General features: G+C 65.6%; 65 protein-coding genes (2 of these 65 only partly in view). 23 read left to right on the top strand and 42 right to left on the bottom strand.

Annotated features, from left to right (window positions below; translation table 11 throughout):
- Positions 1-1,181, bottom strand: the 5' portion of a protein-coding gene (locus AB0O58_RS01655) for a hypothetical protein (RefSeq protein WP_236254182.1). 148 nt of this gene lie to the left of the window's left edge; the window shows 1,181 of its 1,329 coding nt (coding positions 1-1,181); its start codon is at positions 1,179-1,181; the stop codon falls past the left edge of the window.
- 177 nt (positions 1,182-1,358) lie between these two features.
- Between AB0O58_RS01655 and AB0O58_RS01660 the strand changes: the two genes are divergently transcribed.
- From AB0O58_RS01660 to menE, 5 genes are read left to right on the top strand one after another with little or no spacing between them, the layout of a single operon-like run.
- Positions 1,359-2,531: an inorganic phosphate transporter gene (locus AB0O58_RS01660; protein ID WP_283550776.1), complete on the top strand. Its 1,173-nt coding sequence runs from the start codon at positions 1,359-1,361 to the stop codon at positions 2,529-2,531.
- Between the two features lie 5 nt (positions 2,532-2,536).
- Positions 2,537-2,824 carry a hypothetical protein gene (locus tag AB0O58_RS01665; protein ID WP_027498305.1) on the top strand — a complete coding sequence of 96 codons (288 nt, stop codon included), beginning with the start codon at positions 2,537-2,539 and terminating at the stop codon, positions 2,822-2,824.
- A gap of 26 nt (positions 2,825-2,850) precedes the next feature.
- On the top strand, positions 2,851-3,180 hold the full coding sequence (locus AB0O58_RS01670; RefSeq protein ID WP_204879290.1) for a DUF3349 domain-containing protein: 330 nt from the start codon (positions 2,851-2,853) through the stop codon (positions 3,178-3,180).
- Positions 3,181-3,184: 4 nt separating this feature from the next.
- On the top strand, positions 3,185-3,499 hold the full coding sequence (locus AB0O58_RS01675; RefSeq protein ID WP_027498307.1) for a DUF3349 domain-containing protein: 315 nt from the start codon (positions 3,185-3,187) through the stop codon (positions 3,497-3,499).
- A 10-nt stretch (positions 3,500-3,509) separates the two neighbouring features.
- Positions 3,510-4,646 (top strand): o-succinylbenzoate--CoA ligase, encoded by a 1,137-nt coding sequence (gene menE / locus AB0O58_RS01680; RefSeq protein WP_283541856.1) that lies wholly within the window; start codon positions 3,510-3,512, stop codon positions 4,644-4,646.
- 22 nt (positions 4,647-4,668) lie between these two features.
- Here the strand turns inward: menE and aztA are convergent, their stop codons facing one another.
- The gene (gene aztA, locus AB0O58_RS01685) at positions 4,669-5,319 is read right to left on the bottom strand and encodes a zinc ABC transporter ATP-binding protein AztA (protein WP_283550777.1); all 651 of its coding nucleotides are present in this window, start codon (positions 5,317-5,319) and stop codon (positions 4,669-4,671) included.
- Between the two features lie 53 nt (positions 5,320-5,372).
- On the opposite strand from aztA, the gene aztB reads away from it, so the two are divergent.
- The 4 genes from aztB to aztD are packed head-to-tail and all read left to right on the top strand — an operon-like array spanning position 5,373 to position 9,605.
- Entirely contained in the window at positions 5,373-6,254 is an 882-nt protein-coding gene (gene aztB, locus AB0O58_RS01690; protein WP_218828723.1) for a zinc ABC transporter permease AztB, read from the top strand.
- A complete protein-coding gene (locus AB0O58_RS01695) occupies positions 6,236-7,459 on the top strand; it encodes an ABC transporter (RefSeq protein WP_094622726.1) in 1,224 nt (407 codons plus the stop codon). The genes aztB and AB0O58_RS01695 overlap by 19 nt, the downstream gene beginning before the upstream one ends.
- Positions 7,456-8,382 (top strand): zinc ABC transporter substrate-binding protein AztC, encoded by a 927-nt coding sequence (aztC, locus tag AB0O58_RS01700; protein WP_366237769.1) that lies wholly within the window; start codon positions 7,456-7,458, stop codon positions 8,380-8,382. The genes AB0O58_RS01695 and aztC overlap by 4 nt, the downstream gene beginning before the upstream one ends.
- A 29-nt stretch (positions 8,383-8,411) precedes the next feature.
- Complete coding sequence (gene aztD, locus AB0O58_RS01705) at positions 8,412-9,605, top strand: zinc metallochaperone AztD (protein ID WP_179274505.1); 1,194 nt, start codon at positions 8,412-8,414, stop codon at positions 9,603-9,605.
- 47 nt (positions 9,606-9,652) lie between these two features.
- Here the strand turns inward: aztD and AB0O58_RS01710 are convergent, their stop codons facing one another.
- Together AB0O58_RS01710 and AB0O58_RS01715 are read right to left on the bottom strand one after the other, a co-directional pair.
- Entirely contained in the window at positions 9,653-10,033 is a 381-nt protein-coding gene (locus AB0O58_RS01710; RefSeq protein WP_032365236.1) for a DUF4440 domain-containing protein, read from the bottom strand.
- A gap of 5 nt (positions 10,034-10,038) precedes the next feature.
- A complete protein-coding gene (locus AB0O58_RS01715; RefSeq protein WP_287452817.1) occupies positions 10,039-11,715 on the bottom strand; it encodes an alpha/beta hydrolase in 1,677 nt (558 codons plus the stop codon).
- Positions 11,716-11,777: 62 nt separating this feature from the next.
- Here AB0O58_RS01715 and AB0O58_RS01720 point away from each other — a divergent pair, with 62 nt between their 5' ends.
- From AB0O58_RS01720 to AB0O58_RS01730, 3 genes are all read left to right on the top strand, one after another.
- Complete coding sequence (locus AB0O58_RS01720; RefSeq protein WP_027498315.1) at positions 11,778-12,557, top strand: PIG-L family deacetylase; 780 nt, start codon at positions 11,778-11,780, stop codon at positions 12,555-12,557.
- A 154-nt stretch (positions 12,558-12,711) separates the two neighbouring features.
- Complete coding sequence (locus AB0O58_RS01725) at positions 12,712-13,962, top strand: Hsp70 family protein (RefSeq protein WP_032381264.1); 1,251 nt, start codon at positions 12,712-12,714, stop codon at positions 13,960-13,962.
- Positions 13,963-14,009: 47 nt separating this feature from the next.
- Positions 14,010-14,879 (top strand): 1,4-dihydroxy-2-naphthoate polyprenyltransferase, encoded by an 870-nt coding sequence (locus tag AB0O58_RS01730; protein ID WP_222082833.1) that lies wholly within the window; start codon positions 14,010-14,012, stop codon positions 14,877-14,879.
- Here the strand turns inward: AB0O58_RS01730 and AB0O58_RS01735 are convergent.
- The 5 genes from AB0O58_RS01735 to AB0O58_RS01755 all read right to left on the bottom strand — a co-directional run bounded on the left by AB0O58_RS01735 (position 14,876) and on the right by AB0O58_RS01755 (position 16,981).
- Positions 14,876-15,256 carry a phage holin family protein gene (locus AB0O58_RS01735; protein ID WP_032365232.1) on the bottom strand — a complete coding sequence of 127 codons (381 nt, stop codon included), beginning with the start codon at positions 15,254-15,256 and terminating at the stop codon, positions 14,876-14,878. The genes AB0O58_RS01730 and AB0O58_RS01735 overlap by 4 nt on opposite strands.
- A 33-nt stretch (positions 15,257-15,289) precedes the next feature.
- A complete protein-coding gene (locus AB0O58_RS01740; RefSeq protein ID WP_052054573.1) occupies positions 15,290-15,793 on the bottom strand; it encodes a Clp protease N-terminal domain-containing protein in 504 nt (167 codons plus the stop codon).
- A gap of 6 nt (positions 15,794-15,799) precedes the next feature.
- Positions 15,800-16,015, bottom strand: a complete 216-nt coding sequence (locus AB0O58_RS01745) for a hypothetical protein (protein ID WP_032365231.1) — start codon at positions 16,013-16,015, stop codon at positions 15,800-15,802.
- Between the two features lie 55 nt (positions 16,016-16,070).
- Positions 16,071-16,412 (bottom strand): nitroreductase/quinone reductase family protein, encoded by a 342-nt coding sequence (locus AB0O58_RS01750; protein WP_366237770.1) that lies wholly within the window; start codon positions 16,410-16,412, stop codon positions 16,071-16,073.
- A 68-nt stretch (positions 16,413-16,480) separates the two neighbouring features.
- Complete coding sequence (locus tag AB0O58_RS01755; protein ID WP_052054599.1) at positions 16,481-16,981, bottom strand: MarR family transcriptional regulator; 501 nt, start codon at positions 16,979-16,981, stop codon at positions 16,481-16,483.
- A 74-nt stretch (positions 16,982-17,055) separates the two neighbouring features.
- On the opposite strand from AB0O58_RS01755, the gene AB0O58_RS01760 reads away from it, so the two are divergent.
- The 4 genes from AB0O58_RS01760 (at position 17,056) to AB0O58_RS01775 (ending at position 22,228) form a co-directional block, all read left to right on the top strand.
- Positions 17,056-17,964, top strand: a complete 909-nt coding sequence (locus AB0O58_RS01760) for an NAD(P)/FAD-dependent oxidoreductase (protein ID WP_366237771.1) — start codon at positions 17,056-17,058, stop codon at positions 17,962-17,964.
- Between the two features lie 67 nt (positions 17,965-18,031).
- Positions 18,032-19,426 (top strand): hypothetical protein, encoded by a 1,395-nt coding sequence (locus AB0O58_RS01765; protein WP_366237772.1) that lies wholly within the window; start codon positions 18,032-18,034, stop codon positions 19,424-19,426.
- A 25-nt stretch (positions 19,427-19,451) separates the two neighbouring features.
- Entirely contained in the window at positions 19,452-21,911 is a 2,460-nt protein-coding gene (pepN, locus tag AB0O58_RS01770; protein WP_366237773.1) for an aminopeptidase N, read from the top strand.
- Positions 21,912-21,916: 5 nt separating this feature from the next.
- Entirely contained in the window at positions 21,917-22,228 is a 312-nt protein-coding gene (locus AB0O58_RS01775; protein ID WP_027498322.1) for a hypothetical protein, read from the top strand.
- Between the two features lie 6 nt (positions 22,229-22,234).
- Here the strand turns inward: AB0O58_RS01775 and AB0O58_RS01780 are convergent, their stop codons facing one another.
- Both AB0O58_RS01780 and AB0O58_RS01785 read right to left on the bottom strand, forming a co-directional pair.
- The gene (locus tag AB0O58_RS01780; protein WP_027498323.1) at positions 22,235-23,317 is read right to left on the bottom strand and encodes a PLP-dependent cysteine synthase family protein; all 1,083 of its coding nucleotides are present in this window, start codon (positions 23,315-23,317) and stop codon (positions 22,235-22,237) included.
- Positions 23,314-23,583 (bottom strand): DUF4229 domain-containing protein, encoded by a 270-nt coding sequence (locus AB0O58_RS01785; RefSeq protein WP_057472924.1) that lies wholly within the window; start codon positions 23,581-23,583, stop codon positions 23,314-23,316. The genes AB0O58_RS01780 and AB0O58_RS01785 overlap by 4 nt, the downstream gene beginning before the upstream one ends.
- Positions 23,584-23,866: 283 nt before the next feature.
- On the opposite strand from AB0O58_RS01785, the gene AB0O58_RS01790 reads away from it, so the two are divergent.
- Entirely contained in the window at positions 23,867-24,082 is a 216-nt protein-coding gene (locus AB0O58_RS01790; protein ID WP_027498325.1) for a BldC family transcriptional regulator, read from the top strand.
- 135 nt (positions 24,083-24,217) lie between these two features.
- A complete protein-coding gene (locus AB0O58_RS01795; protein ID WP_027498326.1) occupies positions 24,218-24,415 on the top strand; it encodes a membrane protein in 198 nt (65 codons plus the stop codon).
- A 9-nt stretch (positions 24,416-24,424) separates the two neighbouring features.
- Here AB0O58_RS01795 and AB0O58_RS01800 read toward each other — a convergent pair whose 3' ends face one another.
- The 7 genes from AB0O58_RS01800 to hemL all read right to left on the bottom strand — a co-directional run bounded on the left by AB0O58_RS01800 (position 24,425) and on the right by hemL (position 32,235).
- Positions 24,425-25,708, bottom strand: coding sequence for an AAA family ATPase (locus AB0O58_RS01800; RefSeq protein ID WP_366237794.1), 1,284 nt, complete (start codon positions 25,706-25,708; stop codon positions 24,425-24,427).
- A gap of 492 nt (positions 25,709-26,200) precedes the next feature.
- Positions 26,201-27,184, bottom strand: a complete 984-nt coding sequence (gene ccsB / locus AB0O58_RS01805) for a c-type cytochrome biogenesis protein CcsB (protein WP_027498328.1) — start codon at positions 27,182-27,184, stop codon at positions 26,201-26,203.
- Between the two features lie 3 nt (positions 27,185-27,187).
- A complete protein-coding gene (locus AB0O58_RS01810) occupies positions 27,188-28,807 on the bottom strand; it encodes a cytochrome c biogenesis protein ResB (protein WP_032407367.1) in 1,620 nt (539 codons plus the stop codon).
- Positions 28,804-29,613: a cytochrome c biogenesis CcdA family protein gene (locus AB0O58_RS01815; protein WP_032365436.1), complete on the bottom strand. Its 810-nt coding sequence runs from the start codon at positions 29,611-29,613 to the stop codon at positions 28,804-28,806. Before AB0O58_RS01815 ends, AB0O58_RS01810 begins: the two co-directional genes overlap by 4 nt.
- A 5-nt stretch (positions 29,614-29,618) precedes the next feature.
- On the bottom strand, positions 29,619-30,209 hold the full coding sequence (locus AB0O58_RS01820) for a TlpA disulfide reductase family protein (RefSeq protein WP_032365225.1): 591 nt from the start codon (positions 30,207-30,209) through the stop codon (positions 29,619-29,621).
- Positions 30,202-30,864, bottom strand: coding sequence for a histidine phosphatase family protein (locus AB0O58_RS01825; RefSeq protein ID WP_027498332.1), 663 nt, complete (start codon positions 30,862-30,864; stop codon positions 30,202-30,204). Before AB0O58_RS01825 ends, AB0O58_RS01820 begins: the two co-directional genes overlap by 8 nt.
- A gap of 51 nt (positions 30,865-30,915) precedes the next feature.
- Complete coding sequence (hemL, locus tag AB0O58_RS01830; protein WP_032365224.1) at positions 30,916-32,235, bottom strand: glutamate-1-semialdehyde 2,1-aminomutase; 1,320 nt, start codon at positions 32,233-32,235, stop codon at positions 30,916-30,918.
- A gap of 117 nt (positions 32,236-32,352) precedes the next feature.
- Between hemL and AB0O58_RS01835 the strand changes: the two genes are divergently transcribed.
- Positions 32,353-32,859, top strand: coding sequence for a pyridoxamine 5'-phosphate oxidase family protein (locus tag AB0O58_RS01835; protein ID WP_032365223.1), 507 nt, complete (start codon positions 32,353-32,355; stop codon positions 32,857-32,859).
- On the opposite strand, the gene AB0O58_RS01840 is transcribed toward AB0O58_RS01835, so the two are convergent.
- From AB0O58_RS01840 to AB0O58_RS01855, 4 genes are read right to left on the bottom strand one after another with little or no spacing between them, the layout of a single operon-like run.
- Positions 32,856-33,419, bottom strand: a complete 564-nt coding sequence (locus AB0O58_RS01840; protein ID WP_366237774.1) for a hypothetical protein — start codon at positions 33,417-33,419, stop codon at positions 32,856-32,858. The two genes, AB0O58_RS01835 and AB0O58_RS01840, sit on opposite strands and share 4 nt — an antisense overlap.
- A gap of 53 nt (positions 33,420-33,472) precedes the next feature.
- Positions 33,473-34,162: a dethiobiotin synthase gene (gene bioD, locus AB0O58_RS01845; RefSeq protein ID WP_032375563.1), complete on the bottom strand. Its 690-nt coding sequence runs from the start codon at positions 34,160-34,162 to the stop codon at positions 33,473-33,475.
- On the bottom strand, positions 34,159-35,304 hold the full coding sequence (locus AB0O58_RS01850) for an 8-amino-7-oxononanoate synthase (protein ID WP_196249256.1): 1,146 nt from the start codon (positions 35,302-35,304) through the stop codon (positions 34,159-34,161). Before AB0O58_RS01850 ends, bioD begins: the two co-directional genes overlap by 4 nt.
- A gap of 27 nt (positions 35,305-35,331) precedes the next feature.
- Complete coding sequence (locus tag AB0O58_RS01855) at positions 35,332-36,630, bottom strand: adenosylmethionine--8-amino-7-oxononanoate transaminase (RefSeq protein WP_366237795.1); 1,299 nt, start codon at positions 36,628-36,630, stop codon at positions 35,332-35,334.
- A gap of 72 nt (positions 36,631-36,702) precedes the next feature.
- On the opposite strand from AB0O58_RS01855, the gene AB0O58_RS01860 reads away from it, so the two are divergent.
- From AB0O58_RS01860 to AB0O58_RS01870, 3 genes are read left to right on the top strand one after another with little or no spacing between them, the layout of a single operon-like run.
- Positions 36,703-38,049 (top strand): serine hydrolase, encoded by a 1,347-nt coding sequence (locus AB0O58_RS01860; RefSeq protein WP_366237775.1) that lies wholly within the window; start codon positions 36,703-36,705, stop codon positions 38,047-38,049.
- 46 nt (positions 38,050-38,095) lie between these two features.
- Positions 38,096-38,302 (top strand): hypothetical protein, encoded by a 207-nt coding sequence (locus tag AB0O58_RS01865; protein WP_027498338.1) that lies wholly within the window; start codon positions 38,096-38,098, stop codon positions 38,300-38,302.
- Between the two features lie 43 nt (positions 38,303-38,345).
- Complete coding sequence (locus tag AB0O58_RS01870; RefSeq protein ID WP_027498339.1) at positions 38,346-40,313, top strand: acyl-CoA dehydrogenase; 1,968 nt, start codon at positions 38,346-38,348, stop codon at positions 40,311-40,313.
- Positions 40,314-40,327: 14 nt separating this feature from the next.
- On the opposite strand, the gene AB0O58_RS01875 is transcribed toward AB0O58_RS01870, so the two are convergent.
- The 15 genes from AB0O58_RS01875 to AB0O58_RS01945 all read right to left on the bottom strand — a co-directional run bounded on the left by AB0O58_RS01875 (position 40,328) and on the right by AB0O58_RS01945 (position 51,409).
- Positions 40,328-41,125, bottom strand: a complete 798-nt coding sequence (locus AB0O58_RS01875) for a cyclase family protein (protein WP_283348405.1) — start codon at positions 41,123-41,125, stop codon at positions 40,328-40,330.
- A complete protein-coding gene (locus AB0O58_RS01880; RefSeq protein ID WP_032375560.1) occupies positions 41,125-42,300 on the bottom strand; it encodes a PQQ-dependent sugar dehydrogenase in 1,176 nt (391 codons plus the stop codon). Before AB0O58_RS01880 ends, AB0O58_RS01875 begins: the two co-directional genes overlap by 1 nt.
- Before the next feature lie 85 nt (positions 42,301-42,385).
- The gene (locus tag AB0O58_RS01885; protein ID WP_032375559.1) at positions 42,386-42,589 is read right to left on the bottom strand and encodes a heavy metal-associated domain-containing protein; all 204 of its coding nucleotides are present in this window, start codon (positions 42,587-42,589) and stop codon (positions 42,386-42,388) included.
- Positions 42,590-42,610: 21 nt separating this feature from the next.
- Positions 42,611-42,892 carry a metal-sensitive transcriptional regulator gene (locus AB0O58_RS01890; protein ID WP_027498342.1) on the bottom strand — a complete coding sequence of 94 codons (282 nt, stop codon included), beginning with the start codon at positions 42,890-42,892 and terminating at the stop codon, positions 42,611-42,613.
- 16 nt (positions 42,893-42,908) lie between these two features.
- Positions 42,909-43,160 (bottom strand): hypothetical protein, encoded by a 252-nt coding sequence (locus AB0O58_RS01895; protein WP_032375558.1) that lies wholly within the window; start codon positions 43,158-43,160, stop codon positions 42,909-42,911.
- A complete protein-coding gene (locus tag AB0O58_RS01900) occupies positions 43,157-43,645 on the bottom strand; it encodes a hypothetical protein (protein WP_027498343.1) in 489 nt (162 codons plus the stop codon). Before AB0O58_RS01900 ends, AB0O58_RS01895 begins: the two co-directional genes overlap by 4 nt.
- Complete coding sequence (locus AB0O58_RS01905; protein ID WP_155288584.1) at positions 43,635-44,075, bottom strand: hypothetical protein; 441 nt, start codon at positions 44,073-44,075, stop codon at positions 43,635-43,637. Before AB0O58_RS01905 ends, AB0O58_RS01900 begins: the two co-directional genes overlap by 11 nt.
- A gap of 35 nt (positions 44,076-44,110) precedes the next feature.
- Positions 44,111-44,284, bottom strand: a complete 174-nt coding sequence (locus AB0O58_RS01910; RefSeq protein ID WP_155288423.1) for a hypothetical protein — start codon at positions 44,282-44,284, stop codon at positions 44,111-44,113.
- An 81-nt stretch (positions 44,285-44,365) separates the two neighbouring features.
- Positions 44,366-45,004, bottom strand: a complete 639-nt coding sequence (locus tag AB0O58_RS01915) for a hypothetical protein (RefSeq protein WP_230593372.1) — start codon at positions 45,002-45,004, stop codon at positions 44,366-44,368.
- Positions 45,001-45,975: a porphobilinogen synthase gene (hemB, locus tag AB0O58_RS01920; protein ID WP_027498346.1), complete on the bottom strand. Its 975-nt coding sequence runs from the start codon at positions 45,973-45,975 to the stop codon at positions 45,001-45,003. The genes AB0O58_RS01915 and hemB overlap by 4 nt, the downstream gene beginning before the upstream one ends.
- A gap of 112 nt (positions 45,976-46,087) precedes the next feature.
- A complete protein-coding gene (locus AB0O58_RS01925) occupies positions 46,088-47,650 on the bottom strand; it encodes a bifunctional uroporphyrinogen-III C-methyltransferase/uroporphyrinogen-III synthase (protein WP_027498347.1) in 1,563 nt (520 codons plus the stop codon).
- A 159-nt stretch (positions 47,651-47,809) separates the two neighbouring features.
- Entirely contained in the window at positions 47,810-48,769 is a 960-nt protein-coding gene (gene hemC, locus AB0O58_RS01930) for a hydroxymethylbilane synthase (RefSeq protein WP_027498348.1), read from the bottom strand.
- The gene (locus AB0O58_RS01935; RefSeq protein WP_032399451.1) at positions 48,766-50,163 is read right to left on the bottom strand and encodes a glutamyl-tRNA reductase; all 1,398 of its coding nucleotides are present in this window, start codon (positions 50,161-50,163) and stop codon (positions 48,766-48,768) included. Before AB0O58_RS01935 ends, hemC begins: the two co-directional genes overlap by 4 nt.
- The gene (locus AB0O58_RS01940; protein ID WP_027498350.1) at positions 50,160-50,972 is read right to left on the bottom strand and encodes a redox-sensing transcriptional repressor Rex; all 813 of its coding nucleotides are present in this window, start codon (positions 50,970-50,972) and stop codon (positions 50,160-50,162) included. Before AB0O58_RS01940 ends, AB0O58_RS01935 begins: the two co-directional genes overlap by 4 nt.
- A gap of 155 nt (positions 50,973-51,127) precedes the next feature.
- A complete protein-coding gene (locus tag AB0O58_RS01945) occupies positions 51,128-51,409 on the bottom strand; it encodes a glutaredoxin family protein (RefSeq protein WP_027498351.1) in 282 nt (93 codons plus the stop codon).
- 204 nt (positions 51,410-51,613) lie between these two features.
- On the opposite strand from AB0O58_RS01945, the gene AB0O58_RS01950 reads away from it, so the two are divergent.
- Positions 51,614-52,549 carry an HAD-IB family hydrolase gene (locus AB0O58_RS01950; RefSeq protein ID WP_045840673.1) on the top strand — a complete coding sequence of 312 codons (936 nt, stop codon included), beginning with the start codon at positions 51,614-51,616 and terminating at the stop codon, positions 52,547-52,549.
- Positions 52,550-52,567: 18 nt separating this feature from the next.
- Here the strand turns inward: AB0O58_RS01950 and AB0O58_RS01955 are convergent, their stop codons facing one another.
- The 5 genes from AB0O58_RS01955 to AB0O58_RS01975 form a co-directional block, all read right to left on the bottom strand.
- Positions 52,568-53,038 (bottom strand): GNAT family N-acetyltransferase, encoded by a 471-nt coding sequence (locus AB0O58_RS01955; protein ID WP_269431362.1) that lies wholly within the window; start codon positions 53,036-53,038, stop codon positions 52,568-52,570.
- A 37-nt stretch (positions 53,039-53,075) separates the two neighbouring features.
- The gene (locus tag AB0O58_RS01960; RefSeq protein WP_032399453.1) at positions 53,076-54,125 is read right to left on the bottom strand and encodes a lysophospholipid acyltransferase family protein; all 1,050 of its coding nucleotides are present in this window, start codon (positions 54,123-54,125) and stop codon (positions 53,076-53,078) included.
- Positions 54,122-55,249, bottom strand: a complete 1,128-nt coding sequence (locus AB0O58_RS01965) for an NAD-dependent epimerase/dehydratase family protein (protein ID WP_366237776.1) — start codon at positions 55,247-55,249, stop codon at positions 54,122-54,124. Before AB0O58_RS01965 ends, AB0O58_RS01960 begins: the two co-directional genes overlap by 4 nt.
- 166 nt (positions 55,250-55,415) lie before the next feature.
- Positions 55,416-55,517, bottom strand: a complete 102-nt coding sequence (locus AB0O58_RS01970) for an AURKAIP1/COX24 domain-containing protein (protein WP_003402602.1) — start codon at positions 55,515-55,517, stop codon at positions 55,416-55,418.
- A gap of 231 nt (positions 55,518-55,748) precedes the next feature.
- On the bottom strand, positions 55,749-55,899 hold the 3' portion of the coding sequence (locus AB0O58_RS01975; protein ID WP_008713658.1) for a helix-turn-helix domain-containing protein. Its footprint extends 86 nt past the window's final position; 151 of the gene's 237 nt are visible here — the last part of the coding sequence; its start codon lies beyond the right edge, outside the window — the gene reads right to left on this strand; it ends in the stop codon at positions 55,749-55,751.

Genomic DNA, 55,899 nt, shown 5'->3' on the forward strand with positions numbered 1-55,899 from the left:
TCGGCGTGCTCCGACTCCGGCTCCTCCCCCGCATGGGTCCATCCCTCCGCACGCAACAGTCGAGCCGAATCGTCGGCCGTCGCCTGCGCGTCGGCGATGTCGTTGCCCAGGATCATCCGGGCCAGGAGAACCTCAGCAGCGATCGAGTCGGGGTGGTAGTCGCTGCCGACGATTCCCCCGGTGAGCACGCGCCACAATCCGTCCGAGCTCAGCTGCCGGGTGCGCGTCGTCGGAACCAGCCTGCCTGCGGATCGACGCATCAACCGAAGTCGCATCACCAGACGCCGGAGAGCGAGAACCTTGTCGGTATCGAGTTCGCGTCCGACGAACTGCGGACGCTCGGCTACCGGAAAGACAGTGCGAGCAATCCGCGCCACCAGATCGTCCGGCAGATACCCGGCATCGGTCAGCGCCACGCCGTCGCCGATGCACCCGATGAAGCTCTCGAGTCTGCGCACGCACCCGTACACCGGCTCGACCGCCTCGTGCAGCGCCTCGCGCAACCCCAGGTACAGCTCGGCTCGTGGAGCGCTGTAACTGCTCCACAGTTCGATGCGGTGGTCGAGAAGTTGTTCGAGCAGAACGTCGTCCGTGCCGTTCTTGCCCTGCTCCGAGGTCAGCACCGCGTCGGTCACGCCGCGGCGACGCGTCGCCCGTGCGGTGACTCCCAGCGGCCTGCCACCGGGCTTCGACGGCTCGAACTCACCGGCAATGGTCGCCACTTCGAGTGTCTCACCGATCTTTTCGACGATGGCCCGCTCGACCCCGGTCGGAGCGTCCTGCCACGTCACCAACTCGGTGTCGACTGCTCCGATACCGGATTTCTCGGTGGCGACGCGGTACTGCTGCAGCCAGATCGCATCGTCGGTGGCACGTACGAGCTCGTCCGTCACGCCGCTGCGTGCGATCTCCGCATACGCGACGCGTCCCAGCCGCTCGAGCAGATCCCCGAGCGCACGGGCGATGTCGACGGCCCGATCGGGGCCCTCGGCCGCGTGGCGCAGATAGATCCACAGAAATGTCTGTACGGAATGCTGTGTCGGCCCCGCAGGCGGCGACACCGCGGCCAGTCCGTCCCACCCGAGCCGGGCGTCGGCGGCAAGAGCCGGATCGACGGAATCGAAGTACGACAGGGCGGCCGACACCGCATCATCCATACCCGATCCCTTCACGTCGTCCACTGTTCCACAATGCTTCGACCGCAGGAGACCACCGCCGTGCGCTACGCCACAGGCGAAGTGGACATATAAGGCAAAAAGGTGAACTGAAGGTGAACTGGAGACGACTTCGCGGCACCCGAGAAGAACACTTCGCAAGAAATTTCCGCGAATGGCCGTTCGTGTCCCACACTTTCCACCGTGAGCGCTGAATTTCTCGTACTTCTCGTGGTGGTCGTGACGGCCCTGGCCTTCGACTTCACCAACGGTTTCCACGACACCGCCAACGCCATGGCGACGTCGATCGCAACGGGGGCATTGAAGCCCAAGGTCGCGGTCACCCTGTCTGCCGTCCTCAACCTGGTCGGCGCCTTCCTGTCCGTAGAGGTCGCAGCCACCGTCGCGAAGGGGATCGTCAATCTCGGCGACACCGGCGGCCAGGCCCTGCTGACCATCATCTTCGCCGGCCTCGTCGGCGGCATCCTGTGGAACCTCGCCACCTGGCTGCTCGGCATCCCGTCGAGCAGCTCGCACGCACTGTTCGGCGGCCTCATCGGTGCCACCATGGCGGGCCTGGGAACCAGCGGCGTCGTGTGGGACGGGGTGTGGAGCAAGATCGTGTTGCCCGCCGTGCTGGCCCCCATCGTCGCCGGCCTCGTCGCCACCGTCGGTACCTGGATCATCTACCGCATCACCAACACAGTTCCCGAGAAGTCCAAGGAGCGCGGATTCCGTTGGGGCCAGATCGGTTCGGCCTCACTCGTCTCGCTCGCCCACGGCACCAACGACGCCCAGAAGACGATGGGCGTGATCTTCCTGGCGCTCGTCGCCTACGGGACCGTCTCGCCGGACGCCGAGATGCCCCTGTGGGTCAAGGTCACGTGCGCCCTCGCCATCGCATTGGGCACCTACCTCGGCGGCTGGCGCGTCATCCGCACCCTCGGTAAGGGCCTCGTCGAGATCGCATCCCCGCAGGGCATGGCAGCCGAGTCCTCTTCTGCGGCAATCATTCTGACGTCGAGCCACCTCGGCCTCCCGCTCTCGACCACGCAGGTCGCGACCGGCTCGATCCTCGGATCGGGACTCGGCAAGCCCGGTGCCGCCGTGCGCTGGAACGTCGCAGGACGCATGGCCGTCGCCTGGGTCATCACCTTGCCGCTCGCCGGTGTGGTCGGCGCCGCATGCTGGCTGCTCGCCCACACGATCGGCGGTCTGCCCGGCATCCTCGTGGTCTTCGCCATCCTCGTCGCCCTGGCCACCGTCATGTACATCCGCTCGCGCCGCGAACCCGTCGATCCGGACAACGTGAACGCCGAATGGGACGGCGGACTCGTTCCTGCCGCCGCCGAAACCGACTCCCCCGCGAAGGTCTGAACATCATGGAAACCCTGAAGCACACACTCGATTCGCTCTGGCAGGTTGTTCTCGTCGGCCTGCTGCTCGGTGCCGGACTGCCCGCGATCTTCGCTTTCGGACTCAAGGCACTCTCGGTCGGTGAGCCCTCGGACGAGGCCACTGCCTCGGGCACCACACGCGTGGCCCGACCCGCAGTCGCCACCGCCGCGGCCGTCCTCTGTTTCGCAGTGGTCGTCGTCGCGATCGTGGCCGGAATCCTCTTCATCATGAAGAACTTCCTCGACAGCACATTCGGCATCTCCGTCTTCTGACACACCCGAGAAGGGGTACAGCTCTCATGACCGACTCCACCAGGACCGCATTCCCGGCCTCGGTGCTCGAATGGCTCCGAGCCGGATACCCCGAGGGCGTTCCGCCCAAGGACCGATTCCCGCTCGTCGCCCTTCTGCGCCGCGCCGCACTCACCGACGCTCAGGTGCAAGAGATCGTTCTCGAACTCGTCTCTCCCGCCAACGGTGCACTCGACGACGGTGCCATTTCGACCGAGGAGATCGCGACGTACATCCGCGACCAGATCGACGCCGAGCCGACGGCCGAGGACATCTCCCGTGTCTCGGCACGACTGGCCGCCGGTGGCTGGCCGCTCGCGGATCCGGCTGCCCTGTAAGACCATGGCGGTCCCGTCGTTTCTCCACTCGATCGTCGAGTGGCTCCGCGGTGGGTATCCCGACGGGGTACCCGAAGCGGATTACGTTCCCCTCCTTGCCCTTCTGAATCGGCGACTGTCCGACGACGAAGTGCAGTCGGTGATGGATGCCCTCATCGCCGACGGCCAGCTACCTGCCGACAAGGCCGGAATTTCCGTCACCATCACCAAGGTCACCAACGAGCTGCCTAGAGAAGAGGACGTCAACCGGGTGCGCGCGAACCTCGCCGCCGGGGGTTGGCCTCTGGCCGACCCGTTCACGATCCGGCGCAAGGACTAATCTCGCCAGTGTGCTCGAGAGCGTTCCCATTCCAGCAGGCTCGGCCGCGGCAGACATCCTGCCGCGGCTGAGCCGTCTGCTGGCCGGCGACGGCCCGGCCGTCCTCCCCGTCCCCGCCGACGATCCACGGGAGATCCGTCGCCTGCACGACGCGTTGGCCCCCGGAACCCCCATCGACGACGACGTCGCATTGGTCGTCGCGACATCCGGGACGACGGGAATTCCCAAGGGTGCCATGCTGTCTGCGTCCGCACTGGTCGCGTCGGCGACGGCAACCGAGGAGCGCCTCGGCGGCCCCGGCTCGTGGCTGCTGGCTCTGCCAGCACACCACATCGCCGGGATGCAGGTGTTGCTGCGCAGCGTGCTCGCCGGCACGTCGCCGGTGATCATGGACGTCTCTGCCGGCTTCGACCCGGCCGCCTTGATCGAGGCCGTGGGACGGATGTCGGGTCCGCAGCGCTACACCTCCCTGGTGCCCGGCCAGTTGATCAAAGCACTCGAGAACCCCGAGGCCACTGCAGCACTGGCATCGCTGGACGCCGTGTTGCTCGGCGGCGCTGCCACGCCGATTCCGTTGCGCGAAAGAGCCATTGCCGCGGGCGTTCGATTGGTACGCACCTACGGCATGAGCGAAACCGCGGGCGGCTGCGTGTACGACGGAGTTCCGTTGCACAGCACCGTCGTTCGGATCGACGACGGACGAGTGGTTCTGGGCGGGCGGACTCTGGCCTCGGGCTATCGCGGATTACCCGATCACCCGGCGTTCGCCGAGCCAGGATGGTTCCGCACGGACGACGCAGGCACGATGATCGACGGAGTGCTGAGCATCACCGGTCGACTCGACGAGGCCATCTCGACGGGCGGCTTGACCGTCGTACCGCAGGTGGTCGAAGCCGCGCTGGCAACGCATCCCGCTGTCCGCGAGTGCGCTGTCGTCGGATTGCCGGATGAGCGCCTCGGCCAGAAAGTGGTGGTAGCAGTGGTTGCCTCTGCGCCGGTGACGTTGGCGGAGTTGCGCTCTCACGTCGAGCAGTCGCTCGATGCCACCGCCGCACCGCGGGAGCTGTTCCTCGTCGACGCACTGCCGACGCGGGGTCCGGGCAAACTGGACCGCGCGGGATTGCGAGCCGCGTTGGCAGCGCGGTGAGAGCACCCGGCGCGCGTATCCGTCAGAAGACGATTCGACCGTCCTCGAGTTGCACCACTTCGTCGGCCGCGGCCAACACCTCTGGATCGTGAGACACACACGCAACGGCAACTCCGCGCATCGTCTCCTCACGCATGACGGCTCGAATCCGTTGTCCACTAGCGGCGTCGAGACCTGTCGTGGGTTCGTCGAGCAACAGGAGATCGGCCCGGCGGGCCACACCCTGCGCCAGTAGGGTGCGCTGACGCTGCCCTCCGGACAGGTCGGCGAACGGCATGCCGGTCAGTTCCGCGATGTCGAGGCGCTCGAGGGCGTCGCGCACCGATGCCCGAGCCTCGGTGTTCATCGGACGCCACCGGCCGAGGCGTCCCCACGCACCCACTGCCACGACGTCCCATACGGTCAACGGCAACCGATCCGGCACAGCAGCGCGCTGCGGTACGAATGCAATTGCGCGAGTTGCGCTTCGGGTCCCGCCCGTCAGTGGCCGGGTGCCGGCGACCACCTCGAGCAACGTGGACTTGCCGGCACCGTTCGGCCCTGCGATGGCCGTGAGCCGACCGGGTAGCAGGTCCAGATCGACGCCTGCGAGTGCCGTGTGGCCGGAGAACTCGACGCGGACGCCCCGGAGGCGAGCGGACTCGGACGACGCGCTGACAGCTGAGGTGTTCACATTGCCACTATACGATTTTGAATATCGTTATCAATCTCATTAAGCTCCCGAATGTGCCATTTCAGACAATCGACGCGCTGTTCGAGCCGTTCGACCTCGGTTTCGTACAACGCGCCCTGTTCGGCGGAGCCCTGGTCGCCGTGCTGTGCGGGGTGGTCGGAACGTGGGTGGTGATCCGCGGCATGGCGTTTTTGGGTGAGGCGCTCGCACACGGAATGCTGCCCGGTGTCGCTCTCGCGACCGTTCTCGGAGTTCCGGTGATGATCGGCGGCGCACTGAGCGCGGTCGCCATGAGCCTCGGGATCACCGCGCTGCAACGCCGCGGAACACTGTCCTACGACACGAGCATCGGGATGTTGTTCGTGTCCATGTTGGCGCTCGGCGTCATCGTCATCTCCCACTCGGGGAGCTTCGCCACCGACGCCACGTCCATACTGTTCGGCGACATTCTTGCCATCTCGCACACGGACCTCTATCTCCTGGCAGGAGCGGCCGCACTCGGAGTCACCGTCGCGGCGCTGTTTCATCGACCGCTGGTCGCCGTTGCGCTGGACCCCCGAATTGCCTCGGTGCTGGGGCTCGGGCCGCGCTCGGCCCAGGCAGTTCTCGTCGCACTCGTGACGCTGGCAGTCGTCGCGTCGTACCAAGCCGTCGGCTCGCTGCTGGTCGTCGGACTGTTGCTCGCCCCTGCCGTCGCCGCCGGGCAGTGGACCACCCGCATTCCCACTCGAATGCTGGTGGCGGCCGTCCTCGGCGTGCTGTCCGTGTTCGGCGGCCTACTGATCTCCTGGCACGCGGCCACCGCCGCCGGTGCCTCCGTGGCGGCGACCGCGATCGCGGTGTCCGGCCTGTCGTACGCGATACGCAGTGCCGTCACCGCCATCCGTCCTCGCCCCACTTCACCCGAAAGGAACACGTGCGCACCCGCATCCTGACCACCACAATCGCCGTCGGTGCCCTCGTTCTCGCATCGACGGCCTGTTCCTCGGAGACGAACGTGCCACGCACAGACGAACCCGCAGGCGAAGGCCACGGGGCAATAGCCGGTGCCGCCGAACTCGCCGAACCGCGGCTCGGGCTCACGTCCGTGGACCCGACGGGGCGGGTGTCCCATCTCGATCTGCTCGACGACACCGTCACCGATCTCGGGACCATCGGAGCCCCGCAGGCTCTGCACACCGACGGCCGCTACCTGTTCGTGCAGACCGACGCGGGCGTCGAGATCGTCGACAGCGGGGTCTGGACCTGGGACCACGTCGACCATTTTCACTACTACCGCAGTGAGCCTCGGCTGGTCGGCACGGTCGGCGGCTCAGGCACGGCAACCGTTGCCACATCCAACCTTTCGACCTCGGGAGGTACCGGACTGTTCTTTGCCGACTCCGGCGAGGCTGTGCTGCTCGACACCGAGGCCCTGTCGAAAGGCACAGTCGTGGAACGATTCCGAAAGGTCACCACGCCCGGTGCCGGAATGGTCGTTCCCGTCGGCACTTTCGCGCTCGTGACCGAGGGATCCGGTCCGTCGACCTCGGTCGTCGGGTACACCGCCGACGGCGAACGCACCGGGCCGGTCGAGCCGTGCCCGCAGGCCCGCGGCACGATCACCACCAGGGTCGGTGCCGTGATCGGGTGCGCAGACGGCGCACTGCTCGCCTCGGCCACCGGTGACGAATTGGCGGTCGAGAGAATCCCCTACCCGGCCGGCGCTACCGCCGCGGCAGCGACGTCGTTCGACAACCGCGAGGGCCGCCCCACGGTCGCAGGTTCTGCCGGTGCAGAGGGCATTTGGATGCTGGATACCCGCGAACGGTCGTGGTCCCTACTCCCGGCACCGGCACCCCTGGTGCACGTCACCGCCGTGGACGATGCGGACGAGCACGTGCTGGCCCTCACCGAGGATGGCCGAGTCCTGATACTCGACGGCAACAACGGTGCAATTCTGGCCGAAACCGAACCGCTGGTGGCCGAATCACTCGAGGCCGGCGCGTCCCCGACTCTCGTCGCCGACGATCAGCGCGCCTATCTCAGCGCCCCGACCGAACGACGGCTGTACGAAATCGACTACGCCGACGGTGCCCGCATAGCGCGGACCTTCGACACCGCGACCGAACCGGCCTTCACCGCGGAGACCGGACGATGACGAGCGGACGCGTCGGCCGTTTCTCATCGGCAGTGGCGGTGGCCGCAGCAATCGGACTGTGCCTGAGCGGCTGCTCCGCCGACGGTGACGACCGCCCGGTGGTGATCGTGTCGACGAACATCCTCGGCGACGTCGTGCAGCAGCTCGTCGGCGACGAGGCAGACGTGGTGACGCTGATGAAGCCGAACGCCGACCCGCATTCCTTCGAGATCTCGGCGCAGGAAGGTGCCCGCCTACGCACGGCAGACCTGATCGTCTCCAATGGTCTCGGCCTCGAGGAAGGTCTACAGCAACACCTCGACGAGGCAACGGCGGAGAACGTGCCCACCTTCGTCGCGGGCGACGCCATCGACGTCCTCGAGTACACGGAAGGGGACGCCGCAGGCAGTCCCGATTCGCACTTCTGGACCGATCCCGCGCGCATGACAGCCGTCGTCGACGCCCTCGAGCCGGCGCTCGCCGAGCTGGACGGTGTCGATTCTGCCGAAATCAGCGACCGCACAGCAGGTTACCGGCTGCAGTTGAAGGGGCTCGACGACGACATGAGCGCCACCTTCGCTGCGATCCCGGATCAGCGCCGCGCACTCGTCACCAATCACCATGTATTCGGTTATCTCGCAAACCGTTTCGATTTCACGGTGATCGGGGCAGCCATTCCCGGCGGCACCACCCTGGCGGCACCGTCTGCTTCCGATCTGGCCGAACTCGTCGGAGCCATCGAAAAGACCTGTGTTCCTGCGATATTCGCGGAATCGTCATCTCCGGATCGTCTCGTCCAGGCCTTGGCGAGTGAGGCCGACATTCGCGTCACTGTGATCGAACTGTTCACCGAATCCCTCACCGCACCCGACGGCGGTGCCCCCGACTACCTCACCATGATGCGCGTCAACACCGAGCGCATCTCCGATGGACTCACCAGCTGACCGATTCGTCACACAGAAAAGGAACAATCATGCGTATCAACGATTTTCGAAGGGCGAGCGTCACCGCGCTCGCCCTCGGTGCGGTAGCGACCCTGGCGGCCTGCTCCTCCGGCACCACCCCCGCCGCCGAATCCACATCGATTGCGGCCGGGCCACGGGTCGCAGTGTCCTACGAAGGCGGCCTTCGGGTGCTCGACGCCGAGACGTTCGAGACCGTCGCTGATTTCGACTCCGAGGAGTACACGCGCCTCAACCTCGCCGGCGACGACCGCAACGTCATGGTCACCACGAGCGAGGGCTTCCGTGTGCTCGACACCGCGGCCGGGACGACCGAGCAACCGCAACTGACCGACACCGTCTTCGAAGCCGAGAAGCCCGGTCACGTCGTACGACACGGCGGCAAGACCATCCTGTACGCCGACGGCACCAGCGACACCACGATCTTCGACACCGCAGCGCTCGAATCCGCAGACGGGCTCCCGGAGACCGAGAGCATCCCCGGTGTCGACGCGCACCACGGCGTCTCGATCGTCCTCGAAGACGGCACGTTTCTCACCACGGTCGGGAACTCGAACGGCCGCACCGGCATCGAGGTTCGTGACGCATCGGGAGCGGTCGTCGCCAAAAACGATCAGTGCCCCGGCGTCCACGGAGAGGGAACAGCGGAAGGCGAGATCGTCGTCTTCGGTTGCGAGAACGGCGCTCTGATCTACGACAAGGGCCAGATAACCAAGCTCGACGCTCCGGACCAGCCCTACGGACGGACGGGCAACGCGTATGTGAGCGAGACCAGCCCCCTCATCGTCGGAGACTACAAGGACGACCCGGACGCAGAGGGCTCACTCCTGCACGCGGTCACCGTCATCGACCCCGCGGCCAAGACCCTCGACGTCGTGAAGCTCCCCGACGGTGCCGAATACACCTGGCGCGGAGTCGCCCGAGGCCCCGGCGACCTGGCCTACATCATCGGATCGGACGGCGCAGTCCACGTATTCGACCCGACGACAAAGACATTCACCGCCTCGTACCCCGTCATCGACGCCTGGGAAGGTCCCGCGAAATACCAGGACGCCCACCCCGGCATCTCCATCGCGGGTGACACCGCCTACGTCACCGAACCGGCCGGCAACAGCATCCACGCCGTCGACCTCACCTCCGGAAACGTCACCGAGAGCAAGCAACTCGATGTCACGCCCAACGAATTCGTCGTCGTGACTGCCTGACCCTGCAACCGGGGACGCAGAAATCCACTCTGCGTCCCCGGGTTCGGCTACCCCGTCCGATCCGGCGGACCGTCGACCACAGGTGTGCCTTGGTGATGCACCAGTTCCCATCCATCGGAGGTGCGTCGCCAGATCGACGATCGACGGGCTCGACGTCCCGACCGTCGTGACGTCCACTGCACCAGAACGACACCCACGTCCAGTATCCGTCCGGAGAGATCGTGGACCTCGATGATGCCGTCGTCCGCACTTTCTCCGCCCAACAGCTCGAGTATCGACTGCTTGGTCCACACCACCCCCGATGCTCCGATCTCGACGAAATCGTCCGCGAGCAGCGCCACGAATCTGCTTCTGTCAGCCCGAGTCTCGGCCCGCTGCAGCTGCCGCTCCAGCTCCAACACCTGGCCGACCTCGTCGTTCTCCGGCACCGATGTCAACCCGCCATTTTCTCGTACAGCCGCTCGACGTCGGCGTCGGACCATCCCGCCGGTTCGAGAATGTCGGCCCACATGCGCACTGCGTCGGCTCCGTAGCTGTGGCCGTGCCCGTCGTCGACGTCGGTGGAGAACACCTGGTCGAAGGTCAATTGCCAGAACGTCACGAACGGGAACCACTGCACTCCCGGATCGACGTCGGTGCCGCGGGGTTCCCGCAGCCAGTCGGGCCTGCCGAGGATCAGATCGGGTGACCACCACACGATCGGGTCGGATGCGTGCTGCCAGTAAACGATTCGCGGCTCTTCCCACGGACCACCGATGTCGAGATCCCCGGACGAACTCGCGAATCGCACGTGCTCTCCGCCGTCGATGACAGGCAGGATCTCGCGGGAACCGGCGTCGCGTCCGCTCGTGATACGCGCCCACTGAGGCGTGAAATTGGGGTTGCCGACCCACAGAGCGCCGTCGATACGAGCGATCATGTCCTGCGCACCGCTGAATGCATCCTGCCCGCCGTAGGCACCGAGGCTCTCGCCGAACAACACCAACTTGGGTCGTGAATCTTCCGGGAGTTCGCTCCACACCGCGTAGATCGCCTCGAAGAGGGCTCGTCCGGCATCCTGCGGGGTCTGCCGGTCGGCCAGAAATGCCATCGGGCTCGGCAGGAACGAGTACTGCATCGACGCAATCGCCGAATTTCCGTCGTACAGATACTCGAGAGGGCCGGCGACGGATTCGTTGACCCAGCCACGTCCGGTGGTGGTCGCGACACCGAGCACGGCCCGTGAGAATGCGCCGGTAAGTTCGAGTTCGGCCACCACCCGCTCTGCCACACCCTCGACCGTTTCGGCCGACTCGACACCGGCGTACACGCGGATCGGTTGCACTGCAGGCCTTCCGGTGAAGTCACTGATCTCGTCGGGCGATGCCCCGGAGACCACGAAGCGTCGCCCCTCCTGCCCCAGCGAATCCCAGTCCTCGTTCGACGCATCGGACCCCGACAGTTCTGCTGCATCAGGCTTTTCCACACCCTCGTGGTTGCCGCGGTCGGCGGTCGACGCCGACTTCTCCGCGCCGGCCACGATCCCCCGGATCAGGGCACCATTGACGGCGAACACCACCAGCAGGGCAACCACGATCACGCTGGCGATCCTCGCCAACGGCCTCGGTACGTACTGCTTCGCCCATCGCGTCAGTGCCCGAGTCGCTCTGCGCAGCAGGCGGGCGAGAGCAAGCACCGCCACCGCTACCACCAACGAGAGCACCAGCACCGCGATGTACAGGGGTCTGCCGGGGTCCTCCACACCGACCAGCCTGCGGACGATCTGCTGCCACCACGATCCCAAGATCAGGAACAGCGGAATCACCACCACCGCAGCCGCGGCCAACGCCCACCACCCACGTCGACGCCACTGCTCCGACCAGTTCGGTGACACTCCGCAGCGCCGGACCACCCAGGCAACGAGGCACCCCACGCCGTACCCGATCGCGACGCTGATCCCCGTGGCCACCGCCTGCAGGTACCACACACGAGGTAGCAGAGACGGAGTCATCGACAGCGCGAAGAACACCAGAGCGAAGAAGATCCCCACCGGATGTAGTGCGCGACAGTACCGATCCGCTCGCGAATCCCGCCAATACGAACGTATCGAGGCCGACCGCCGTGTGGTCACCCATAGATCGTATTGGCCCGCCGACTGGGCCGCACCCACTTCGACGTGCAAGCATTCACGCCATGAGTGTTCTGGTCTGCTTCCACGCGCATCCCGACGACGAAGTGTTCGGCACGGGCGGCGTCATGCGGCTCGCGGCCGACGCCGGCCACCGCGTCGTACTCGTGACGGCCACCGACGGTGCCGTCGGCGAATATCCCGACGGCATCCTCGCCGACGGAGAGACGTTGGCCGCGCGCCGACACATCGAATTGGACCGTTCGGCTGCCGTCCTGGGGGTCGCGCGCGTCGTTCGCCTGCACTATGCCGATTCCGGAATGGCCGGCACACCGGAGAACGGCAACCCGGAGGCGTTCTGCAATGTCGACGTCGACACCGCGGCTGGGCGATTGGCCGACGTGTTGCGCGAGGAGCAGGCCGACGTCGTCACCATCTACGACCCGAACGGTGGATACGGCCACCCCGACCACATTCAGGTGCACGTCGTCGGCAAGCGCGCCGCCGAGATCGCCGAGACGCCGTACGTGTACGAGACGACCACCAACCGTGACCACATGCGCAGGTTGATGGAAGCCAATCCCCACTGGAGCGAAGAGGCGTCACCACCGGACATGGAGTCGTTCGGACTGCCGGAAACCGAAATCACCACTGTCGTGGACGTGTCGAGCGTCATCGCGGCCAAGCGGGCCGCGATGGAAGCGCACGAAACGCAGGTCGGCGATTTCGGGCCGTTTCTCGCAATGCCGATCGAGCAACTGACCACTGCGTTCGGTCTCGAATGGTTCCGCAAATTGCGGGGCACCGGCGGGGTCGGACTGACAGAGACATCGCTGCCGCTCTGACACCACCGGGTCGCCGGTCGTGAGGTCCGTCGTATTGGGGTCGGAGGCGGCCCGTCGAACACCCTCGACCTGACGTTCGGATTGTTTTGGACCTCTAATCAAACCTCGAGACGGTACAGTGTCCACGTCGCCGTACAGGAGAGGCCGGTTGGAGATGCGTTCGTCGGTAGGTGTGTCCCTGGGAACGTGCGGCATCCGCACGTCTCGCACGACCGAAGACGGCACGTGGACAGACGCCGCTCCCTTCGACGACTGGCAGCTCTCCCCCTCCCCCGAGGACGTCGCGCGGGTCGTTCGCGGAATCGTCGACCGCCCGGACGCGCCGCAATCACTGGGCATTGCATACCGGACCGCCGACGAGCGTGATCGCATCACGAAGGCTCTGGCCGAGGAATACGTCTCGGACGTACATCTGATCGACGAGACCGACGCTGCCCTCGAGTACCTGCGTCCCGGCCTGGCCAGCCAGCACCGCACCATCGCCCTGTTCGACGCAGGCGAGACCGGTGTCGACATAGACATCGTCGACGTCGAATCCGGCCGCTCCTACGGCTCGACTCGTACAACAGCAATCAGCGGAGCCTCGTTCGACGCGGTGGTTCGGGAACACATACTGGGCCTCGGCATCGTGCGGGAGCCGCACACACACGACGAGGACACTGCTCTGACGGCATTCTGCCGTGGCATCAAAGAGGCACTGTCCACGCACGAGACCACCAGCACGCCCGACGGCGAACACATTCTTCTCGAGCGCCACATCTTCGAGCTGTCGATCGCCCGGGCCACCGAACAGGCGGCCACCACGGTCCGCCAACTGGGGCTCGAAGCCGAGTTCTATCCCGACGCCGTCATCGCCATCGGCGGTACGAGCAATGTCCCTCTGGTCCGCACGACACTCGAACGGTTTCTGCAGCTGCCGATCATCGTCCCCGAGCAACCAGAACTCGTCGTTGCAGGTGGCGCGGCCGTGCACGCTGCGCGCGTCGACGTCGACCGCATTGCACCGGTCGTCTCGCACCGACCGGCGCTGGCGCGGCTCGGATTGATCGCGCTACCGATCGTGGGCGTCATCGCCGCCGTCGGACTGTTCTCGGGCCTGAGTTCCGAGAGCGAAGACCAACCGCTGAGCACCCCTGCCAGCGTGGACGAGGGCATCCGGCAGACCACGACACCCTCGGCTGCACGGACCACCACCGCCACACCGTCACCGACCCCGGACATCCCGGCCCCGCCACCGACGTCAGCTGCACCACCTCCAGCCGCCGACAGCGCGCCGTACGTGCAGTATCAACCGCACTACAACCCGCCGCCACCGCCGCCCGCTCCGACGGTGCCGCTACCGCAGATCCCCGGTGTCCAGATGCCTGTCATACCGCTGCCGGTACTGCCGCGCCTGCCGTTCTGACCGGCCGCGTCCGCACCCTCCCGGCAGATACGGAAAGATCGTCGCTCATGGCCACCACAGCACAATGGATCGAAGGGGCGCGACCCCGAACGCTCCCCAACGCTATCGCCCCCGTCCTCGTCGGCACCGGTGCAGCCGTGTCCCTGGACGCAGGCGTGTGGTGGAAGGCCCTACTGGCACTGATCGTCTCGTTGGCGCTGATCGTGGGCGTCAACTTCGCCAACGACTACTCCGACGGAATCCGCGGCACGGACGACGACCGAGTCGGCCCACTCCGACTCGTCGGCTCCAGGGCCGCCTCGGCAGGAGCCGTCAAACGGGCAGCCATCGGCTGCTTCGCGGTCGGTGCCGTCGCAGGTCTTGTCCTGGCCGCCACGAGCGCTTGGTGGTTGGTGATCGTCGGCCTGATCTGCATAGCCGGTGCCTGGTACTACACAGGCGGCTCGAAGCCCTACGGCTACAGCGGATTCGGCGAGATTGCCGTATTCGTGTTCTTCGGACTCGTCGCCGTGCTCGGCACCCAATACGTGCAGGCCGAGCAGATCGACTGGGCGGGCGTGCTCGCCGCGGTAGCCGTCGGATCTTTCTCCAGTGCCGTACTCGTCGCGAACAACCTTCGGGACATTCCTACCGATACCGAATCCGCAAAGCGAACGCTCGCAGTGCGATTGGGCGATACCCGCACGCGCTATCTGCACCTGGCACTGTTGGTCGTCCCGTTCGCCATGACCGTCGCGCTGACCGCCCGAACCCCGTGGGCCCTGGTTGCCCTGCTCGCGCTACCCCTCGCTGCGCGCGCCAATTCGCCGGTTCGCGGCGGTGCTCACGGCTTCGAATTGATACCGGCGCTGCGTGATTCGGGACTGGCAATGCTCGTCTGGGGTGCCGCTACCGGTGTGGCGCTGGCGTTCGCCTAACGCTTCTCGGGCACGAATGCGCCGAGCAGAAAGTTCACGATCGAGATGATGATCGCGCCCCAGAACGCGGCAGCGAAACCGACGATCTCGAGGCCGTAACCGGTCTGCGACGACAGCCACCCCGTCAACATCAGCATCAACGCGTTGATGACGAGAGTGAACAGCCCGAGGGTGAGAATCAGCAGCGGCAGTGACAACAGCTTCACCATCGGCCTGATGAACGCGTTGACGATCGTCAACACGGCCGCAATACCGAGCAGGACCACGATGTCCCACCCGTCACCGCGGCCCGAGCTGGTCACGGTGATGCCGTCGACGAATTCCTTCGCAACCCAGATGGCGACGGCATTGATCACGAGCCGAATCAGAAAGTTCATGGCGCCCATCGTAGAGTTCGGGCCCGCTCGGAGCTATGTCGTGCGAACCAGCAGGACGGCGTCGCGCAGATCGTCCAGGCTGCCGCGAACACTCACGAGCTCGGTGAACGATGGATCGGCACCTGCGATCACACCGAGAAGCATGTGCTCGACGCCGATCTCCCTGTCCCTCAATCGGACAGCCTCCTTCAAGGCCAGCTTCAGCGCTTCCTTGGCCGACGGCGCGAACGGCAGGTGAGAATCGTTCGAATGGTCGACATCGCCGAACCCCACCGCAGTCTCGACGGTGTCGATCACGTCGTGAAGGTCGATGCCGATGGACCGTAGGGCCCGGGCGTCCCTCGACAGCACGTCCTCGAGCGCGTTGTCGAGGGTGAACCCCGCCTCGGCCAGCGCAGACCCGAGCGGTTCGTCGGCCTTGTCGAGCGCACCGAGGAACAGATGGATGGGTTCGATCCGCTCCGAGTGCAACGCCCGGGCGTGCAGCCGGGCACTGATGACGACCGCCCTGGCCTGAGTGGTGAATCGCTCGAACATGATTGTCTACCTTCCCTTTCCGCCGTGCTTCTTGTGGACCGCCTGTCTGCTGACACCCAGCGAATCCGCTATCGCCTGCCACGCCCATCCCTGATTCCGCGCATTGCGAACCTGGACGGCTTCCAGACGTTCGAGTAGACGGCGAAGTGCGGCTACGGCACGCAACCCCTCCCCCGGATCGGAACTGGCGGCCGCGGCGGCCAATGCAGTGGCTTCTGTCATGCATGTCAATGTAGGTTGACGGAAAGGGGGTTGTCAACCTTTATTGACACACAAGTCAGTGGTCCACAGCGATATCGACAGAGACCCGCCCACGGTCGTCACGGGTCGCCGTCGCGAGGCCGGAGTACCGGACGCCGCCGACGTCGACATCGACACGACCGCCGCCGTCCACGAAATTTCGCCACCAGTTCTTCTTGTCCGGCATCGCCACCCTGACCTTCAGGTGCTCACCCTTCCGGCTGATCGCAACCGGCAATGCGATCCTCTTGCCGGACTTCCGGCCGGTGTAGGTCAAAATGCCCATCGAGCGTCCGAGCACCCTGTCGAGCACCGGTGCTTTCATCACGACCATGAAGACCTTGTTGAACCCTGCCGCCGACTTCTGAAATGTGTTCATCGTGTCCGCCTGACGAATCGCCCCGCACGTGTTGGCGAGCGTAGCCGTGACACAGGCCGACGGGAACGTCACCGAGACGGCAGACCGGACTCCATCGACTCGGCGAGCGTGGTCAGGGCCTCGAGAACACGGTTTCGACGTGCACCCAACGCATCGAACAATCGTCCGTGCGCTTCGAGCTCTCGGGGAAATACATCATCCACGATGCGCCTCCCCTGATCGGTCAGGGTGATCGACGCAGACCGTCGGTCTTCGGCGCTGGGCACGCGCTGCAGAAAGCCGCGACGTTCGAGCTTTCCGAGCGTCTTGCTCACACCTGCGCGGGTCATGCCGAGCAGCTCCGCCAACCGCGCTGCCGTCACCGGTTCGATCGCGTAACGCAGGGGCACCATCAATTCCACCTCGGCGACGGATACATCGGCCGCGGCGTATATCGGTTCGACGGCCACGTCGAGCAGCGCGACGATGCGCTTGATCTCGGCCACCACCTGCATCGGCGAGGTGTCCAGCTCCGGGTTGAACTCGGCCCACCGTGCACAGGTCAGCTCACGAAGCGAGGCATCGGTCATCGGCACCACCAATATTGTTAACTAGTTGACAGTTCTGCTACGTTCACAACATATCGCACCACCGAGGAGGCATCTTGACGTACGACACCGTGGTAATCGGTGGCGGCCCAGCCGGACTCAGTGCCGCGACACTTCTGGCTCGCGCCCGCCGAAAGGTGATCGTTGTCGATGCCGAAGAACCACGCAACGCGACTGCCGACCATGTTCACAACTTCCTCTCGCGCGATGGTTCCACACCCGAGGAGTTGCATCGGGCTGGATGCGAGGAAGTCCTCCGATACGGCGGAGAAATTCTGCGCGGCAAAGTAATTGGACTCGACGAGGGATTCGAGGTCCGCCTCGAGGGCGGCGAGTCCCGGCACTCGCGGTCGGTCTTGGTGGCCACCGGGCTTCGAGACGAACTGCCCGATATCCCCGGCGTTCACGAACAGTGGGGCTCGGGAGTGCTGCATTGTCCGTACTGCCACGGCTACGAAGTTCGGGATCAGCCGATAGCCGTGGTCGGCGGATCCAACCGACCGTTCACGATCCACCAGGCGTCGCTGATTCGCCAATGGTCGGACGACGTCGTCTTCTTCACCAACGGCATCGAACTGAGTGAAAACGAACGCCTTCGGCTCGACGCGCGGTCCGTCGGAATCGTCGACGTACCGGTTGCTCGAATCGTTGTGCAGGACGGTCGCGTCATAGGCATCGAGCTGACGAACGGGACCGTCGTTCCTCGAACAGTCGTGTTCGTCGGGCCGATGTTCGTTCCGAACGACGCGCTCCTGCGATCGATCGGATGCACTCGCCTCGACAACGGCTGGGTGGCCACCGACCCGACCGGGCTCACCAGCGTCGACGGCCTGTGGGCTGCGGGGAACGTCTCGGATTCCCCCGCCCAGCTCATCAATTCGGCAGCAGCAGGATCGAAGGCTGCAATCGCCATCAATCACTACCTACTCGAACTCGATGTGACCCGAGCCGTCAGCGCGGTCTGACGCCTCCTGCCAGCGCCGAAGAATGTGTCGGTGCCCTGTTCTACACTTGCCGCAGTGGATCGAATACGTGTTCGATCTTGAGTCGCTGGGGGGTGACATGGGGCTACGGAAAGCGGCGTGGGAGACGGGGGACCATTCTCCGCTCGCCGACGTTCTGGGCGCGCGACGGACGATCAACGCTGCCGTCGCTTCGGAACTTGCTCTGCTGGACGAGTATGTCCGCAGCCGAACGGCCGGCGCGTCACCGTGGGACACCGGGGTCACCGAGAAAGATCTGTTCAACTCGGCAGTCTGTGAACTGGCGGCGGCTCTGTCGTCCACGTTTGCCGCCATCAACAACAAGGTGCAGATGTGGCGTCAACTGCGCCCTCTCGTGCGTCAGGGCTTCATCGACGGTGCCCTCGATCTGGAGCGAGTCAGAACGATCCACGATCATCTACTTCATGCCCGTCCGGAGACGGCCGTTGCCCTGGAGACCGAGATTCTCAAGGCCGCCCGGGAGATGGCACCGGGAGCTCTGGGCCGCGAAATCGATCGACTGCTCATCGAGGCCGACGCCGACTGGGACCGTGCGGTACGCAAGCGTGCCGCACGCACCGAGAAGCGAATCCGCCTTCGTCGCCGGGCACGAGGACTGTCGAGCCTGACCACACTGATGACCGACGGCGAAGCCGACGAACAACTTGCGCGGATCGACGCCGAGGTCATACGCCTGCACCCGGAGGATCCGCGGTCGGACGACCAACGACGGGCCGACGCTCAGACCGCCTTGATGCGCGGGGAGACACTGCTGTGCGAGTGCGCGACATGCCTGACGCCGCGCGACAGCGACAGGGCCCCCGAGCACGATGATCCGGACACAGCGGACAACGAACCATCGGACACCGACTGCGCCGCAACCGACGGAACACGCAGCGGCAGTTCCACTTCCGCTGCACCGGGGGACGAGCCGCCGACGAGCCAATCACCGAACACGATCCCACCGGACGCACCGCCACCCAGGCTTCCCACGCCCGGCTCTGTGAATACCAGAGCTACCCGATCGCGGCCGGGTGGGGGAACGCTGATCGAACGGTGGCGTGCCACCGTCGGGGACGACCCCATCGGGATCCACGCCTTGTACCCCGACGGCCATGGGGGCATGAAACTCCCGCCGCCAGGCGCGCTGAGCTATACGCCCAGTCGAGCTCTCGCGGCGAAGGTTCGAGCCGAGAACCCGTACTGCCTGCATCCTGGCTGCAACGTGCCCTCGGAACGATGCGACCTCGACCACATCGTCGAATTCGACCGACACCGCCCCGAGAAGGGCGGCTGGACCATCCTCACGAACATCGGTCCGCGCTGTCGGCTCCACCACAACCTCAAAACGCGCAAACTTTGGCGCACCGAACTGCTTCCGGATGGAGTGCTACATATCGTCGATCCACTCGGACGTCACTACTTCACCCCACCCGCCCTGTGAAAAACAATCACCTAGGGTTGGTTCGGTGAGCACCGCGAATCTGACCCGAACCGAAACTCGCAGGCGATCGCGCCACATAGACGGGGTGAAGTATCTCGTCGATCTGAACCTCCTGCGCGCCGAGGACACGGACGTCGACACCTTCGAGTCGGTGACGACCATCGAATTCGATGCGACGACGGCGGCGACATGGGTCGATTTCATCGGTGCGTCCGTGGACGAGGTCACCGTCAACGGCACCGATGCGCAGGTCGATTACGACGGAGCTCGCATTCAACTGGTCGGACTCGCCGACCACAACGTCGTTCGGATACGTGCACGCGGCCGGTACAGCAGGTCGGGTGAAGGACTCCACCGCTTCGTCGACCCCGTCGACGACAACGTCTACCTGTACACCCAGTACGAACCTGCCGATGCTCGACGGGTGTTCGCGAATTTCGAGCAACCCGATCTGAAGGCCTCGTTCACGCTGAGGGTCACAGCACCCCCGGCATGGACGGTCCTGTCCAACCGCGCGGGAGTCACCGACGGCACAGTCACCACGTTCGCCCCGACGCTGCCCATATCGACGTACATCACCGCGGTTGCGGCCGGGCCGTACCACGGCGTCGAATCGTCCTGGACTCGAGGCGATCTGACTGTCCCGCTCGGCGCGTACTGCCGCGCATCCCTCGCCGAGTATTTCGACGCCGAGGACATCTTCGACATCACCGAGCGTGGCCTCGACTTCTTCCACGACAAGTTCGACTATCCGTACCCGTTCGGTAAGTACGACCAGATTTTCGTCCCCGAATACAACCTCGGTGCGATGGAGAACCCCGGGCTCGTCACGTTCACCGAATCGTACGTATTCCGTTCGGCGGCAACCGAAGCCCAGTACGAGGCTCGGGCGAACACGATTCTGCACGAGATGGCGCACATGTGGTTCGGCGACCTCGTCACGATGCAATGGTGGGACGATCTGTGGCTCAAGGAGTCGTTCGCCGACTACATGGGTGCGTACGCGTCGGCCGAAGCCACCCGATTCACCGATGCCTGGGTCAGTTTCGCGAACCGCCGAAAGGCGTGGGCCTATTTGCAGGATCAGCTTCCCACCACTCACCCGATCGTCGCCGACATCACCGATCTCGAGGCAGCCAAGCTCAACTTCGACGGCATCACCTACGCGAAGGGCGCGAGCGTGCTCAAGCAGTTGGGGGCGTTCGTCGGTGCCGACGCCTTTTTCGCAGCGTCCCGCAACTACTTTCGTACGCATGCCTTCGGTAATACGACCCTGACGGATCTCTTGAGCGAGATGTCCACCGCCAGCGGGCGAGACCTCGAGACCTGGGCGGGCGCGTGGCTGCAGACCACCGGCGTGTCCACACTGACTTATACCGGCGACGCCGTCGAGCAGTCGGATCCGCGTCCGCACCGCATCGCGGTCGGGCTCTACGATCCGAACGAGGCCGGAAATCTCACGAGGACCCACCGCTACGAACTCGACATCACCGACTCGCGAACGCCCGTCGACTTCCCCGATTCTGCACTGGTTCTGCTCAACGACGACGATCTGACCTACGCCAAGATCCGATTCGACGAGCGCTCCACCGCCACCGTGCGGACCTCACTCGATCGCATCGTCGATCCCCTTGCACGAGGGCTGGTGTGGTCGGCACTGTGGAACTCCACCCGGGACGCCGAGCTCTCTGCGATCGAATACCTGGACATCGCAACCAGATTCGCGCCAACCGAACCCAAGATCGGGTTGCTCTCCGCAGTCACGGCCAACGTCGCGTACACACTCGCGCACTACCTCCCCGAAGACCGACGGGACGAGCCCACCCGGCATTGGCTCGAAGCGTCGTGGCGGCAGCTGCAGTCGAGCGAACCCGGAAGCGACGCGCAGTTGGTGTGGGCGCGGGCGGTCGCATCGGCTGCGCAACTCGACGACTTCCTGGCCGACGATCTACGCTCCCTGCTCGATGGCACCGCGACCATTGCCGGGCTAAGGCTGGACCCCGATCAGCGCTGGGCATTCTGGCTGGCACTCGCCGCCACCGGACACGCAACTATCGCAGAGCTGGATACCGAACTCGGTTCGGACGACACACTTTCGGGGCGCACTGCCCACACCGCGGCGGCGACGGCGATCCCTGACGCCACAGTCAAAGCGAGCGCGTGGACTTCCATCACCGAGCGCGACGACGTGTCCAACGATGTTCTCGACGCCTACATCACCGGGTTCGGGGCGGGTCACCGACCGGACCTCACTCAACCGTACGAGGACCGGTATTTCGAGTCCATCTCCTCGTTGTGGACCTCACGCAGCATCGAGATCGCACGGAGGATAGTTGTTCGCCTCTTTCCTCAGCAATCGTCGACCGACAGTGCAGACGTGTGGCTCGCCGAGCACGAGTGGGCACCGGCTGCGTTGCGGCGCTTGGTAATCGAGCAGAGAGATCACCTGAACCGGAGTTTGCGCGTGCAAGCTCGGCTAGGGTGACGATCATGTCCGACCATGATGCTCGACGTTCGTTCGCCACATCCGCTCTCGCCGCAGGCGGCTTGCTCGGCGGCTTCGCCGTTGCTCGCCGGTCGCACAATCGCCAACTCGGCGGAGCAGTGCTCGCTGCAGTCGGCGTTGTCTGCACCACGCAATGGCAGAAGTCGTCGGGCTCGGCTCGTGCCGGCGCACTGCTCGGGACGTACCTCGTGGCGTTCGGTGCGTCGCATCCGCTCGCGAAGAAGATCGGTGCGTGGCCGGCCGTCGGGACGGTCGCCGCTGTCACTGCGGTGACGTCGATGGTCGTGACCTGGTAGATCTGCTCAGAACACCCCGGTACGGATGAACTGCTCGAGCGCGGCGGTCGGTTCGTCGAGATCCATCCCCTGGCCCGCGACCCAGGTGTCGTCGAAATAGGTTTGCGAGTAACGGTCTCCGCCGTCGCACAACAACGTCACCACACTGCCGGTGCGTCCCGCGGCAATCATCTCGGAGATCAATCCGAAGGCACCCCAGATGTTGGTGCCGGTGGATCCTCCCACTCGTTTACCGATCGCAGCCGAAGTGAATCTCGCGGCCGCCACCGACGCAGCGTCGGGCACCGCGATCATTCGATCGATCACCTGGCCGACGAAGGACGGTTCCACCCGCGGTCGCCCGATGCCTTCGATACGTGAGGACTTACCGGTCTCGAAACTCGCGTCACCGGTTTCGTAGCCTCCGATGAAGGCCGAATTCTCTGGGTCCACGACAGCCAAACGCGTTGCGTGTCTGCGGTATCGGATGTAGCGACCGATGGTGGCGCTCGTTCCGCCCGTTCCCGCGCCTACGACCACCCAATCGGGGATGGGACATTTCTCGAGCCGAAGCTGATCGTAGATGGACTCGGCGATGTTGTTGTTCCCTCGCCAATCGGTGGCCCGTTCGGCGTGGGTGAACTGGTCCATGTAGTGGCAGTCGGGTTCGGCTGCGAGCCGGTGCGCCTCGGTGTACATCTCGCCGGGGTGGTCGACGAAGTGGCATCGCCCACCGTGCGATTCGATGAGGGCGATCTTGGCGGGACTTGTACTTCTGGGCATGACTGCGACGAACTTCAATCCCAGCAGGCCGGCGAAATATGCCTCACTGACCGCCGTGGAGCCGGAAGACGCCTCGACGACCGTGGTTCGCGCGGTGACCCAGCCGTTGCAGATCGCGTACAGAAATAGCGATCGCGCCAGCCGGTGTTTGAGGCTGCCGGTGATGTGAGTGGATTCGTCCTTGAGGTACAGCGAGATTCCCCATGCGGCAGGCAGTGGATAGCTCAGCAGGTGTGTGTCGGCACTGCGCTGAGAATCGGCTTCGATCAACCGGACTGCGTTGTCGACCCACTCACGCGATCCGGAGCGGTCCACCGATGTGGTCACTTGCGGCCGTCTTCACCGCGCAGCTTGGACTGCAGGTCCGCGCGAGCGGTGCGTCGGTGTTCGTCGACCGCAGCGATGGATTCGTTGACGCGGATGCGCATCTGCTTGAACAAAAGCAGGGACAACGGCAGCGAGATGAGGACGCCGAAGATCGCCGCGACGAGGATCGGAACCTCGATGCCGAAGAGTAAACCGACACCGATGATGATCGCGGCAATGACGATGACGAGCGCCAGACGCGCGAACGTGTACACGGCGAGATTGATGGCAAGGGACTTCTTCGCAGAACGGCCGGGCGTGGGGTTTCCGCTGGTCGGGTCGCTTCGGTCGGCATTCGTCGCATCACTCACGAGCTCAAGGTTACCGGGCCGTGCAGGGCTTCCCACCCACCCCTGGCGTGACCGATTTGTCCATTACCTCCCCTTTACCAACCTTGTATCAGTCGAGTACCTAGGGGTCCGAGTGCAACCATGGGGCTCACAACACCGCAGACCGATATCTCCGGTTCGACGCAAATGCACAGAACCGCACCGTAGGAGGACACGACAGATGAGCGCACCCACGTTCCACAAAGCTCAGGACTCACTTCTCACACCGGGTCAGGTAGCAGCGCTTTTTCACGTCGACCCCAAGACCGTGACTCGCTGGGCGCACGCCGGACGTCTTGGATCGCTCCGCACTCCCGGCGGACACCGTCGCTTCCGCGAAACCGAGGTCATGCAGCTGCTGACTTCTCTGACGACCGAAGCCGGCGTACAGCACTGAGACAGGCCATTCGGCGCAGTTTCGGCAACGACCTCCGCACCCGTACGAACTCATCGAACATTCTCAGGAATCTTCGACGCTCGACGGGTGCGGAGGTCGTTGCATGACGGCTACCCTCGTAGTAGGAGGTGCGTCGTGATCTATCTATTGGCGTTGATCGGTTTGGTGGCAGTGATTGTGCTGCTGTGGAAGGCATTCGGACCCAGCACGCAACCTGAACCCCCGCGGACTGTCGGGCCCGATGACGATCCGGAATTTCTCTGGAAAATCAACCGGGACGCTCGTCGCGGAGGCAAGGACGGGACCGACGCCGGCACTGAAGTCGGCGAATAAAGTTTCCGATCAGCTGCGGCGAGAAGTAGTGGGCGAGGCCGGAAAGCCTGCTGCCACCGCCGCAGCTACTTCGAGGAGTGCCTTTCGCGTGTGTCCACGAAGCCTGCCCAGTTCGATCTCAGCCCCATCCTCCAGATGCGGGTCGAACGGAATCGTCCGAACCTGAGCGCATCGCTGCTCGAAATGTTCGACCACCTTCTGCAAGTCGACTTTTCCCGCCCTCGGTCTTACCGCGTTGACCACAGCCACCGACGTGGCCACCAGGTTTCGATAGCCATGGGCATCGAGCCAATCCAATGTCGCCGACGCGCTCCGCGCCCCGTCCACCGACCCTGAGCTGACGACGACCAGAGTGTCCGCGCCCTCGAGAATGCTTTCCATCGCCGAATGCATCAATCCGGTGCCGCAGTCGGTGATGACGATGCTGTAGAACTTCTCGAGCAGTGTCACCGTTCGGTCGTAGTCGTCACCGCTGAATGCCTCGGACGCCGCCGGGTCCGAATCGGAGGCCAGCACCTCCAGCCGATGGACGTTCTGTGAGGTGTAGGCCCGAACGTCGCTGTAGCGCTCCAAGGAATCCATGTCTCGCAACAGATTTCGGACCGTCGCCGTCGTTTCCGACGGTACTTTCTGCCCCAGCGTTCCGCGGTCGGGGTTCGCGTCGATCGCAATCACGCGGTCACCGCGGATGTCTGCGAACGTCGAGCCCAACGTGGCCGTTGTCGTCGTCTTTCCGACCCCACCCTTCAACGAGAGCACCGCGACGCGGTAGCACCCCACCAATTGTCGATCGACCTGTGCGGTCAATTCGAGGCGTCGCTGTTGCGCCGGACTGTTCCCCACATCGATCCGACCACCGGACGCCAGATACAGCGCACGACGCCACCCGGCCAGCGGAGCGACAGTTGCAGACCTGATGAGCAACGAATCGCCGAGGTCGGCCGCCGACATCGGCTGCGACGGCGGTCGATGATTCGGCTGAACGACAGCAGCCACGGCAGGAACATGGCCGGGCAACATCGGTTGCGGCCACGAACCGGGTTGCGGAGCCCACTGCCCATACCCCTGACCCTGCCCATTTCCCTGCCCCTGCCCATGCGTCGGCCAGCCGTTCTGGGCCTGCCACTGATTCTGGGCTGCCCACTCGTTGTTCGGCTGCCAATATTGCTGGGGCACAACAGCATTCTGGGGAAACACCATCCCGTTCTGCGGCTGGACAGGGTGCTGACCCTGTTGCCCAGGCGGCTGCGGCTCGCGCATGGGCCGAGTCGGCGGACCAAGGGGCATGGCCATGTCGGACGAAACAGGTGACACAACCGGTGGACCCGATGCTTCGGGCATCGTCGGCATCTCGTCGGTCGGTGGCGTCACCTCGACGGGTGGAGTCGACATTGCCGCGACAACAGGAGTCGGGCTCGGAGCATCCGCGGGCGGCATGGAGATGGGGGTGGATCGGAACGGTTCACGCTCCCCCGAAACCCGAGACTCCCCCACAACCCGAGAAGACCCCGCAGGCTCAGCAGACCCCGCAACCCCCGAAACTTCCCCAACCCCGGCAGACCCGACAACCGGGGTCTCGGTCACCACCGGCTCCGGCGTGTTCGGGGTTTCGTCGTCGTCCATCGGTCGGACGGGTTGCCAATTGTTTCCGTGCCGATCGGCCATGACCGATTTCCCCCCAGTGTGCGTCCCGCGTCGAGTGCCGGCTCGGATGTCTCCCCCATCGAGCCGGATCGGACGCTACCAGCTGCACGTCGGCAGCGGAGCGTGTGGAACGCGCAGAGGTCAGTTCAGTCCTGCGTAGCTGTGCAGACCGGAGACGACCATGTTGATGATGAAGAGGTTGAACAGCATGGCAGTGAATCCACCGACGTTGATCCACGCGGCGCGGGTGTTTCGCCAGCCGGAGGTGGCGCGGGCGTGCAAGTAAGCGGCGTAGATGATCCACGTGATGAAGGACATCGTTTCTTTGGGGTCCCAGCCCCAGAAACGTCCCCATGCGGCCTCGGCCCAGATCGCGCCGAGGATGACGCCGGCTCCGAACAGCGGGAAGGCGACGATGGTCGTCTTGTAGGCGAGTCGGTCGAGGGCTTGGGCGTCAGGGAGCTTGGAGGCGAAGCGGCCCCAGAATCCCACGCTTTCCTCACCGAGGGGTTGTTTGATGCGCAGCAGGAACAGCAGGCTCGCGACTCCGGAGACCAGCAGGATGCCGCTGCCGACGCTGACGATGGTGACGTGGATGGGCAGCCAGTAGGAGCGCAGCGCCGGGACGACGGGTGCGGCGTCTGCGTAGAGCTTGGTGGCGGCGAAGAACATCAGCACGATGATGGGTGCGAGGACGAACACCAGCATCGGGCGCATCGTCTTCTTGCGCAGCACCACCACGGAGGTCAGTGCTGCGGCAGCGGTTGCCATGGTGACGAACTCGTACATGTTGCCCAGCGGGAATCGGTGGGTGGCGAATCCGCGGAGCACGACCGAGGCGATGTGTAGGACGAGGGCCGGTGCGAGCAGCGCGAAGCCCATGCCTGCGAGGCGCTCGGACAGCGGGCGCTTGGGTGCCTCGATGACGCGTCCCGGGCCGGAGGACGCAGCCTGCGACGACGCGGTTACGGGGGCTCCGGCACCGACGAGTTCCTTGGCCTGAGCGGCCGTCGCCTTGGCGGAGGCGTACTGAGCGATGAGCAGGACGAATGCGAGCACGTAAATGGTGAAGGCTGATTCGAACGACCAGTCGCTGTACTGCGAGAGTGTCTCGTTGATCGGCATCGGTCAGTTCTCCTGTTTCGAGGTGTCGCCGAGCAGGCGGGTGCACAGGCGGTCGAACTCTTCGCCCCACCCCGCCTGATCGGTGCGTGCAAGTCCGCCGAGTTCTACTACAGTACGTCGTGAGTCGCCGTCGGCGGTGAGTCGGACCCAGATTCTGCGACGTTTGATCACCAGTGAGACGAGCAGTCCGCCCATCATCGTCAGCGCGAACACCAGGACCCAGGTCTGAGCCGGGTCGTGCGAGACCTGCAGGTTGACGAATTCCTTCGCCCCGTCGAATCTGACGACGGTGCCGTCGCTGAGTGTGGCCGATTCCCCGGGCATGAGGTTGACGCGGTCCTGCTTGACGAGCCTGCCCTGGGCGATCATTTCCTGATCGAGCGAGAAGATGGACTGCGGGAGTCCGGTGTCGAGTCCGGTGTCGCCTTTGTAGATGTCGATGGCGACGGCCGGGTCGTTCATCGCCGGGAAGCTCGACGACAGCAGACTGCCGTGGAACGACGCCGTCGGGGCGAACAGTCCTTCGATGGCGATCTGGTTCTTACGCCGGTCCAGCGCGTCGGGGTAGAGGCCACCGGGTGGGTCGACTCGCAGTACCCCGCTGGAGAGGAATGTGGTGGCGTCCGTCGGCTGCCATTGGATGGTGTCGGTGCGGGTCTCGCCGTTCGGGAACGTCACCGTGAACGTGGGCGCGTAGCCGTGGCCCTGCAGGTAGACGCGGTCGCCTGCGACCCGCAGCGGGTGGTTGACCTGCAGTCGGTCGTCCTGCCAGTCGTTGTTCGCCAGGTCTTCGCCGGCCTGGTATTGGATGTTCGAGGTGAACATTTCCGCCTGGCCGTTGTCGAGGTAGTCCGCCTGAAAGTCCTTGACGCGCAAGCACAACGGCTCGAGGTCGGTGCCGTCGACGAGGTTGCCCGCCCGGAACGAGTCGTAGTTGGCGGGCGTGGAAGTGCAGAATCCGGGGCCGTCGTCGGCGATGACGATGCGGTTTCCCTCGTAGCCGAGCAGTTTGCCCATGGCGATCGCGGCCAGCAGGCCGACGAGCGAGAGGTGGAACACGAGGTTGCCGAGTTCGCGAACGTAGCCCTTCTCCGCCGAGAGCGTCACTGCCCCGCTGCCCTCGGAACGTTGCGCGACGCGCCACCCACGCAACTGAGTACGAACCTGGGCTGCGATCTCCTCGGGTGCGCCGTCGACGTCGTACCGGGTGTGGTGCGGCAGGCGCGAGAGGTTCCGCGGCGCACGAACGGGCTTGGTACGCAACTGTTTTGCGTGCTCAATGCACCGCGGCAGGATGCAACCGATCAGGGAGACGAACAGTAGTGCGTAGATCGCGGTGAACCAGAAGCTGCCGAACACGTCGAACAGTTCGAGCTTGTCCATGATGGGGCCGAGTGTCGGACGGTCGGCGATGTATTGGTCGACCTTGCCCGCGTTGAGGCTGCGTTGCGGTACCAGGGCACCGGGCACGGCGGCGAAGGCCAGCAGGAACAGCAGCACCAGTGCGGTCCGCATACTGGTGAGCCCGCGCCAGGTGTTGCGCACCACGGCCACGGCCTTACCGAGTACGGACTGCTTGTGCGGCGGCGACGCTTCTGTCCGCTCCTCGGTCTCGGCGGTCATATCGGCAACACCACATCGGAGACGAAGGCGTCGCGCACCCAGCCGACGAATTGATCCCAGGCACCGGTGACCAGTGCAATTCCTACCGCTATCAACATGATTCCGCCGAACACCTGTATCTGTCGTGCGTGTGTACGTAGCCAGCCGACGCCTCGCAGTGCGCTGACCGATCCGAACGCGAGGATCACGAACGGCAATCCCAGACCGAGGCAGTACGCCACGATGAGGGTGACTCCGCGGGCAGCCGTGGCACCGTCGGTGCCTGCCGCGAGCGAGATGACGCCGGCGAGGGTGGGTCCGAGGCACGGGGTCCAGCCGAGTGCGAACACTCCCCCGAGCAAGGGCGCTCCGGCGAGGGAGCCGATCTGCTTCGGCTCGAACCGCACATCGCGCTGCAGCGCGGGAATCAGTCCGACGAACACCAGGCCCATGGCGATGGTGACGACGCCGCCGATTCGCATGAGCAGTTCGCGGTTGATCGCCAGCACCGAAATTGCGCCGAACACCGACGCGGTGGCGAGAACGAACACCACGGTGAATCCGAGGACGAACAGCCCCGCGGCTCCCGCGACGCGCAGCCGACCGCTGCGCACCTTCGTCTTGACGGCCGCTTCGTCGGCGCTGACCGCCGGTGCGTCGGCTCCGACGACCCCGGCGAGGTACGACAGATATCCCGGAACCAGCGGTACGACGCACGGTGATGCGAAGGAGACGAGCCCGGCCAGGACGCAGGCTCCGAGGGCCAGGATCAGCGGCCCGGAGGCCGCAGCTTCCTGGAAACTCGCGCCGACGCCGGCTAGGTACATCTCGCTCACGGCTGCACAGGCTCCTCGGCTGCCACGCGCTCGACGACGGGCTGCAGGTCCTCGACGAGCAGTTCACGCAGGAACACTGCGGCCACGCGGTGCTGTCGATCGAGCACGATGGTCGTCGGAATGACAGAGGTCGGAACGCCACCGAGCGCGGTCAGGGTGCGCATCGGCGGGTCGTAGATCGAGGAGTACGTGACGTTGTTGCTGACGACGAAATCCTGTGCTGCGGTCTGTGATTCGTCGCGCACGTTGATGCCGAGGAATTCGACGCCGGAGGCCTTGGTGGCCTCGTAGACCTTCTCGAGGTCGTCCGCTTCTCCGCGGCACGGTCCGCACCACTGACCCCAGACGTTGAGGACGACGACGTCACCCTCGTAGTCCGACAGCGAGGTCGTCTTGCCCTCGGTCATCAGGTCGGGCCCGGAGAGTTCGCCGAGTGCGCCGCGGTCGGACGGCGGATCGTAGAAGATTTCGGTCTTTCCGCCGGGCGAGACGAACTGGAAGGTTCCGCCCTGAGCAACCGCGTCGGTGCCGGTCGAACAGCCGGCGACGAGGGCCACAGCGGCAATCGCAAGCAGTAACCTACGCACCGGTGATCCTCGGGTCGGATGCTCCTGCTGGCTCGGAGTAGACGAGATCGACGAGCTGATCGCCCTCGTAGACCAGTGACGTCAGCGACGCGAGTCCACACTGGCGATTGCGCGGGTCGTGCCAGAGCCGGTCGCCCTGGAGGAACCGGCGCAGCGTCCAGACCGGGAGTTGGTGGCTCACGCAGACGGCCTCGTGCCCGACGGCTGCGACTCTGGCCGCGTTGACGGCGGCGAGCATGCGGTGCGCGATCTGCAGATACGGCTCGCCCCAGGACGGGGTGAACGGGTCGCGCAGCTTCCACCAGTGCCGAGGCCTACGCAAGGCTCCATCGCCGACGGCAACGCGCAGCCCCTCGAACTCGTTGCCCGCCTCGATAAGGTTCTCGTCCTCGGACACCGTCAGGCCGTGGGCTGCCGCGATCGGGGCAGCAGTCTCCTGGGCGCGTTGCAACGGCGACGCGACGACGTGCGTGATGTCGTGACCGGCGAGCGCATCTGCGACGGCCTTGGCCTGGGACTGGCCGGTGACCGACAGCTTGAAGCCGGGCAACCGCCCGTAGAGGATGCCCTTGGGGTTGTGCACCTCGCCGTGCCGGAGGACGTGCACGATGGTGCGCGTCGTCGAGTGCGGATGTGTTGCGGGGGCCTCGGTCACGTCGGGGTCCTGTTTCTCGCTAGTCGGGTGGTGATCACTTCTGAGTGGACGTCACAGTGGTGCTACAGCGGCTGCCGCAGCCTTCGCGGCGGCCGGGGCCGCGTCGGCGATGATCTCGAAAGCTCGGTCGTCGAGCGCAGCCGAGACGAACCATGCCTCGAATGCGCTCGGCGGCGGGTACACCCCGCGAGAGAGGAACGCGTGGAAGAACGCCGGGTAGCGCCACGTCTGGGCAGCCTTGGCCTGCGCGTAGTCGGTGACGGGTCCATCGGCGAAGAACACACTCACCATAGTGCCCGCGAACTGCACGTGGTGGTGGACGCCTTCGGCGGTGAGAGCATCGCCGAGCAGTGTTCCGAGTCGCTGTGAGTTGGTCTGCAGCTTCTCGTAGACGGCGGCGTCGGCCAGTTGCAGGCTCGTCAGGCCGGCAGCGACGGCGACGGGGTTTCCGCTGAGGGTGCCCGCCTGATACACCGGCCCGGCCGGTGCGAGGTAGGCCATGACGTCCGCGCGGCCACCGAATGCTGCGGCCGGCAGCCCGCCGGACATGACCTTGCCGAAGGTGTAGAGGTCGCCGGCGACACCGTCGATGCCGTACCAGCCCGCGGCGCTGACACGGAATCCGGTCATCACCTCGTCCATGATCAGCAATGCGCCGCGCTCGGTCGCAAGTCGGCGTAGTCCCTCGTTGAAGCCGGTGACCGGCGGGATCGCGCCCATGTTGCCCGCGGCCGCTTCGGTGATGATGCACGCGATCTCGCCGGGATTGGCGTCGAACGCGGCGGTGACGGCGTCGAGGTCGTTGTAGGGAACGACGATGGTGTCCGATGCCTGAGCGCCGGTCACTCCGGGTGACGTCGGCAGTCCGAAGGTGGCCAGTCCCGAGCCCGCGTCGGCCAGCAGGGCGTCGACGTGGCCGTGGTAGCAGCCGGAGAATTTGAGGATCTTGGTGCGGCCGGTGAAGCCGCGCGCCAGACGCACCGCGCTCATCGTGGCCTCTGTGCCCGAATTCACAAGGCGAACCTGGTCGACGGGGCCGACGCGGCGCACGATTTCCTCGGCGAGTTCGATTTCGCGCTCGGTGGGTGCGCCGAACGACAGTCCGGTTGCGGCCGCCTTCTGGACTGCCTCGACGATGGCCGGATGCGCGTGTCCGTGGATCATCGGACCCCAGGACGAGATGAGGTCGACGTAGGACTTCCCGTCCGCGTCGGTCATCGTGTATCCGCTGGCCTGCGTGATGAAGCGTGGAGTGCCGCCGACCGATGCGAACGCACGCACCGGAGAGTTGACGCCACCTGGAATCACTGTGCTCGCGCGGGCGAAGAGTTGGGCCGATACGGGGGCGTCGTTGCCGTCAGGAACAGTCACGACTTCCAGTGTCCCAGGTTCTGCGAAATCACCAACTACAGGGCGTAATAATCACCGAAACGGGGAGTCGGCCTGGTTTCGGCGATTGAAGACCCCCGCCCCGGGTATTTACTTTCGATGACAAACACCGATGGCGTCACCAAGGTCGCCGAATTGATGTCCGAAGCCGGACTGTGCATGTTCACCACCGTGGGCCGGGACGGCCACCTCATCTCGCGTCCGATGGCATTGCAGGAAGCGGAGTTCGACGGGGACCTGTGGTTTTTCGCAGCGCAGGACTCCAGAAAGGTACGCGACATCGCCGCCGACCCGACGGTCAACGTCTCGTTCCAATCCGGTCAGGGCTGGGTGTCACTGTCCGGTACTGCTGCGGTCGTCGAGAACAAGGCCAAGGCGGAGGAGCTATGGAATTCTCGGGCGGCCGCGTGGTTCGAGAAGAACCCCGATTCGCGTGAGGTCGCTCTGATCCACGTGGCCGCCGAAGGTGCCGAGTACTGGTCCACCCCGGGCTCGAAGGTGTCGACCCTGCTGGCCTACGCCAAAGCGAAGGTCACCCACGAGCGTCCGAACCTGGGCGAGAACGACGTGGTCGAACTCGAACTGCCCAATACCTCGACGAGCTAGTTGCGCTCGTGCCGGGCCGCCGTCGGGGGCAGGTCCGGATTACCGGTCACGCCATGCTGTCCTGCCTCGGACCGGTCGGCACTCGCGTTCCGATCGACAGTCGCATTCCGATCGGCACTCGCGTTCCGATCGACATTCGCGTTGTGCTGCGCACCGAAGTCCCGATCCGCGCCCGCGTCGCGGCCGACGTTGTGGTCACCGGTCACCTTGCGGTCGCCCTTCACATCCGGATCGATGTGGTTCGCGCGCTCGAACTGTGAGTTCACTTCGTCGCGTGATGCCGCCGCGACTCCCTGGTGAGACTGGGCCTGCTGAGCAAGTTTCTCTGCCTCGGCAGCTTTGACGTCCGCCTCCGCCTGGGCGCGGCGTGCCTTGGCCTCGCTCTCGCGGGCCTGCAGTTCACGCTCCTCGACGACGGTCGCTTGATCGGCCGCCTTCTCGCGAAGGTGGTTCGCTTCCAGCCTCTTTCGCTCTTTGCCCTTGCGTGCCACAACCAGGGCGACGGCAACGACCAACACTACGACTACTACTGCAACGATGATCCACACTGCGGTGCTCATGATGGAACTCCCGATCTGTTCCGACTGCCGAAGTGGCAGACGTTCCGAGCCGGTTACCCGAGTAATGAGCCGGCAAACTCGCCGAACATCGTCCAGGCGAGCGCGCCGAAGTCCTGTGCGTCCAGCGCGGCGGCCCCGTTCGGCACACATGCCAGCAGCTCGACGCCCGTCACGAGCGGCAACTCCTCCACGTTGACCCGCGCCGCCAGATCGGGTTCGGCCGGCCACGATCCGATCACCAGGCCCGCACATGTCACACCCGCTGCGCGCACCGCGGCGACGGTCAGCGCGCTGTGGTTGAGCGTCCCCAGCTCTGCCCCTGCCACGATCAGGACCGATGCGCCGACGGCGCCGGCGACATCGAGTGCGGTGAACCCGCCGGCACCCAGGCGCACCGCTACCCCGCCCGCACCCTCGACCACGACGAGATCGTGGGCCTCGTCGAGCCCTCGCACCGCGTCGACGACGTGGTCGAGTTCGAGCATCGACCGACCCGAACGGCGTGCTGCGACATCGGGCGCGAGTGGCTCGGGGTATCGCGCCAGCTCGATTCCGCGGACTCTCGAAAGACGTTCCACCACATCGATATCCGACTCGCCCAGGCAGTCGTCACCGACTCCGGTCTGTGCCGGTTTGCACACCGCCACCGTCCGTCCATGTGCCCGGGTGGCGGCCGCGAGCGCCGCGGTCACCACGGTCTTGCCGACGCCGGTCGACGTTCCGGTGACGAGAAGAACCGTCATCCCGACACCGCCGCACGCAATACCGTCGAGAGAACGGACGTGGCACGGTCGATATCGATGTCGCTGAGGTCGGCACGCGCGGTCAAACGCAGCCGAGATGCGTTCGCGGGAACCGACGGCGGCCGAAAGCACCCGACGCGCACGCCCAGGTCAAGACACTCCCCGGCCGCGCGGACGGCACGCACGGCGTCGCCGAGCACTACCGGAACCACCGCCGACGCCGTCGGCGATACACCGGCGGCCACCGCCAATTGCCCTGCCCGCCGACCGATCGCAGCGACCCGATCGGGTTCGCTGCGCAGCACCGCCAGCGCTGCCGATGCCGCGCCGACCGCGGCCGGGGCGAGCGCGGTATCGAAGACGAAACTGCGCGCACTGTGCAGTACCTGGTGCCGTACCGACGCCGGCCCGAGCACCACCCCGCCCTGCGATCCGAGCGCCTTGGACAGCGTCGCGGTGATCACCAGGTCCGGCAGTCCCGCCACACCGGCGTCGTGCACGGCACCGCGCCCACCGTCACCTCGGACGCCCAGCCCGTGGGCTTCGTCGACGATCAGCACCGCGTTCCATCTCCGGCAGGCTGCGTACAGCTCGTGCAGCGGCGCGAGGTCGCCGTGGGCACTGAAGATCGAGTCGGTCACCACGAGCGCGCGAGATTCCGTTCGTTCGCGGAGTAACTGCTCGACGTGCTCGACGTCGCGATGCCGCGCCACGGCCACCCGCGCCCGAGACAGACGGCAGGCATCGATCAACGACGCGTGCGACGCGGCGTCCGAGATCACGACGGAGTCGCGGTCGGCGAGCGCGGTGACGACTCCGAGATTGGCGGTGTAGCCGGACGAGAAGACCAGTCCGGTCTCGGCACCGACGAAGTCGGCAAGGTCCTGCTCGAGCTGTTCGTGGGCGGTGGTCGTGCCGGTGACCAGTCGAGATCCGGTGGACCCGGCGCCCCACCGACGCGTGGCCGCGCAGGCCGCGTCGACGACGTGCGGATGTCGAGACAGGCCGAGGTAATCGTTCGACGCCAAGTCGAGTGTCGAATCCTCGGGACTGCGAGCGTGGACGACGCGCTCGAGCCCGGCCGCGCGACGGTCGTATGCGGCGGCGTCGAGCCAATCGAGTGCACTCATGTCCACGACCATACTTGAACAGTGTTCAAGTATGGGTGTTCAAGTATGGTCGCGCGCCACCGCCACCATGGCGTCGGCGATGGCTGCCACATCGGCCTCGGTACAGACATACGGCGGCATCGCATAGACCAACCTGCCGAACGGCCGCAGCCACACACCTGCGTCCACGGCGACGGCCGTCGCACGTGCCATGTCGACCGCGCCGGTCAGTTCGATCACCCCGATTCCGCCGAGCACGCGCACGTCGGCGACGCCCGGGAACGACCGGGCCGGCTCGAGCCGCTCGGTCAGCACGTCTGCGACGGCGGCGACCTCGGCGCGCCAGTCGCGCGAGAGCAGCAGCTCCATCGACGCCACCGCGATCGCGCAGGCCAGTGGATTGCCCATGAACGTGGGCCCGTGCATCAGACCGCCCGCCTCACTGCTCGACACCGCCTCGGCCACGTGGGTGGTGCACAGCGTCGCCGCCAGCGTCATATAGCCGCCGGTCAACGCCTTGCCGACACACATGATGTCGGGTGCGATGCCCGCGTGATCGGCGGCGAAAAGCTCACCGGTGCGGCCGAACCCGGTGGCGATCTCATCGAAGATCAACAGCACGCCGTACTCGTCCGCGAGTCGGCGCAGTGCGAGCAGCAGACGTGCGTCGTGGAAGCGCATTCCGCCGGCACCCTGCACGATCGGCTCGACGATGATCGCGGCTACGCCGTTCGCATGCGCCGCGAGCACCTGCTCGAACTCGGCGACGTAGGCGGCGATACCCGCCGCAACGGACGCGGCGGGTGGCGCGGGCGCGAACACCTGCTGTGCCAGCACACCGGTCCACAACCTGTGCATCCCGCCGTCCGGATCGCAGACACTCATCGGCGCGAACGTGTCCCCGTGATAGCCGCCCCGCCACGTCAGCAACTTCGTACGCCCGCTCTCACCCCGTCCACGCCAGTACTGCAATGCAATCTTCACCGCGACTTCGACGGACACGGACCCGGAATCTGCGAGGAACACCTTGTCCAGCCCGGCCGGCGTGATCGAGACCAGCAGCTCCGCCAATCGCGCCGCCGGCGCATGAGTGAGGCCTCCGAACATCACGTGACTCATGCGGTCGAGCTGGTCTCGCGCTGCCGCGTCCAGCACCGGATGCCGGTAGCCGTGCACCGCCGCCCACCACGAACTCATCCCGTCGACGAGTTGGCGGCCGTCGGCCAACGTCAGTCGAACCCCGGACGCGCTGTCGACGACCAACGGTGTCGTCGTCGACGGAAACCCGCTGTAGGGATGCCAGAGATGCTCGGAATCTATTCGACGGACGTCGTCTGAAGTCAGCACGCCAGAGCACACTGCCACAGCACCCGACCGGACGTACCGAGACTGGGCGGGTGGCGAAATGTCCGAATCCTTTAGCATTGCGACATGACGACGCGCACCGTGACGAGACTGGCAGGGGTGGTCGTGGCCGTAACTCTGACGCTGTCCGCCTGCGGGGGACCGTCCGAAACGCCGACGCCCACGACCACCACGGCACCGGCGTTCGCGATCGACACCTCGACGCCGCTGGGCGAGATCAACGACCGAATTCTGCAGTGGATCAACGCCGACGCCGCCCCGGATCCGGCGGCGGTGGACGCCGTCACCGGCCCGGAGCTGGCGGCAGCACTCGAGCCGATGGGCGGGCTCGTCACCCCTCTCGAGCAGTTGCGCGCCGGCGCGCCGAACGTGGCGACGGGTTTCGAGGCCGGACCGGACAGCGCCGTTCTTCGCTTCACCACCGCCGGCATTCCGGCCACGATCACCACCTCCCTCGGTGCCGACGGCACGCTCGACGGCATTCTGGCCAGCCCGGAAACTCCGAAGATCTCGTCCTTCGACGAGCTCGATGCCGCCCTGTCGAAGGTGGCTCCGAATTACTCCTACAGCGCGTCTCGTCTGAACGGCGGTGAGTGCGAGTCGGTGTACTCGGTCAATGCCGACGCGATGCTCCCGCTGGGATCGGTGTTCAAGCTGTACGTTCTCGGGGCGCTGACCGACGAGATCGAGGCGGGCAGCGTGCAATGGGACGAGCAGCTCACCATCCGCGACGAGAACAAGAGTGCGCCCTCGGGTGAGCTGCAGAATCGCCGCGACGGCACGACGGTGTCGGTGCGCGAGGCCGCGGAGAAGATGATCTCGCTGTCCGACAACACCGCCACGGACCTGCTGATGGAACGCCTCGGTCGGGACCGCGTCGAGGCTCAGCTCGCCACGATGGGTCATCACGATCCCGCGGCGATGACGCCGATGATGGACACCCGACAGTTCTTCGTCATCGGGTTCGGGAATCCGAATCTTCGTTCCGAATGGGCGGACGCAGATGCCGACGCTCGCGAGCAGCTCCTGAAGCAAGCCGATTCCCGGCCGCTGGACATCGACTTCGAGAATTTTCTCGACAACCCGGCATCGGCCGACGGCGTGGAGTGGTTCGCCAACGCACAGGACGTGTGTGCGGCCGTGGGGTACCTGGCGACCGGCCCGTCGGCGGAGGAGAATCGACGGATCCTGGCCATCACCCCGGGTGTGCAGCTCGATCCCGCTCGCTGGCCGTACTCCGGCTTCAAAGGCGGAAACGCTCCTGGCGACCTCGCCGCGGCGTTCCTGACAACCGACGCCTCGGGGCAGGACTGGATCGTCACCGAGCAGTTCCGGGCGGACGGTGCCATCGACCTGATCCCGTCCAGCTACGCGTTCCTGGTTGCGCAGGAAGCTTTTGCTCTCTTGAAGTGAGTGGGATTTGTAACACCGGTGTTACCGCTGGATTACACTCGTGCCCGTGGAGGCACAACACGAACCGGCTCAGCAGGCGTGGCCGACGGGCTTCAAAGAGTTCCTGGTCTGCGAGTTCACCGACTTCAGTCCCCTGGTGACCAGGGCCATGGAGGACAACTGCGCGTCGCTGTTCCACGACGGTCCCTACGGCAGATCCGGCTTCTGGCGGACCTTCCGGGCCGTGTTCCGAGAATTCGTCTGGCCGGTCTGAAGTTCCGGGCCTCACGGGCCGCGGCAAAAGGTTACCGTCGAGTATGGCAACCACAACGGATCACCTTCGGAACACTCTGGACGGCCGCTGGCGTGATGTGAAGAACGAGGCGCGCAAGCAACTCGCGCGCGACGAGTTCCGCCCGCATTACACACCGAATACCGTCATCGCCCGCACCAAGGCGCTCGAGCAGCTCAAGCTTCTCGCCGCGGCCGGGGCTGCCGACAACGGATTCAAGAAGGAACACGGCGGTACCGGAGACGTCGGTGCCGCGGTGACGATGATCGAAATGCTCGCGATGAGCGACCTGTCGTTGATGGTCAAGGCCGGGGTCCAGTGGGGACTGTTCGGCGGTGCCATCGAGAACCTGGGTACCGAGCGGCACCACGAGGCGTACGTACCGAAGATCATCAACCTCGAGTTGCTGGGTTGCTTCGCCATGACGGAGACCGGACACGGCAGTGACGTGCAGTCTCTCGAGACGACGGCGACGTACGACCCGAAGACCGACGAGTTCGTGATCAACTCACCCACTCCGTCCTCCCGCAAGGACTACATCGGTGGTGCCGCCGAGACTGCGACCGTCGCTGCCGTCTTCGCGCAGCTGATCACCGCAGGGCCGGGCGAGGAGCCCGAGGGCCACGGCGTGCACTGCTTCTTCGTACCGCTGCGGGACGAGAACGGCGACGATCTCCCCGGCGTGACGACCTCGGATTGTCAGTACAAGGGCGGACTCCCTGGCGTGGACAACGGCCGACTGATGTTCGACCATGTCCGCATTCCGCGGGACAACCTGCTCAACAAGTACGCCGACGTCTCTGCCGACGGCACGTACACCTCCCCCATCGAGAATCCGTCCAGGCGGTTCTTCACGATGCTCGGCACGTTGATCCGCGGGCGCGTCACAGTCGGTGGCAGCGCTGCGGCCGCAGCTCGTGTCGCCCTCGACATCGCGACGCGATATGCGTTGCAGCGCAGGCAGTTCGCTGCCCCCGGTTCCGATCAGGAAGTGCTGATCATGGACTACCTGGTGCATCAGCGTCGACTCTTCCCGCTCATCGCCAAGTCGTACGCACTGCAGTTCGCGCAGAACGAGCTGGTGTCGAAGATGCACGAGCTGCAGACTGCGGACAACCCGGATGCCGAGGAGCAGCGCGAGCTCGAGTCGCGTGCCGCCGGCCTCAAAGCCGCCAACACCTGGCACGCCACTGCCGCGATCCAGGAAGCACGCGAGGCATGTGGCGGCGCTGGCTACCTGGCCGAGAACCGGCTGATCTCACTCAAGGCCGACACCGATGTGTTCACCACCTTCGAGGGCGACAACCACGTGCTCACGCAGTTGGTGGCCAAGGAACTGCTCACCGCGTACGCCGACGACGTGAAGTCGATGAGCCCGGTCGAGTGGGTCAAGTTCGCAGCCGACATGGTCGGCGATCGCGTCGTCAAACGCACTGCGGCGCAGGCGATCATGCAGACCATTCTCGATCGGCGTCAGGACAACGAAGAGGAGGGGTCGCTGTTCAACCGCGGCACCCAGGTCAAGATGTTCGAGGATCGTGAGGAGTATCTGCTGTCCACGGTCGCGCGCCGTCTGCAGTCGAAGTCGAAGGAGAGCAGTTCGTTCGACGCGTTCAACGCGGTACAGGACCACGTTCTGCACGCTGCGAGCGCCCACATCGACCGCATCATCTTCGAGGCCTTCATCGCCGGTATCGAGTCGTGTGAGGATGCGACCACCAAGGACCTGCTCGAGGAGGTCTGCGATCTCTACGCCCTGTCGGTGATCGAGGACGACAAGGCCTGGTTCATCGAGCATCGCTACCTGTCCACCGAGCGCTCCAAGGCAGTGACTCGCGCGATCAACGAGCGGTGCCGCACCCTGCGTCCGCATGCGGAGTTGCTGGTCGACGGCTTCGGTGTGCCCGAGGCTCTCGTCGGTGCAGCAATGCTCGGCGAGCCCGGAGCGGGTACCGAGGAAGAACCGGCCGGAAACCCCAGCCACGCGCACTGACGCGTAATCGGGGTTCAGCCGGGAGAGATCGCGAAGACCCGGCAGGGACCACCGGTCGCGCCCGCGTGCTTCGGTGCGCCGACGACGACCGTGGCCCCTGTCGGGGGCACGGCATCCAGATTCGCCAGTGCCTCCACTCCGTATCGGCCTGCGCCGAGTACCGCTGTGTGCGCTGGATAGTCGCGGTCGTTCATCCGATCGAGACTGAGCGTGTCGACCCCGATTCCGACGACGTTGCGCTCGCGCACCAGCATCCGTGCCGCGTCACCGCCGAACCCGGGTGCGGCACGTTCGGCGAGCCGGCCCTGCCATCGACTGTGCATGACCACCAGCGCGCGATCGGGTATGCGTCCGTGCTCGCGCTCCCACCGGGCGATGTCCTCGGTCGTCACGACCGATTCCGGATCCGACGCGGCCCGCGCGGAGATGTCCAGCACGACCAGCGGGGCGATCAGGTCTTCCAGCGGCAGGATGTCGGCCGTCGCACCGCCGCGCACTCGGTGTGCGGGGGCATCGATGTGCGTGCCCGTGTGCTCGTAGTACGAGAGCTTGTTGACGAGGAAGCCACCCAACTCGTAGGCGGCGACCGGGTGCATCGAGAACGGTTCGTTACCCGGCCACACCGGAAACGTCGGACTCAACGTGTGCGTCAGATCGATCAGTCGACCCGCGGGGATCGCCGGTACGACCGCCGGTGCGGCGTGTGCAGCACCGCCGGCCGCAACCGTCAGGGCAGCTGCCCCCAACGACCCGAACAGCGCCCTACGTCCGATTCTGCGGTGAACAGTTTCGACGACCTCGGGGCCGCACATCAGTCGGCAGCGGGGGTGACGAGCAGAACCTTGTCGTCGGATCCGTTGTCGGTGGTCAGCAGGAAGGCTCCGTCGCTTCCGAAGCTGGTGAGCGAGCGCAGCCGACCGTAGGTACCCACCAGGGCGTCGGCTTCGTCGACGTAGTCCGTGCCGTCCTCGGACAGCTTGAGGAACACGAGCTTCTCGCCCTGCTGACTCGACACCACTGCGGAACCGTTCCAGGAACCCCATCCCGCGCCGTTGGCGAACGTCAGGCCGGGCGTCGCGATAGTGGGGCTACCCGAACTCCACACCGCCGCGCGGGCCCCGGGCACCCGGGTGGGATCGGTCATCGGCACCGACTCGTCGTAGACGAACGGCAGCCGATCCGGCCGGTAGCCGTAGTTGCCGCCGGGGACCAGTAGGTTGAGTTCGTCGTCCCTGGTGGTTCCCTGCTCCACCTCGTAGATGTCTTGAGTGCCGGGCCGTATCGCGAGCCCCTGTACGTTCCGATGACCGAGCGTGAAGACACGTCCGGGTGCATCGGCCGCCGCCGAGCCATCGGCGTTGATGTGCAACACCTTGCCGCCCAACGAGTTTCGATCCTGCGGCACCGACGGCGACGCGGTGTCTCCGGTTCCGATGTACAGGGTGCCGTCGGGGTGGGCCAAGATGCGGCAGCCGCCGTGGCGACCACCGTCGGCGACGGGGATGTCGTCGACGAGTGTGCCGGTGCGCGTCAACTCGGTCCATGCGGAGTCGACGGTCCACGACACCACGGCGATATGGTTGTCGGTGCCCCCGCCCGCACTACCGGTGCCCGCACTGCCGGCACCTGTTCCCTGACCCTGCACGCCCTGGCAGGTGTAGATGGTTCTGGATGTGGCGAAGTCCGTCGCCAGTGCGATGCCCATCAGGCCTGTCTCGCCCGACGCGTAGAGATCGCCGAGATCCGCTTCGAGCTCGCGGGTGGCACCGCCGACGTCACGAATGACGAATCGCCCCGCTCGCTCGCCGGTCAGCACCGTCCCGTCGGGGGCAACCACGGCATCCCACGGTTTCGCGAGCCCGTCGAGCACGGTGGTGACCGTCAGGTCGGGCAGTGGATCAGCCTGTGCCGTCGCGCCCGTCGAGCATGCCAGCGTCAGGAAGACGCTGGCGGCGAGTACACCGGAACTGGACACCAGCTTGTTCATCCACACTCCTGACGACGATCGGCCACCAGCCCGATATGACCGGTATCACACGATCATAAACACACCGAGGAGATGGCCGACGCAGTCAGGACGCGATTCGGTAGCCGGCTTCTTCGATCGCGGCGTCGACGGCAGCAGCGTCGAGTTCCGCGTTGCTGCTGATCACGACGGCTCCGGTGTCGACGTCCACATCGACGCCCGTGACGCCCGGAACCTCGGACACTTCTTCTTTCACCGACGCTGCGCAATGCGCGCACGTCATACCTTCGACGGAGTAGGTCGTCTGCATTTTGTTGCCTCCTGTGCCTGGTCAGGAACGTACGAGACGCGCAATGGCCTCGGACGCCTCTTTGACTTTCGCGTCTGCTTCGGGTCCGCCCTGCCGCGCGGCGTCGACGACGCACCCGGCGAGGTGGGCGTCGAGCAGCTTCAGCGAGACGGACTGCAACGCCTTCGTCACCGCAGATACCTGGGTGAGGACGTCGATGCAGTACCGGTCGTCGGCGACCATGCGTGAAATGCCGGCCACCTGCCCCTCGATGCGACGCAGTCTTTTCAGCAGGTCGTCCTGTTCGGCGCTGTAGCTGCTCATGCCGTCGATCATACCCCTACCCGGTATGGGAAGGTTCGTCCGTCAGCAGGCGACGGACGCCATCGATGGCAACCAGTCCCCCGACGATCACCGCCAGGGCGGCGACCGCAATCCACGACCCCGAGTAGTACGTGCCCGTGTACGCCGGAGACACGTCGGGAACGGCGGCGAATTCGGTGGTGCGTACGCCTGCCTTCCAGCACACCACCGCGCAGATCACCGCGACCACTGCGAGGACCAGTTCCACCCAGCCGACGGACTTCCTCACACGTACTCCTGCTTCGCCGTCTCGAGTGCGGCGCGTAGACCGTCGTCATCCTTCGCCCACGCTTGCACCAGACCGCCACCGACCAGTCGCAACCCGATGCCGTGCCGTTTGCGCGGCACCCCCGAGAGCTCACCGAGAACGCGTGCGGTTTCCCACTTCTTCGGCTCGTATTCGCCGTCCTCGTACTCGGCAGGCGGGAAGATCTCCGTGATCTCGGCGACGTCGACGGTTTCGGTCCCCTGGCGCAGCTGCCGAGTGGTCAGCTCGACGCTGACATGCATGCGGGCCGCGCGGAGCTGTACGTAGGTCAGTCCGACGAGAATGAGCGAGAACAGCGCCAGGGCGAACCAGTGAATCACCGGTCCCGACGCCAGCTCGACTGCGAGCACCACCAGACAGAACGCGGGGCCCCACAGCAGGGCGCGCCAACGGCCACCGGGCTCGTGGAACAGAACGGGGTCGGTGCCGCCGAGATCATTGCTCACGAACGAACCACTCTCGCGCCGACGGGCGATACACCAGCACCGATGCAACGACCAGTGCGATCGTGATGATCAGCAACACGAATGGGAAGACGAGCGCGGCGAAGGTCAAGAGCAGCGCGGTGGCCCCGGACAGCGCCACCAACGCCCGTCGGAACCGTCGGGCGCCACCTCGGACGGGGCCCGACATCAGCCCCACTGCCAGGCCGACCACGCCGAAGATGACACCGAGCCCTCGGAACACGGTCAGAAAAGAGTCGATCTGTTCGTCGCTCGCACCGCCGTCGGTGAACGACGCGCGGATCTGATCGACGGGCAACGTGAGCGCGATCATGCAGACGACGATCAGCATCACTGCCGACGCCAACCACAACCAGTACGCGGTGGAGACCACCCGGGGACGAACCATCGATTCGTCAATGTCAGCACTCACGCTCGACATACTGCCACCGCGCGGTGGCACGGAGTTCAGCCGGCAGAGATTCCCAGCGCCATGATGGCGATGGCCGCCGACACGGCGAGCAGCAGACCGAGCAATGCCCACCCGGGCCTGCCGTTCTCGGCGGGACACGCGTTGCTCTCGGCCGCCGCGATCGACTCCGGGAGGGCACGACTGGGCGGCACCGGAATGTTCTCTGCCATGTTCGATCCGATCACTCGATACGTTTATCGAAAGTGATGGTAGTCACACCGACAGGCTCGGCGCGCGGAACACGCTCGAAATCAGCGCTTCCGCGAGGACAGGAAGTACTCGTTGGATTCCTTGCGGTGCATCAGGTAGATCGCACCCGCAGCGAGCACACCCTGGCCGATGCTCAGCACGCTCATGACGATGTTCATCGCACCGGTACTCGATGCGATCGCGAACAGGTCGAGAATCGTGGTGAACACGGTGATCGAGCCGATGATGGTCAGCAGCATGCGCGCCCACATCTTGCCGGCGCGCATCCGCTTCACCCAGAACAGGAACAACGCACCGAATCCCGCGACGACGAACAGCGTCACGACGAGCATCACCGTCACCATGGACTGCGTGGATTCGACGGTCATGTCCGCCGCCGCACCCTGTGCTGCGAGGTCGTCGAGCAAAGACTGCGCGAATTCCGCGCGTGCGCCGAACAGCGTCCACACCGAGTACAGCGCCGAGATCGCACCGATCAGTGCAACTCCCCACCACAGGTGCCGGGCAGTCTCCACATCCACCGGTGCCGGGCGAGCGGCCGGCTCGAGCTCGGGACCGGACTGAGGGAAGCCGTGTTCGAGCTCCCAGCGCTGCCAGTCCGGTTGCAACGGAGGATTGTTCGGCATGTTGCTGTCAGGATTGCTACCGTCCGCGTTGTTGCTCGGAGGAAAATCGTTCACAGCCAGCCCGCCACTTCGGTTGCCCAGTAGGTCAGTACGACATCTGCACCGGCGCGCCTGATGCCGACGAGCGATTCGAGGACCGCGGCATCCCGGTCGATCCACCCGTTCTGGGCAGCGGCGGTGATCATGGCATACTCCCCCGAAATCTGGTACGCCGCAACCGGAACCGGTGACATCTCGGCCACGTCGCGGAGAATGTCCAGATACGACATCGCCGGCTTGACCATCACCATGTCGGCACCCTCGGCAAGATCGAGCTCGACCTCGTGGGTCGCCTCACGGCGGTTGGCCGCGTCCTGCTGATACGTCCGACGGTCACCCTGCAGCGACGAGCCGACCGCTTCACGAAACGGTCCGTAGAACGCAGACGCGTACTTCGCCGAATACGCCAGCTGCCCCACCTCGACGTGACCGGCCGCATCGAGTCCAGCCCGAATGGCACCGACCTGGCCGTCCATCATGCCGCTCGGCCCGAGCAGGTGCGCTCCGGATTCCGCCTGCGCGACGGCCATGTCGACGTACCGCAGCAACGTCGCGTCGTTGTCGATCGAGCCGTTCTCGCTCAGCACACCGCAGTGGCCGTGCGAGGTGAACTCGTCGAGGCAGGTGTCGGCCATGATGACCGTCGAGTCACCGAGATCGGCTTTCAGACGGGCCAGGCCCCGGTTGAGGATTCCGTCGGGATCCGTTGCCCCCGAACCGTTCTCGTCCTTGTCCTCGACCTTGGGGACACCGAACAACATCACGCCGCCGACACCGGCTGCGACTGCTTCCTCGGCGGCCCTGCTCAGCGAGTCCAGCGTGTGCTGGAACACTCCGGGCATCGAGCTGATCGCGCGGGGCTCGGAGATGCCGTCGGCGACGAACATCGGCAACACCAGATGCCGTGGCTGCAGCGACGTTTCGGCCACGAGGCGGCGCAGTGCCGGAGTGCGGCGAAGGCGTCGGGGACGGTCGGTGGGGAACAAGCGAACCTGCCTCACTTGGTTCGTCGTGCGCGTTGTGTGTGGCCGGAGCTACGCACAACGCGCACGAGGCGCATTCAGCGCCTGCGTGACTTCTTACCGCCTGCGTGACTTCTTACCGCCTGCGTGACTTCTTGCGCGGTGGCGGCAGTGCACCCTCGGCCCGCAGCCGAGCCGCGTGTTCTGCCAGTGCCTCGACCAGCGGTCCGACCTGAGCCGACTCCGGCTGCACGTCCACGCGCAGACCGAACTCGACGGCCGTCTCGGCGGTCTTCGGGCCGATGCACGCGACGAGCGTGCGAGCATGCGGCTTACCTGCGATGCCGACCAGGTTCCGCACGGTGGAGCTCGAGGTGAAGCACACCGCGTCGAATCCACCGGTCTTGATCATCTCGCGGGTCTCGGCGGGGGGCGGCGCTGCCCGGACGGTGCGGTAGGCCGTGACGTCGTCGATCTCCCAGCCGCGTTCGCGCAGCCCTTCGGCGAGCGTCTCGGTAGCAATGTCGGCGCGCGGCAACAGAACTCGATTGACCGGGTCGAAGACCTCGTCGTACGGCGGGAAGTCCTCGAGCAGTCCGAGCGAGCTCTGCTCCCCCGACGGAACGAGTTCGGGATTGATGCCGAACGAGCGCACCTTGGCCGCGGTTGCCTCACCGACACAGGCGATCTTGACGCCGGAGAACGCACGCGCGTCCAGGCCGAATTCCTCGAACTTCTCCCACACCGCGCGAACGGCGTTGGTCGAGGTGAACACGACCCACTGGTAGCGGCCGTCGACCAGGCCCTTGACGGACCGTTCCATCTGAGCCGGGCTGCGCGGGGGCTCGACGGCGATGGTCGGAACTTCGATGGGGATGGCCCCGTGGGTGACGAGGCGATCGCTCATCTCGCCGGCCTGGTCCTTGGTGCGCGGCACCAGCACGGTCCAGCCGTACAGTGCGCGAGACTCCCACCAGGACATCTTGTTTCGTCCGGAGACGACCTTGCCGACGGTGACCACCAGAGATCCGACGAGCTCGGATCCCGCGTCGTTGAGGGTGGCCAGTGTGGCCTCGACGGTGCGCTGCTGACGGGTGGTGCCGCGCACGGTGATGGCTGCAGGTGTCTGCGGTGCCAGGCCGTGCTCGACGAGGGCACTGGCGGTTTCGGCCAGGTGCCCCGCCGTGGCGTGCAACACCAGCGGGCCGGGAGCAGCCGCGAGTGCAGCCCAGTCGACCTCGCCGCGAACGTCCGCTTCGGTGTGGCCGGAGCCGAGTGCCATGCCTGCGTAACTGGGTACCGCGGAGCCCGAAGGCAGACCGGGCAGCACCTCGAACGGCACGTGAGTGCGGGCCACGGCACTGACCTCGGCGATCACCGAGTCGGTGGTCAGCGGATCTCCCGAGACCAGACGCACCACATCGTGGCCGTTCTTGGCTTCGGCGAGAAGGGTTTTGGCGACCTCGGCGGGCTCACCCAGTGCCGGGCGCACCTCGACCCCGTTCTCACCCGTCTCGGCGTCGCGAGGGACGTCGGCACCGACGAGAGCGGTGACACCCTTGTCGACGTCGGGATCGGTGAAAGCGAGCTCGGCCGCTCCGAGCACTTCCCGTGCCCGGACCGTGAGCAGAGCCGGGTCACCGGGCCCGGATCCCACGAACAGGATCCGTCCGTTGGTGTTCTTGCGGACTGGGCTCATCGGTTGTTCTCCAGTGCTGTCTTGTATGGGTACTGCAGTTCTATCGGGGTTGCGGTGCCCCGTTTGGGAATCAGCCGGGCAGTGGCGATCGACTCTCTTCGCACTACGGGACGGGTCGCCGCGCGTTTGGCGCGTCCGCGAACGGGTGCCGTTATTGCCCTAGACATGAGATCCGCCCTGTGCTGGTTCGGTGACCGAAACGAGTTCGCGTGCACCGAGATCGAGTAGTTCGCGGGCCAGTTCGCGGCCCAGTTCCTCGGCCCGGTCGGGTGACCCGACGATCGACGCGCGAATGGTGTCGCTGCCGTCGATGGCCGCGACGCAGCCGCGAAGCGACAACTCGTCGAAGATGCGGCCGTCCTCGTCGATGGACTCGACGACCTCGGCGATGGCACCCACCGGCGCGGTGCAGCCGGCTTCGAGTTCGGCGAGCAGTCCGCGTTCGGCGGCCACTGCGGCCCGCGAATGTGCATCGTCCAGTGTGGCGATGGAGGCGGCGAGATCGGTGTCGCCACTGCGACATTCGACGGCCAGTGCACCCTGTGCGGGAGCCGGCAGCAACTGCACCGGATCCAGCGCTTCGGTGACGACGTCCAACCTGCCGATACGGGCCAGTCCTGCCCGCGCGACGATGACGGCGTCGAGCTCACCCGAGGCCACCTTGCCGATGCGGGTGTCGAGGTTGCCGCGCAGGGGTCGAACGTCCAATCCCTGTCCGAGAGCACGCAATTGAGCAATTCGGCGGGGTGCGGAGGTACCCACCTTCGCGTCGGCGGGCAGCTCACCGAGCACGAGCCCGTCGCGGGCCACCAGTGCATCGCGGGGATCTTCACGCGCCGGAATGGCAGCGATGGTGAAGCGCTCGTCGGCGGCGGTCGGCAGATCCTTGTACGAGTGCACGGCGATGTCGACGGTGCCGTCGGCCAGGGCCTCACGCAACGCCGCGGTGAACACTCCGACGCCGATGGTCTGCACCGGTGCTGCCGACAAATCGCCTGCGGTCTTGACGATCACCAGTTCGGCTTCGACTCCCGCCGCTGCGAGAGCCACCCGAACCGTATCGGCCTGAGTGGTCGCGAGAAGGCTTCCGCGAGTACCGATCTTGACGACGCCGGTCATTCCTGATCCCCCTCGGCGGTGGTTCCGGGGCGAAGATCGGTACGGCTCGCCGTGAAGTCGTCGACCAACTCCAGGGAGCCGATTTCCATGGGAGTCGCCACGGCCTCGGCCGAACCGGGGCTGAGCTCGAACAATTCGCGCAGCGCCGCAGCATAGGAATCTCCGCCGGGAGTGCTGGCGAGCTGCTTGACGCGCACCGTCGGTGAATGCAGCAACTTGTCGACGACGCGGCGCACGGTGCGGGCCACTTCGTCACGCTGCGGGGAGTCGAGCCCGGGCAGCCGCGACTCGAGCCGCAGCAGTTCCCCCTCGACCACCTCGGCGGCGCGCTGGCGCAGCGCTGTGACGGTGGGCGTGACCTCGGCAAGTCGTTGTCCCGCAAGGTAACCCGAGAGTTCGTTGGAAACGATCTCGCGTGCGGCCGACGCGTCGTTCGCGGCAGCTCCGGCAGCGGGGTCGCGCTGCAGGGATTCCATGTCGAAGACGGTGATGCCCGGCAGACCGGAGACGGCCGGGTCGACGTCGCGCGGCAGTCCCAGGTCGCAGATCACGAGCGGCCGGTCTGCGTCGCGGCGGGCGAGTGCGAGGTGGGCGTCGGCGATGGAGACGACGGCCCCCACCGCACCGGTGCAGGTGACGAGGATGTCGGCGGCGGCCACTGCGTCGGCCAGGTTCTCGAGCGCGACCGAGGAGGCGGTGATTCCGTTCGAGACGGCGTTCTCGGCCAGGTGGTCGGCTCGTTCGCGGGTGCGGTTGACGACGGTCAGCGAGTCGATTCCGGCGCGGCCCAGGTGTGCGACGGCGAGTCCGCCCATCGCTCCTGCGCCGAGGACCACCGCGGTGCGGCCGCGGAGCGAGCCGCCGAACACGTCTGCGGCGCGGTCGAGAGCGACGGACACCACCGAGGCTCCGGCGGCATCGATGCCGGTTTCGCTGTGCACGCGCTTGCCGACTCGCAGAGCCTGCTGCGCGAGTTCGTGCATGACGCGGCCCGATGCCTGCTGACCGTCCGAGGCGGCGTAGGCCGATCGAATCTGGCCGAGGATCTGCTGCTCTCCGATGACCATCGAGTCCAGGCCACTGGCCACGGCGAACAGGTGCTCGACGGCTGCCTCGCTGTACCGAACGTAGGCGTGCTTGGTCAGGTCGGCGATTTCGAGGCCGGAGTGCTCACCGAGAACTTCGCCGACGGCGGTCAGTGCGCCGTGGAACGCGTCGACGACCGCGTAGATCTCGACGCGGTTGCACGTGGAGACCACCATGACCTCGGAGATGTTTCCGCTGGCCATCAGTTTGTCGGTCAGTTTCGGGCGATCGGTGTCCGTGATGGCGACACGCTCGAGGACTGCGACGGGAGCGCTACGGTGCGATATCCCGACGAGAAGGACACTCACGGTGCAATCACCGATCCGTTTCTTGTCGAACTGTTGACTGGGCTTGGATTACCGGCGATGCGCGGGCCGTGACTGCGGCCCAGACGCGAGGTGGAAGGCAGTGGTGACGCCGACACGGGCGTCGGCACCGGGGCCGTCACGATCGTCGGCCCGGACACGTTGCGGGAGCTGTTGAAGGACAGAACCTGCATCTCGACGGCCAGGTCGACTCGGCGTACCTCGACGTGGTCGGGGACGTCGAGCACCATCGGCGAGAAGCTCAAGATGCACTCGACTCCGCCCGAAACGAACCGGCCCGCCACCTGGTGGACGGCCTCGTCGGGAGTGGCGATGACACCGATGGTCGCCTCGAGTTCGCGGCAGGCGTCTTCGAGCTCGTCGATATGCCGAACGGTGAGTCCCTCGACCTCGGTGCCGACTCGCGCGGGGTCGTTGTCGAACAGGCCGACCATGGTGAATCCGCGACGTGCGAAACCGCCGTATCCGGCGAGGGCCTGACCGAGGTTGCCCACACCGGCCAGTACGACGCGGTGGCCACGGTCGAGCCCGAGAGCACTGTCGATCTTGGCGCGCAGGCGCGCGACGTCGTAACCGACTCCGCGCACACCGTTGGGTCCGAGGAACGAGAGATCTTTGCGCAATTTCGCAGATCCGACGCCTGCTGCGGTGGCAAGCTCTTCACTCGAGACGATGAGAACGCCTTCGTCTGCAAGGATCGAGAGGACCCGCAGGTATGTCGCCAGACGAGTGACCGTAGCCTGAGGGATGACCCGCTCTACGCCGCTGGGCGACGGGCGCTCTTCGGTCACGTCTGGGGCTCCTCGTCCGAACGGCGTCGATGCCGGTCTTCACGCTGATCCTGCGTTCGTGTCTATTTCACGAATGCTGTTCACACCACGGTAACTGCTTGTGAACGAATGAACAAAGTTGCGCATACCGGCCCTCACCTGCACACGGAGAGCAATCACACGTTCTTAGGGTGCCCTGCCCGGCCCAGATCGGCCCGCAATCGGGGCACGTCGACCTCCCAGTAACTGTGCTCGACACCGTCGAGTAGCACCACGGGCACTCGGTCGCCGTACTCCGCGCGCAGGTCAGGCGATTCGGCCGCGGCCTCGTCCACGTCGATGACCGTCACGGCGACGCCGAATTCGGCGCACACTTCGTGGAGCACCGCGGACGCGTGGGTGCAGGAATGGCAGCCTGCGCGGGTGAGAAGTGCCACGCCGGACGGAGTCGTTTCCATCCGTCCACTCTGACATGCCGGTAACAGAGACGAAGGTCACAGCTGCGCGGTGCGTCGGGAACTGTTCATCGTCGGTAGGTGCCGTCGTGCGACGCTCGTGTCGGACACACGCATTAGGCTGCGAGTGACGTACTGGCGAGGGAGGTGGACGTGGTGACTGACGGGGGCACAGACCTGCCGATCGAGGACACGCCCGATGTCGACATGGTCGACACGAACGATCCGGACGGGGACAAGCAGCGCAAGCGGCGTATTCGCCGGATTCGCAATCCGTTCGGCCCGTCCGATGCGGAGGTCCGCGCCAACGTCGCGGGTGAAGCGAGCGCCGATGCCGCTCTCGCCCTGCAGGTCGAGTCCGAGGGAGCGGTTCCCCGCGATCTGACCGCAGCCGCCTTCTTCGACGTGGACAACACCATGGTCCAGGGCGCGTCGATCATCCACTTCGCGCGCGGACTCGCCGCCCGAAAGTACTTCACCACGGGCGACGTGGCCCAATTCGCTTGGCAGCAAGTCAAATTCAGGGTCAGCGGCAAGGAGAACAGCGAGGACGTGGCCAGTGGCCGCGAGAAGGCGCTCTCGTTCATCACCGGTCGTCCCACTGCCGAACTGAGCCGGCTCGGCGAGGAAATCTACGACGAGATGATCGCCGACAAGATCTGGGCGGGCACCCGTGCCCTCGCCCAGATGCACCTCGACGCAGGTCAGCAGGTGTGGCTGGTCACCGCCACTCCCCTCGAACTGGCGCAGATCATCGCCAAGCGGCTGGGCCTGACGGGCGCGCTGGGAACTGTCGCCGAGAGTAAGGACGGCGTCTTCACCGGCCGTCTCGTCGGCGACATCCTGCACGGCATCGGCAAAGCTCATGCGGTGCGGTCGTTGGCCGTACGTGAAGGCCTCAACCTCAAGCGGTGCACCGCGTATTCGGACAGCCACAACGACGTGCCGATGCTCTCTCTCGTCGGTACCGCGGTCGCGATCAACCCCGATCCGGACCTGCGTGAGCTGGCGAAGAACCGCGGCTGGGAAATTCGCGACTATCGCACCGGACGCAAGGCCGCCAAGATCGGTGTTCCCACTGCGCTGGCCCTGGGCGCGGTGGGCGGCGGTCTCGCCGCGGTGATCGGTCGCCGCAAGGCCTGACCTCGCCCGTCCGTCGGGTCAGAGCGTCAGTTGCATCAGGGTCAGGTCCAGCCAGCGCCCGAACTTGACCCCCACCTCCGGCATCTGTCCGACGCGAACGAATCCGAACTTCTCGTGCAGTGCGATGGACGTGGTGTTCTCGGATTCGATGAACCCCACCAACACGTGGATGTCGCCGCCTCGGGCGCGGTCGATCAATTCGCTCAGCAAGGCACTGGCCAGGCCGCGGCGATAGAAGTCGCGGTGGATGTACACCGAATGTTCCACCGAGTGCCGGTAGCCGCTCTTGACTCGCCACTGTCCGTACGACGCGTAGCCGGCGACCCGCCCGTCGACCTCCGCGGTGAGTACCGGGTACCCGGCAGCGATCCGTCCCTCGAACCACGCTGTGCGATCGGCGAGGTCCACCTGTTCCTCGTCCCAGATGGCGGTGGTGTTGGCGACCGCATCGTTGTGGATGTCGAGAATGTCGGGGAGGTCTTCTACCATGGTGTCGCGAATATGCACTGGCAGAGGATAACCCGAGCTATCCGAGAAAGACGTTGCGTCTCTTGGCAAGCAGTCGGTACAGCGTGTGCTGAATGGTTTCGCGCACGTGGTCGGTCAGCTCGAAGAGCACCATCGGATCCTCGAACGCGGTGGCGTCGTAGGAGTCGGTGTGAATGGGCTTGCCGAACTCGATGTACCACTTCGACGGCAACGGAATCAGGCCCAGCGGCCCGAGGTGCGGGAAGAACGGTGTCACCGGGAAGTACGGCATCCCCATCAGTCGTGCCAGCGGGGCGATGTCGCCGATCTTCGGGTAGATCTCCTCTGACCCGACGATGGAGCACGGAATGATCGGCGCACCCGTTCGCAGTGCAGCCGAGACGAACCCGCCGCGGCCGAACCGCTGCAACTTGTACCGCTCACTGAACGGTTTGCCGATGCCCTTGAAGCCCTCCGGGAACACGGCGGCAACTTCCCCGGTGCGCAGCAGCCGCTCCGCGTCGGGATTGCACGCCAGCGTATGCCCGGCCTTGCGGGCGATCGTGCCGACGCCGGGCATCTCGAATGCCATGTCGGCAGCCAACATTCGCAACGGCCGGTGGGCAGGGTGATGATCGCGCACGGCAACCGACGTCATCAGCGCATCGACCGGTACGACTCCGGCGTGGTTGGCCACGACGAGCGCACCTCCCTCGGCGGGGATGTTCTCGATGCCCTTGACCTCGACGCGGAACCATTTGTCGAACAGCGGACGCAGCAGCGGCAGCCACACGGCATCGGCGAAGTGCGGGTCGTAGCCGAACTCGTCGACGCTGTAGTCGCCGGCCAGGCGTCGACGCACGAACTCGGCGACCGAGGAGATCTGGTCGACGATCGCGGTCTTGGTGTCGTCGATCATCGACAGCACGGGTGCCGCTTCTGCGGAGATCGTGGCCGCAGAAGCGGCGGGGGTCGGGTCCACCAGCGGCGTCGGCTCACGTGGATCGGCGTAGGCCGATGGGTGCCGCTCGCGTGAACCCTGCGCTGCGCGGGCGGACCGGGCGGACGCGCCGCCGTGCAAGGGAATGACTTTGGCCACGTCGCTCAACTGTCCGCTCCGGATTCTCGCGCCGTGTCGGCACTGCCGAGCGAGGCCAGTACGCGCGCCGCGGACGCCCCCGTGTCGACGGCCCCGAGCAGCCGATTCTCGATCGCGTCGACCCATTCGGTTCGGACGACCGGCCGAAGAGCCGCGCCGCGCACGAAGTCGTCGAACGCCTGGACTGTGGTCCACCGAGGCTCGAACCCGAGCACGGACCGCATCCGTGTGGTGTCCAGCCCGCAGCCGAAATGGAAGTAATCGAGTTGCTCGGTCGTGAATTCGCGCATCATTCCGCCCATGAGCGCCCGCCCCACGCTCTTGAACAGTGGAAACGGCACCGGAACCTGCACGCGACCGGCACGTCGAATCGCCTGCGACAGCATGATGGTGCCGTCGGCACCGATGTTGAACGTGCCCGCCGGCCCGCCGATGGTCGCGCGTTCGAGGGCCGCAAGGGCGTCCTCCTCGTGCAACAACTGCATGCGCGCGTCGCGTCCGACGATGCTCGGGATCAGCGGTGACGTCATGTACCGGGAGATGGTGCCGTTGAGCCGCGGGCCGATCAGTGGGGCCATACGCAGGATCGATACCGCGATATCCGGGCGACGACGACCGAGTCCGCGAATGTAGCCCTCGATGTCGATGGTGTCCTTGGCGTACGCGCCGCTCGGTGGGCGTCGGGCACTCATCTCCTCGGTGAATTTCACCGGATCCTTGGCGCTGCATCCGTACACCGAGGACGACGACCGCAGGACCACCTTCTCCACGGTCGGCGACTTCTGGCACACCGCGAACAGCTGCATGGCTCCGATGACGTTGAGGTCTTTCATCGTCGCGCGGCCGCCGGATTTCGGGGGCTTGGCGACCGTGGCCGCATGCACCACGGTATCGACGCCGGCGTTACGAATCACCTTGCCGATCAACGGGTTTCGAATGTCGGCACGAACGAATTCCGCGCGACCCATACGTCGCAGCAGATCTTTGCTCGGAGATTTCTCGTCGACGGCGATGACACGTTCGATGCGAGGATTCTGAGCGAGCCGGGTCACGAGGTATCCGCCGAGGAATCGACTGGCACCGGTCACGAGCACCACCCGGGGCGCGGCAACACCACGATCGCTCGGACTCACTGCGCCTCCCCAACTTCGGCTCCCGTGCCGAGCCTACTGGATCGACAGGTTTCCGCGAGGTCTGAAAGGAAAGGAGGCCTGGAAGGAGAGATGCAACTCGCCTTCGAACGAGCAGAGCCCGCCACCGATGGTGACGGGCTCGGCCGTGAAGCAGATGACGGCAGGCTTATTTGCCGAGTTTCCTGCGCTGCACGCGGGTACGACGAAGCAGCTTGCGGTGCTTCTTCTTCGACATGCGCTTGCGACGCTTCTTGATCACTGAACCCATGCGGGTGTCCTCACGTTCTTCTCTAGCGTTTTCGCGCACGCCGTTTGCGTACGCCTACCTGACAACCAAGCCCGAAGGCTTCGAGCCAACAACCTTGGTCACCGAGCTGGCGCTGGGGCCACGTACTCGCCCACGGCTGCACACCGGCTGGCTGGCACGACGAACGCCAATCCTACCGGTGTGAGCCGTGACTTACGAAACCGGCCCGGTCTTACGACCTAGCTACGTGCACTAGCCTGCGTCGAAATACGAGGTCTCGAGATAGTCGTGTACCGCCTTGGCGTGCACACGAAAAGATCGACCCACCCGTACTGCGGGCAGCTCTCCGCCGTGCACCAGTCGGTACACGGTCATTTTCGAAACTCTCATCAGAGTCGCCACC

The organism is Rhodococcus sp. NPDC080181 (genome assembly GCF_040702225.1).
Lineage (GTDB): Bacteria > Actinomycetota > Actinomycetes > Mycobacteriales > Mycobacteriaceae > Rhodococcoides > Rhodococcoides fascians.

Excerpts from the sequence above, each read along its gene's own strand:
- AB0O58_RS01720 (WP_027498315.1), top strand. The coding sequence starts at position 11,778 with ATGAGTGTTCTGGTCTGCTTCCACGCGCATCCCGACGACGAAGTGTTC.
- AB0O58_RS01670 (WP_204879290.1), top strand. The coding sequence starts at position 2,851 with ATGACCGACTCCACCAGGACCGCATTCCCGGCCTCGGTGCTCGAATGG.
- AB0O58_RS01810 (WP_032407367.1), bottom strand. The coding sequence starts at position 28,807 with ATGACCGCCGAGACCGAGGAGCGGACAGAAGCGTCGCCGCCGCACAAG.
- aztC (WP_366237769.1), top strand. The coding sequence starts at position 7,456 with ATGACGAGCGGACGCGTCGGCCGTTTCTCATCGGCAGTGGCGGTGGCC.
- AB0O58_RS01790 (WP_027498325.1), top strand. The coding sequence starts at position 23,867 with ATGAGCGCACCCACGTTCCACAAAGCTCAGGACTCACTTCTCACACCG.
- AB0O58_RS01840 (WP_366237774.1), bottom strand. The coding sequence starts at position 33,419 with ATGAGCACCGCAGTGTGGATCATCGTTGCAGTAGTAGTCGTAGTGTTG.
- AB0O58_RS01945 (WP_027498351.1), bottom strand. The coding sequence starts at position 51,409 with ATGGAAACGACTCCGTCCGGCGTGGCACTTCTCACCCGCGCAGGCTGC.
- AB0O58_RS01875 (WP_283348405.1), bottom strand. The coding sequence starts at position 41,125 with ATGTGCGGCCCCGAGGTCGTCGAAACTGTTCACCGCAGAATCGGACGT.
- AB0O58_RS01835 (WP_032365223.1), top strand. The coding sequence starts at position 32,353 with ATGACAAACACCGATGGCGTCACCAAGGTCGCCGAATTGATGTCCGAA.
- AB0O58_RS01740 (WP_052054573.1), bottom strand. The coding sequence starts at position 15,793 with ATGTTCGAGCGATTCACCACTCAGGCCAGGGCGGTCGTCATCAGTGCC.
- AB0O58_RS01910 (WP_155288423.1), bottom strand. The coding sequence starts at position 44,284 with ATGGCAGAGAACATTCCGGTGCCGCCCAGTCGTGCCCTCCCGGAGTCG.
- AB0O58_RS01950 (WP_045840673.1), top strand. The coding sequence starts at position 51,614 with ATGGTCGACACGAACGATCCGGACGGGGACAAGCAGCGCAAGCGGCGT.
- AB0O58_RS01735 (WP_032365232.1), bottom strand. The coding sequence starts at position 15,256 with ATGAACTTTCTGATTCGGCTCGTGATCAATGCCGTCGCCATCTGGGTT.
- aztD (WP_179274505.1), top strand. The coding sequence starts at position 8,412 with ATGCGTATCAACGATTTTCGAAGGGCGAGCGTCACCGCGCTCGCCCTC.
- AB0O58_RS01755 (WP_052054599.1), bottom strand. The coding sequence starts at position 16,981 with ATGACCGATGCCTCGCTTCGTGAGCTGACCTGTGCACGGTGGGCCGAG.
- ccsB (WP_027498328.1), bottom strand. The coding sequence starts at position 27,184 with ATGCCGATCAACGAGACACTCTCGCAGTACAGCGACTGGTCGTTCGAA.
- AB0O58_RS01885 (WP_032375559.1), bottom strand. The coding sequence starts at position 42,589 with ATGCAGACGACCTACTCCGTCGAAGGTATGACGTGCGCGCATTGCGCA.
- AB0O58_RS01775 (WP_027498322.1), top strand. The coding sequence starts at position 21,917 with ATGTCCGACCATGATGCTCGACGTTCGTTCGCCACATCCGCTCTCGCC.
- AB0O58_RS01970 (WP_003402602.1), bottom strand. The coding sequence starts at position 55,517 with ATGGGTTCAGTGATCAAGAAGCGTCGCAAGCGCATGTCGAAGAAGAAG.
- AB0O58_RS01745 (WP_032365231.1), bottom strand. The coding sequence starts at position 16,015 with ATGACAGAAGCCACTGCATTGGCCGCCGCGGCCGCCAGTTCCGATCCG.
- AB0O58_RS01870 (WP_027498339.1), top strand. The coding sequence starts at position 38,346 with ATGGCAACCACAACGGATCACCTTCGGAACACTCTGGACGGCCGCTGG.
- AB0O58_RS01850 (WP_196249256.1), bottom strand. The coding sequence starts at position 35,304 with ATGGTCGTGGACATGAGTGCACTCGATTGGCTCGACGCCGCCGCATAC.
- bioD (WP_032375563.1), bottom strand. The coding sequence starts at position 34,162 with ATGACGGTTCTTCTCGTCACCGGAACGTCGACCGGCGTCGGCAAGACC.
- AB0O58_RS01890 (WP_027498342.1), bottom strand. The coding sequence starts at position 42,892 with ATGAGCAGCTACAGCGCCGAACAGGACGACCTGCTGAAAAGACTGCGT.
- AB0O58_RS01750 (WP_366237770.1), bottom strand. The coding sequence starts at position 16,412 with ATGAACACATTTCAGAAGTCGGCGGCAGGGTTCAACAAGGTCTTCATG.
- AB0O58_RS01800 (WP_366237794.1), bottom strand. The coding sequence starts at position 25,708 with ATGGCCATGCCCCTTGGTCCGCCGACTCGGCCCATGCGCGAGCCGCAG.
- AB0O58_RS01730 (WP_222082833.1), top strand. The coding sequence starts at position 14,010 with ATGGCCACCACAGCACAATGGATCGAAGGGGCGCGACCCCGAACGCTC.
- AB0O58_RS01665 (WP_027498305.1), top strand. The coding sequence starts at position 2,537 with ATGGAAACCCTGAAGCACACACTCGATTCGCTCTGGCAGGTTGTTCTC.
- AB0O58_RS01955 (WP_269431362.1), bottom strand. The coding sequence starts at position 53,038 with ATGGTAGAAGACCTCCCCGACATTCTCGACATCCACAACGATGCGGTC.
- AB0O58_RS01675 (WP_027498307.1), top strand. The coding sequence starts at position 3,185 with ATGGCGGTCCCGTCGTTTCTCCACTCGATCGTCGAGTGGCTCCGCGGT.
- hemC (WP_027498348.1), bottom strand. The coding sequence starts at position 48,769 with ATGACCGGCGTCGTCAAGATCGGTACTCGCGGAAGCCTTCTCGCGACC.
- AB0O58_RS01725 (WP_032381264.1), top strand. The coding sequence starts at position 12,712 with ATGCGTTCGTCGGTAGGTGTGTCCCTGGGAACGTGCGGCATCCGCACG.
- AB0O58_RS01880 (WP_032375560.1), bottom strand. The coding sequence starts at position 42,300 with ATGAACAAGCTGGTGTCCAGTTCCGGTGTACTCGCCGCCAGCGTCTTC.
- AB0O58_RS01925 (WP_027498347.1), bottom strand. The coding sequence starts at position 47,650 with ATGAGCCCAGTCCGCAAGAACACCAACGGACGGATCCTGTTCGTGGGA.
- AB0O58_RS01860 (WP_366237775.1), top strand. The coding sequence starts at position 36,703 with ATGACGACGCGCACCGTGACGAGACTGGCAGGGGTGGTCGTGGCCGTA.
- AB0O58_RS01815 (WP_032365436.1), bottom strand. The coding sequence starts at position 29,613 with ATGTACCTAGCCGGCGTCGGCGCGAGTTTCCAGGAAGCTGCGGCCTCC.